The organism is Sphaerisporangium cinnabarinum, assembly GCF_055567015.1.
This window is the reverse complement of sequence record NZ_JBVHRG010000007.1, coordinates 198346-255531: the sequence shown is the minus strand read 5'-3', so window position 1 is coordinate 255531 and position 57186 is coordinate 198346. Positions and strand designations below refer to the sequence as shown.

The window sequence follows — 57186 nt, the reverse complement described above, 5'->3', positions numbered from 1 at the left end:
CGGTGCAGGTCGAGCATGGCCCGGCCCTGCGGGTTGATCCCGTAGTACTTGCGGTGCGGCCCGGCGTCGGACGGTACGACGTAGGTGGTCAGCGCCCCGCCCGCGTACAGGCGCCGCAGCGTCCCGTACACGGACGCGTCCCCCACGTCCTCGAGCCCCGCCGCGCGCAGGCGTCGCACGACGTCGTACCCGTACCCGTCCTCGGCCTCGACCGCGGCGAGCACCGCCGCGTCGAGCACCCCCTTGAGCAGCTGCGTGGTGTCCATCCGTCCCTCCGTCGGGCGTGGCCCCGGTCCGTCCCGGTGCTCGGCCACCGGGATCACGGGATGCACACTACCGCGCGATGCGCAGTACCGTGCACACGACACGCCCTCTCGCCAGAGACGCCGGAGCCCGGGCCGCGGGCACCAGGCGTCCGGTGCCGCGCGACGCCGGGCTCGGCGGTCGGGCAGGAGGGGCCGCCGGGGCGGCCCGGGGTCAGGCGAGCGACCAGGCGATGCCGTCGAGGATGTCGTGCTCGCTCGTCACGACCTCGGTGAGCGACCCGCCCGCGGCGGCGACGTCGTCGCGCACGCGGCGCACGACCTCCGACCACACGAGCGCGCCCGCGCCGATGACGTCGACCCGCCCGGGGTGCATGAACCCCAGGGCGGTGCGCTCGGCGCGCGTGCGGTGCAGCAGGTCGTCGCACGCGGCGAGCACGGTGTCGACCGGCAGCACGGACCCGTTGATCCGGTCGCGGTCGTACCGCGCGAGGCCGAGCGCGTGGGCCGTGACCGTCGTGACGGACCCGGCGAGGCCGACGAGCGTCGCCGCCTGCCCGAGCGGCACCACGCGGGCCGCGTCGTCGAGCGCAGCCCGCACGTCCGCACGGGCCGCTGCCTCCTCCGCGGGGGTCGGCGGGTCGGAGCGCAGGTGCCGCTCCGTCATGCGCACGCACCCCACGTCCATCGAGTACGCGGCGTCGGGCGTCGTCGTGCCGAGCACGAGCTCCGTCGAGCCGCCGCCGAGGTCCACCACGACGTAGGGGCCGGGGCGCACGGCCGCGACGGTCGACGTCGCCCCGCGGAACGACAGCGCGGCCTCCTCCTCGCCCGAGACGACCTCGGGCTCGACGCCGAGCGCGTCGAGCACGCCCGCGACGAACTCGTCACGGTTCTCCGCGTCCCGCGTGGCCGACGTCGCCACGAAGCGCGTCCGCGTCGCGCCCAGGTCGTCGATCACCTGCGCGTAGCGGCGCGCGGCGTCGAGCGTCCGCGCGAGCGCCTCGGGGGCGAGCCGCCCCGTGCGGTCGACGCCCTGGCCGAGCCGGACGACCTCCATGCGGCGGTCCAGGTCGACGAGCGTCCCGGCCTGCGGATCGACGTCGGCGACGAGGAGGCGGATCGAGTTGGTGCCGCAGTCGATCGCCGCCACGCGCGAGGCGCCGGGCGGGACGGGGGCGGGCGAGGTGGCCGGCGCGGCGGTCGCGCCCGGGTCCCGGGTGAGAGGAGAGGTGGAGCCTGAGGTCATGCGTCCAAGCGTGCCACGCGGTCAGCAGGTGCAGCGGTCGGGGCGCCACACGTCGCGCACGCGCTCGAGCGCCTCGTCGCCCAGCGGGTTGACGCCCGGCCCGGCCGCGAGCGCATGACCCACGAGCACGTGCAGGCACTTCACGCGCGTGGGCATCCCGCCCGCGGAGATGCCGTCGATCTCCTCGACGTGGCCGAGCGCCTCGCGCTGCGCGAGGTAGTGCTCGTGCGCGCGCCGGTAGGCGGCGGCGAGCTCCTCGTCCTCGGTGAGCCGCTCCGACATCTCCTTCATGACGCCGTTCGCCTCGAGGGTCGAGGCGGCCGCGACCGCGCCCGGGCTCGTGAGGTAGAACGTCGTGGGGAACGGCGTGCCGTTCTCGAGCCGCGGCGCCGTGCGGACGACGAGCGGCCGCCCGCACGCGCACCGCGCGGCGATGCCGACGACGCCGCGCGGCGTGCGCCCGAGCTGCTCCGCGAGCGTCTCGAGGTCGCGCTCGGTGACGACGGCGTCCGGGTCGTCGGCGGGGATGGCCAGGCGGGCGTCGGGCACGGGACTTCCTTCGGGTCGGTCGACGGCGTCGGGGCGACGCCTCACCCATTCTCCCCGCTCGGCGGCGCGTCCTCGTCGCCGCCCGGGTCCTCGCCCGCGGGCGCGGTCCCGTCCGACGTCCCCGCGTCGTCACCGGCGGCCGGGCGCGGACCGCCCGCGACCTGCACCGACTCCCAGATGGCCTCGTACCAGGGCGTGCCCTCCGCGTACCCCTGGACGGGGCCGTCCGTGATCGTCCGTCCGGTCTGCGGGTCGGTGTCGTCGACCACCGTCTCCGGGTCGAGCACGCGCCACGGCCGCTCCCCCGGCATGACGAAGTTGAGCCGGTCCCGCGCCTCGCGCTCGACGTACGCCTGGTCGTCCCAGCGGGCGAGCTCGGCCTCGAGCTCGGTGTGCTCGGCCTGGGCCTGCTCGAGGCCGGCGCGCAGGTCGCGCAGCTCCCCCGTCTGGTTGACGTACGCGCGCAGCGTGGGCAGCAGGAGCACCGCGGCGAGGAGCACGACGACGGACAGGACCAGGGTCCGGACGGTCACCACCTCGGGCAGGAGGAAGCCGTAGCGGCTCCGACGCCGGTCCTCCGGCGCGGGGCCGGCGGCGCGGCGCGTCGACGTCGGTCTGCTCGGCCGCGCGGCGGGGCGGCGCGCGCCGGACGACGACGCGGTCCGGGCGGTCGACCCGCCGGCCGCGGGCTTGGCCGAGGAGCCTGACGTCGTCCGCGGGGCGCCCGGGGACGCCGCGCGCGGGCTCGCGGACCCGGACGACGTGGAACGCTTCGTGGGCTTCGTCCCGGACGTGCCGCGCGCGGGCCCGGAGCCCGGCCGCGCGGGGGCACCGGGGCGCGGAGGACGGCGCGAGGACGGCATGCCCCGATTGTGCTGCCGCGAGACGCGGCTCGCCGGGAGCACGCGCGGTGCGCCCGCGAACGTGAGGCGATCGACACGACTTCTTCACCCGCCCGGACGCGCCGGAGCCCGGCGGGCCGACGAGCGGCCCTCCGGGCTCCGGGTGCCGGGTCTCCCCGGCGGGGTCGTGCGCGACCGACGGTCAGCCGCAGGTCAGCCCTGCACCGTCCAGCGCGGGAACGCGCCACGGCCGGCGTAGCGGGCGGCGTCGTCGAGCGCCTCCTCGATGCGCAGGAGCTGGTTGTACTTGTTGATGCGCTCGCCGCGGGCGGGGGCGCCCGTCTTGATCTGGCCGGCGTTCGTCGCGACGGACAGGTCGGCGATCGTCGTGTCCTCGGTCTCGCCCGAGCGGTGCGACACCATCGCGGTGAAGCCGTTGCGCTGCGCGAGCTCGACGGCGTCGAGCGTCTCGGTGAGCGTGCCGATCTGGTTGAGCTTCACGAGGAGCGAGTTCGCCGCCTTGAGCTCGATGCCCTTCGCGAGGCGCTCCGGGTTGGTGACGAACAGGTCGTCGCCGACGATCTGGACCCGGTCGCCGACCTCGGCGACGAGCTGCGACCAGCTGTCCCACTCGTCCTCGGACAGCGGGTCCTCGATGGAGACCAGCGGGTAGTCGCGCACGAGCTGCTCGTAGTACGCGATCATCTCGGCCGGCGTCTTCGCGCCGCCCTCGAACTGGTATGCGCCGTCCTTGAAGAACTCGGTCGACGCGACGTCGAGCGCGAGCGTCACGTCCGTGCCCGGCGCGAAGCCGGCCTTCTCGATCGCGACGAGGATGAGGTCGAGCGCCTCGCGGTTGCTCGCGAGGTTCGGCGCGAAGCCGCCCTCGTCGCCGAGGCCGGTGGCCAGGCCCTTCTCCTTGAGCACGGACTTCAGCGCGTGGTAGACCTCGGCGCCGGTGCGCAGCGCCTCGCGGAACGAGGACGCGCCGATCGGGGCGACCATGAACTCCTGGATGTCCACGTTCGAGTCCGCGTGCGACCCGCCGTTGAGGATGTTCATCATCGGCACGGGCAGGACGTGCGCGTTCGGGCCGCCGACGTAGCGGTACAGGTCGAGGCCCGCGCTCTTCGCGGCGGCCTTCGCGACGGCGAGCGAGACGCCGAGGATGGCGTTCGCGCCGAGCTTGCCCTTGTTCGGGGTGCCGTCGAGGTCGATGAGGGCGGCGTCGATGAGGCGCTGGTCCTCGGCCTCGAAGCCGATGAGCTCCGGGGCGATGTCGTCGATCACGGAGTTCACCGCGCCCTCGACGCCCTTGCCCAGGTAGCGGGACTTGTCGCCGTCACGACGCTCGACGGCCTCGAACGCACCGGTCGACGCGCCCGACGGCACTCCGGCGCGGGCGAACGTCCCGTCGTCCAGGACGACCTCGACCTCGACGGTCGGGTTTCCGCGGGAGTCGAGGATCTCGCGCGCTCCAACGGCTTCGATGCTGGCCACAGGTGCTCCTTCGGGGCAGGGCTGCGGGCGCTTCGAACGGTGGTGGCGGACCCGGGCAGGGAAACCCGGGACGCCGCGTGCGCGCCCGCGACGATGGTGGGTTTACGACCACAGCCTAGTGCCCGGTTGTGACCTGCGCCGCTGCGTCCGGTCCGTGGGCCCCGGGTCGGGGACCTGCGCGCCGACGATCGGGACGAACGTCCCGCCTCAGCCCTGCCCCGCCGGACCCCCGTCCGCCCCGGTCTCCGCCTGCACCCCTGCCGACGTCGCCTCCGACGTCTCGGCCGCGACGATCCGCGCCTCGACGCGCCGCAGCTCGCCGCGCAGCGCCGCCTCGGCGTCGAGCCCGTCCGCCTCCGCGCGGGCCACGAGCGCGAGCAGCTCGCGCCCGAGGCGCTCGTCGGGCGTCGGGCCGGCGCCGTCCTCGCCGGCCGCCGCGGGCCCGGTGCCCGACGGCGCCGCGAGCGCCGCGCCGACGACGTCGCCCAGGCCGCCGCGACCGGCCCGAGACAGGACCTTCTGCGCGCGGGCGAGCGCCCCCTGCGTGTGCGAGATGCCCTCGAGCACCGACGAGCGCTGCTTCTCCGCCTTCTTGATCGCGTCCCACTGCCCGTGCAGGTCGGTCGCGTCGGCGTCCGCGAACACGTGCGGGTGGCGCCGCACGAGCTTCGCCGCGAGGTCGGCGGCGACGTCGTCGACGGTGAACGGGTCCGGCTCCTCGCTCGCGATGCGCGCGTGGAACAGCACCTGCAGGAGCAGGTCGCCGAGCTCCTCGCGCATCCCGGCGCGGTCGTCGGTCTCGATGGCGTCCGCGAGCTCGTGCGCCTCCTCGAGGAGGTACCGCACGAGCGAGACGTGCGTCTGCTCGCGGTCCCACGGGCACCCGCCCGGGGAGTAGAGGCGGTCCATGACGGCGACGACGTCGCGCAGCGGGTCGGTCGCGGTGCCGGGCGCGCGGTCGTGCGCGGGCTCGTGCGGGTGCGGGGCAGCCGAGGGCTCGGGGGCGGTCACCGCCTCATCGTAGGTTCGCCCGGGCGTGCGGATCCTGCGCGCCGAGCACGCGGTCGTGGCCCGGTGGACGGGCAGCGACCGCGTGCTCGGCAGGTCAGCAGGAGCGGGTCACGACCGCCAGGTGTCCGACAGCGTCACGGAGCCGTCGGCACCGACCGTCGCCGTGCGGTTGCCGCCGCTCTCCCAGACGACGTTCCCGCCGCCGTCGCGCTTGACGTACTTGTACTGGAACGTCGTGCCGGCCGGGAGGTCGACGCGCGCGGTCCACACCGGGTAGGCCGACGACGACAGCGGCACCCCGTTCGCGGGCGCCCAGGAGCCGAGCGCGGGGATGCTGCCGACGACGTGGACCGTCTGGCCCCACGTGGTGCTCGCGGTGACGGAGAACGACGCGTCGCTCTGCCCCTCGCCCGGCCCCTCGACCGGCCCGCCCGGGGACCCGCCGCCGGCGCACGGGTTGCCCGCCGTGACCGTCCCGCCGGAGACGGCGACCGCGGCGCCGGACAGGGAGTAGTCCTTGCCGCCGTTGCTGTCCCAGGCGCCCGAGCCGTTCGTGAAGGCGGCGGTGACGGTCGCGGCGGCGCCCGTCGCCCCGCTGGGCAGCGTGATCTGCCGCGAGACCCAGCCCGTGCAGGCCGCGGCCATCGGGACCCCGGGGACGGCGGTCCAGGCGCCCGTGCCGACCCTGTAGTGGACGTTGTACGCGTTCCAGCCCTTGTCGGTCGCGTAGTAGACGGTCGTCGCGCCCGTCGGGTCGACCGGCCCGGGACCCCCGGTGCCGCCGTCGTCGCGCGCCCCGACGTGGAGCGCGAGCGCCCCGTACGCGGGCACCGTCGCGGTGAAGGTCCCCGAGCCGGAGACGGTGACCTTCTTCGAGCAGTCCTTCGACGCCACGACGTCGCAGTACGTCCCGGCGGGGAGCGAGGTCTGGTACGTGCGCGTCACGGCGTTCGCGGAGTTGTTGATCGTCACGTAGCCCTTGGCGCCCCGCCCGTAGGCGACGTGGTTGTTCCCGTCGTCCCACCAGTTCGTCACCGCGGTGCCCGCGACGGCGTTGTGGAAGCCGACCATGCCCGCGATCTCGGTCCAGCGCTGCGTGCAGACCCACGCGCTGCTCGCGCAGCTCGCGTCGGGCACGGAGGCGGCCGACGCGCCGGGCGCACCCGCGTCCTTGTCGTCCCAGCGGTACCCCGAGTAGACGCTCGGCGCGCCGTAGGGCCACGACAGCATGAAGGTGTTCGCGAGCGTGTACTTGGCGCCCCACTTGTAGCTCATGGTCTCGCCGTTGCGCTCGGTGTCGTGGTTGTCGACGAAGACGCCCGCGCGGTCGGAGGGCAGCTTGTCGTCGCCGATCGTCCGCAGGTCCTTGATCTGGCCGTCGAACCGGGACTTCAGCTCGCGCGCGTAGAAGAACTCGTGCGAGTCGCCCGACCCGAGGTACTCCGCGGGCTGGATCGGCTCGCCGCTCGCGCCGATGACCTCGTGCACCCAGAAGACGTCCGGGTTCGTCAGCCGCGCCTTGATCGCCGCGAGGTCGGACGCCGGGATGTGCTTCGCGGCGTCGATGCGGAAGCCCGAGACGCCGAGCGACAGGAGGTCGTTGAAGTACCCCGCGATCTTGCCGCGGACGTAGTCGGAGCTCGTCCGCAGGTCCTGGAGCGAGACGAGGCGGCAGTTCTGGACGTTGTACCGGTCGCCGTAGTTGCTGATGTTCGACCGGCAGTCGTTGAAGTCGTCCGGCCCGTACGGGACGCCCGGGAAGCTGTCCACGGCGTAGCTCGTCCCGCCGGTCCCGGTGCCGGACCCGGTGTCGGCGCCCGCCGTGTGGTTGACGACGGCGTCGACGATCACGCCGACCCCCGCCGCCTTGCACGTGCTCACCATGCGCTGGAACTCGGCCCGCGTGCCGAGCTTGGACTCGAGCTTGTAGCTGACGGGCTGGTAGGAGGTCCACCAGGCCGTGCCCTGGATGTGCTCCTGCGGCGGCGAGACCTGGACGTAGCCGAACCCGGCGGGGCCGATGGTGCTCGTGCACTCGGCGGCCACGGAGTCCCACGTCCACTGGAAGAGGTTGAGGATCACGTCGCCCCGGCCGTTCGGGGAGTCGACGACGGGCGTCGGCACCGGTGGCGCGGCCGCGGCGGGCGCGGCGACCGGGACCGCGGCCAGCGCCGCGGTCAGCGCGAGGGCCGCCGAGGCGCCCGCCGCGAGGACGCGGCGCAGGCGGCCGTGGCGCCGGCGGCCGCGGGGCCGGCGGGCGGAGCGTCCTGCGGGGACAGGGGTGGGCGCCGGTGGTGCGGCGAGGTCGGTGGTGCGCGTCATTGCAGCTCCTTCGAGGATGCGGCCGCCGCGCGCTCGGCGTCGAGCACGGGCGGGCCACGCGGTGATGACGAGCGCCCCGGGGTGGCGGGCGCGACCGGATCCTGCGGCTTTGCAGGATGTTTCCGGATGTTGCTGCAACCTTACAGAGACGGACGCGGCCTGTCACGACCCGTGTCGACGGGCCGTGCCGGTGCGGCGGCGGCCCGGACGGCATAGCGTCGGAGGACACGCCGAGAGGAGACGCCATGGGAACCAAGCGCCGGTGGAAGGACCTGACGAAGGGTCAGCGCATCGCCGTCGGGGTCGTGGGGGCGGCACAGGTCACGCTCACCGCCGCGGCGTACCGGGACCTGGTGCGTCGGCCGGCCGAGCAGGTGAACGGGACCAAGCTCGCGTGGGGCCTCGCGCTCCTCGTCAACTGGGTCGGCCCGATCGCGTACTTCCTCGACGGCCGCAAGAGCTGACCGCGGGAGGGCTCAGCCCTCGACCGTGATCCCGGCCGCCGGCTCGAGCAGCGTCAGCGCGCGCCGCAGCGCGGTGCTCGACGTGTGCACCGTGTAGGGGAAGTAGACGACCTCGACGCCCACCTCGGCGAAGCGGCGCTCCAGCTCGGCGCCCTTCGGGGTCCCGCGCCAGTCGTCGCCCTTGAAGAACACGTCGAACGGGCGCTGCCGCCAGGTCTCGAGCTTGTCGGGCTGGGTCTCGACGAACACCTCGTCGACGAACCGGACGTGGCGGACGATCTCCGCGCGCTCCGTGACGGGGACGACCGGGCGCCGCCCCTTGGCGAGCTCGAGCATGTCGTCGTCCACGACGCCCGCGACGAGGTAGTCGCACTCGCTGCGGGCGTGCCGGAGGACGTTGAGGTGCCCGACGTGGAACAGGTCCCACGCACCGGGGGCGTACCCGACCTTCATGCCCGTCCTCCCGTCCTCGGCCGCGCGCCCCGCACGGCGAGGGGGCCGCGTCCAGGCTAGGACCGGGAGGAGGCCCGGAACCACGCCCCCCGAGGGTGAAGAGTGCGGCCCACCGGGTGAATTGTGGGCCCCACGAGCGCGTGGGAGCGCACCCGCCCGTCCGCCCGGCAGGGCCCCGATCGCTGCGTGCTACCTTCGGTCGGTCGCCTTTCCGGACGACGTCCCCGCGCACCGGAGGGAGTGCCGACCTCAGTCATGCCGTCCCAGGTCCTCACCGTGTGCACCGGGAACGTCTGCCGCTCCCCCACCGCCGAGAGGCTGCTGAGCATCCGCAGCGACACGAGCGTCACGGTGTCGAGCGCCGGGACGCACGCGCTCGAGGGGGCCCCGCTCGACGAGCCGATGGCGCGGCTGCTCGCGGCACGCGGCCTGGAGGCGTCGACGCACACCGGCCGGCAGCTCACCGCGGCGATGATCGAGCAGGCGGACCTCGTCCTCACGATGTCCCGGGCGCAGCGGGCCGCCGTCGTCACCCTCGTCCCGCAGGCCGTGCGACGCACCTACACGCTCCTGGAGCTCGCCGCGCTGCTCTCGGCCGTGGACCTGCCCGTCGACCCGGACGAGACCGACGCCGACCGGATCGCCCGCCTCCCGGAGATCGCGAGCGCGCAGCGCGTCCGGACGATCACCCCGCGCACGCCCCTCGACATCCCGGACCCGCACGGCCGCTCCGAGCGGGCCTACCGGCAGGCGTTCACGACGATCGACACCGCGGTCGCGGCGGTCGCCCGCGTCGTGCACCCGCCCGCAGCCCGGCGCCTCGAGTGGTCCCCCACCCTCACCGAGCGCGGCGCGCGCACGCCGCCGTTCCCCGGCGCCGGCGACGGCACCGACCCCACCGGGCGCGGCGGCAGCAGCTCCCCCCGGCACGGCGGCCGGCGGAGCTGGCGCCTGCGCTGACCGCGCGTCAGCGGGCCGACGACGTCCCCACCGTCGCGGCCGCGCTCACCTCGCCGAGCACCACGGCGTCGATGAGCTGGCGCGCCCACCCGAGGACCTCCGCGCCTCGCAGCGGACGGCCGCCGATGCGCGCCGTCGTCGGGTACGGCACGAGGATCGCGCGGATCGCGGGCTTGAGCAGCGTGCCCGGGTAGAGGCGCTTGAGCCGCAGCTGCGCCGACTCGGGGAGGTCGACCGGCGCGAACCGGATGAACTTGCCCTGCGCCGTGACGTCCGTGAGCCCTGCCCGGCGGGCGTGGTTGCGGAAGTCCGCGACGTCGAACAGCGCGGACGCGACGTCCGGGAGCGCGCCGTAGCGGTCGACGAGCTCGGCCCGCACCTCGGCGAGCTCCGGCGCGTCGGCCGCGGCGGCGATCTTCTTGTACGCCTCGAGCCGCAGGCGCTCGGTCGCGATGTAGGACTCCGGCAGGTGCGCGTCGACCGGGAGCTCGATCGACACCTCCGGCTGCTCCTCGGGCCCGTCGCCGCGGTAGTTCGCCACGGCCTCCCCCACCATGCGCACGTACAGGTCGAACCCGACGCCCGCGATGTGCCCGGACTGCTCCCCGCCGAGCAGGTTGCCCGCGCCGCGGATCTCGAGGTCCTTCATCGCGACCTGCATGCCCGCGCCGAGGTCGGTGTGGGCCGCGATCGTGGCGAGGCGGTCGTGCGCGGTCTCGGTGAGGGGCCGCTCGGGCGGGTACAGGAAGTACGCGTACGCGCGCTCGCGCCCACGGCCCACGCGGCCCCGGAGCTGGTGGAGCTGGGACAGCCCGAGCATGTCCGCGCGCTCGAGGATGAGCGTGTTCGCGTTGGAGATGTCGAGGCCCGTCTCGATGATCGTCGTGCAGACGAGGACGTCGAGCTCCTTCTCCCAGAACGCCCGGATCACCTGGTCGAGCTGGTGCTCGTTCATCTTGCCGTGCGCGACGCCCACGCGGGCCTCGGGGACGAGCTCGCGCAGCCGCGACGCGGTGCGCTCGATCGTCTCGACCTTGTTGTGCACGTAGAACACCTGGCCCTCGCGCAGGAGCTCGCGGCGCAGCGCGGCGGCGATCTGCTTCTCCTCGTACGCCCCGACGTACGTGAGGACGGGGTGCCGCTCCTCCGGCGGGGTCGCGAGCGTCGACATCTCGCGGATGCCCGTGACGGCCATCTCGAGCGTGCGCGGGATCGGGGTCGCGGACATGGCGAGCACGTCCACGTTGGTCCGCAGCTGCTTGAGCGTCTCCTTGTGCTCGACGCCGAACCGCTGCTCCTCGTCGATGATGACGAGGCCCAGGTCCTTGAACCGCACGCTGCCCGTGATGAGGCGGTGGGTGCCGATGACGACGTCCACGGTGCCCTGGGCCAGCCCGTCCACGACCTCCTCGGACTCCTTGGGGGTCTGGAAGCGCGAGAGCGCCTTGACCGTCACGGGGAAGCCCGCGTACCGCTCGGAGAACGTCTCGAGGTGCTGCTGCACGAGCAGCGTCGTGGGCACGAGCACCGCGACCTGCTTGCCGTCCTGGACGGCCTTGAACGCCGCGCGGATCGCGATCTCCGTCTTGCCGTAGCCGACGTCGCCGCACACGAGCCGGTCCATGGGGACCGTCTTCTCCATGTCGGCCTTGACCTCGTCGATCGTCGCGAGCTGGTCGGGCGTCTCGACGTACGCGAACGCGTCCTCGAGCTCGCGCTGCCACGGCGTGTCCGGGCCGAACGCGTGGCCCTGCGTCGCCATGCGGGCCGAGTACAGGCGGATGAGCTCGCCCGCGATCTCCTTGACGTGCTTGCGCGCGCGGGACTTCGTCTTGGCCCAGTCCGACCCGCCCATCTTGTTGAGGCTCGGCGCCTCGCCGCCCGTGTACTTCGTGACCTGGTCGAGCTGGTCCATGGGCACGAACAGGCGGTCGCCCGGCTGGCCGCGCTTGCTCGACGCGTACTCGATCACGAGGTACTCGCGCGTCGCGGCGTTGCCGCCCGTGCCGAGCGTGCGCTGCACGAGCTCGACGAAGCGGCCCACGCCGTGCTGCTCGTGCACGACGAAGTCGCCCGCCTTGAGCTGGAGCGGGTCGACGACGTTGCGACGCCGGCTGGGCATCTTGCGCATGTCGCGCGTGCTCGTGCCGGCGCGGCCCGTGAGGTCGGCCTCGGAGAAGACGGCGAGGCGCAGCCCCGGCGCGACGAAGCCCTTGCCGACCATCGCCGGGGTGACGAGGACGATGCCGCCCTCCGGCTCGTCGTCGAGCCGCGGCACGAGGCGCGCGGGCGTGTCCGCCGCGCCGAGCTGCTCGACCATGCGCTTGGCCGGCCCGTGGCCCTCCGTCGTGAGCACGAGCCGCCAGCCCGCGTGCTGCAGGCCGCGCACGTCGTCGAGCGCGCGCGCCACGTCGCCGCGATAGGACTCGACGTCGCGCGCGCCGAGCGTGAAGGTCGGCACGCCGTCGGCGCTCTCGCCGACGTGGGCGGCCGTCGTGCCCGCGCCGTCGCTCGCCGCGGCGGTGCTCCCGCCCGTGCTCCCGTCGGCGTCCGGCGGGACGTCCAGGTCGGGGTTGTCGAGCGCGAACGACGACAGCGTCCACCAGCCCAGCCCGCGGCGCTGCGCGACCGCGCGCACCTCGGAGAACGTCTCGAACGACGCCGCGGACAGGTCCACCGGCGCCTTGCCGCCCGCCACCGCACCCGTCCAGGCCGCGGCGAGGAACTCCTCCGTCGTCGCCACCAGGTCGTGGGCGCGACGGCGCACGCGCTCGGCGTCGTCCACGACGAGGAGCGCGTCGTCGGGCACGAGCTCCAGCACCGGGACCATGCGGTCCACGAGCACCGGCGCGAGGGACTCCATGCCCTCGACGGCGACGCCCGCCGCGAGCCGGTCGAGCATCTCCGTCGCGCCCGGCAGGTCCTCCACGAGCGCGGCGGCGCGCGCCCGCACCGAGTCCGTGAGCAGGATCTCGCGGCACGGCGGCGCCCACAGCCCGTGCTCGGCGATCTCCAGGCTGCGCTGGTCCGCGACCGCGAACCAGCGGATCTCCGACACCTCGTCGCCCCAGAACTCCACGCGCAGCGGGTGGTCCTCCGTGGGCGGGAAGATGTCGAGGATGCCGCCGCGGACCGCGAACTCGCCGCGCCGCTCGACCATGTCCACGCGCGTGTACGCCGCCGCGACGAGCCGCTCCGCGACGTCCGTGAGGTCCGCGGTCGTGCCCGCGTGCAGCGCGACCGGCTCGAGGTCCCCCAGACCGTCCACGACGGGCTGCAGGAGCGCCCGGACGGGCAGGACGAGCACCCGGACGGGACCGGACGGCCCGACCTCCGGGTCCGGGTGCGCGAGGCGGCGGAACACCGCGATGCGCTTGGCGACCGTGTCCGCGCGCGGGCTCAGGCGCTCGTGCGGCAGGGTCTCCCAGCTCGGCAGCACCGCGACGACGTCGCCGAGCTCGTCCGGCAGGTAGGCGCGCACGCTCGCGGCCAGCTCGTCGGCGTCGCGGCCCGTCGCGGTGACCACGACGAGCGGCCGCGAGCCGGTGGCCCACGCCTGGCCGGCCCGGGCGTCGGCCGCCGGGGCCTCGCCGTCCGGCACCGGCCCCGTCGCGCGCGCCCCCGCCATCGCCGCGAGGAGCGGCGGGCGGACGCCGGCCGGGCCGACGACGTCGGCCTCGCCGCGTGCGCGCACGTGCTCGACCGCGGCCGCCGCGGCCTGGTCGGCGAGCAGCGCGGGCAGGATGCCGGTGAGGTTCATGGGGGTCCTTCGAGGAGAGGGCACGACGACGGTCCCGACCGGGGCGGGCGATCGGGTCCGGCGTCCACACTACGCGCGTGGACCCACATCGTTCCGCGCGCGGTCCTGCGTCAGGCCCCTGCCACCGGGGCCTCCTCCGAGCGACCGGCCGCCGCGGCCCGCCGTCGGGCGCGCAGGTCCCGGGCGACCCAGATCGAGTTCGGCACCACCTGGAAGACGAAGATCGCGACCGCCGACCCGACGACCGGCCCGGCCGCGCCCAACGGCTCGATGAGCACCCACGAGAGCGCCACGTTGCTCACGGTCATGAGCAGGACGGGGACGACCTGGAACCGCAGGCCGCGCTCGTCGGTCATGTACATGCCCGGCGGGTAGTTGAGCGCCTGGACCGCGACGAGCGCGCAGTAGCCGAGGACGAGCGCGAGGGGCACGGTGATCTTGCCGTCGGCCACGACGTCCTGGAGGAACGGCAGGCACAGCGCGAGCACCGCGGACAGCAGCACGCCCCCGGCGAGGAACGCGAGCGAGATCCGGAACGGGCTCATCACCTCGTCGCGCGCCCGCGCCTGCGCGAAGTAGGGCCACATGCTGACCCCCGCCGCGATGATCGCCTGCATGACGAGCCCGAAGAGCTGGGTCGCGAACGTGTACTGCGCGAGCGCCTGCGTCGTGGACAGGTGGGACAGGAGCAGCCGGTCGCTCTGCATCGCCACGGGCATCGCGACGGACTGCACGAGCATCGGCACCGCGACCGCCGCCACCGGGACCCCGGGCACCGCCCGGCGCCGCGGGACGTCGCGGAACGCCCGGCCGACCTGGGGTGCCAGCAGACGCGCGGCGACGCTCACCGTGATGGCCGACGCGAGCCCGGCCGCCACGTAGGAGACGAGCGCCACGTAGTCGCCGCCCTGCCCCTTGCCCACGAGGACGAGCACGACGACGCCGACGAAGAAGAGCGGCGACACGATGCCCTGGAGGAACGTCTGGAGCACGTTCTGCTTGAGCCCGATGAGGACCCGGATGCCGATCCCGAGCGGGAGCGAGAGCCCGAACACGACGAGGCACAGGGTCGCGACGACGTCGCCGCCCGCGACGAGGCCGTCGCCCAGCAGGAGGGGCCACCACCCGAGGAGCTGGATCGCCACGCACACGGCGGCGATCGTCAGGCCCGACACGGTGAGGACGCGCAGCGCCGTCGTCAGCGTCCGGTGCACGCGCTCCGACTCGCGCGGCGACGACGCCTCCGCGATGGCGTTGATGACGACCGCGCCGATGCCCAGGTCGGCGAACGGCAGAAGGTTGCGCAGCCCGTTGAGCAGCCCGTACTGGGCGTACGACGCGACGCCGAAGTGCTCGATGATCAGACGGCTGGTGACGATCCCGAGCAGGCCCGCCAGTCCCATCACGGCGACCTTGGCGCCGGCCGTCCCGGTCACCGAACGCCAGAGGCCCACTCGTCCTCCTCGTGCTCCCGGTGCGTCGCCCGCAGGCCCGAGCGCCGGACCGCTGCCCGGAATTCACGATCTTAGGACCTTCTCCACGAGATCCGACCGCCGCGGGAGGGTGAATCCCGCCCGACCTGCGGCGACCGTCCGGTGCGCCCGACTACGGTGGACGGCAGGGCCCGTCGCCGACGGTGCCGACCGGCCGCGGAGGGCGAGAGATGACGCTGCGCGAGTACGTGACCGCGGTGCTGCGCCACTGGATCGTGGTCGCCGTGTGCGCCGTCCTGGGGGCGGTCGCCGGGTTCGGCTACGCCCGCTCGGAACCGAAGGTCTACCAGTCGTCGGCGTCCGTGATGGTCGTGCCCGAGCAGGGCGAGAACGCTGCGGAGCTGGTGCAGGGCTCGAACTACGTGCAGAACCTCGTCGCGTCGTACGCGGTGCTCGCGCAGTCGCCGTACGTGCTCGAGCCCGTGATCGAGGACCTGGGGCTCGACACCACGCCCGCCCGTCTGGCCCGCAGCGTCAGCGTCAACACGCCGCTCAACACGGTCGTCATCGAGATCGCGGTGAGCGACACCTCGCCCGACCGCGCGCGCGAGATCGCCGACGGCATCAGCGACCAGCTCGCGCTGGCCGTCCCCGAGCTGTCGCCGCAGCTGGCCGACCGCTCGTCGGCCGTGCGGATCACGACGATCGCCCCCGCCCGCCAGCCGGTGAACCCCATCGCGCCCAACACGCGCCTGCTCATGATGGTCGGCCTCGCCGCCGGGCTCGCCGTCGGCGTGACGTACGCCGTCCTGCGCGAGCTGCTCGCGCGCCGCGTCGTCAGCTCGTCGTCGATCCAGTCGATGCTCGGCGTGCCGTTCCTCGGCGAGGTCGTCAAGGTGCCGTCGCGCACGTCGCTGCCCGCGGTCGTCGCCGCCGGGCCGGGGAGCCGCCCGTCCGAGAGCGTGCGCACGCTCGTCGCCAACGTCCGCTTCGCCGACGTCGACCACGGCCGCCGCGTGCTCATGGTCTCGTCCGGCGACGCGGGCGAGGGCAAGAGCTCGATCGCGATCAGCCTCGCGCTCTCGCTCGCCGAGGACGGGAGCAGCGTGCTCCTCGTCGACGCCGACCTGCGCCGGCCCTCGATCGCGCGCGTCACCGGGCTGGAGGGGTCGGTCGGCCTGACGAACCTGCTCGTCGGCGACGTGGCCCAGGAGGACATCGTGCTCCCCTGGACGCGCCCCAACCTCTTCGTGCTGCCGAGCGGCGTCCTGCCCGCGAACCCCGGCGTGCTGCTGTCCTCCGAGCGGCTCGTCGCCGTGATCGGCGACCTGCGCACGCACTACGACTACGTCGTGATCGACACTGCGCCGATCCTCCCGCTGAGCGACCCGCTCTGGCTCTCGCGCGCGGTGGACGGCGTGCTCGTCGTCGCCCGGGCGCGCAAGACCCGCATCTCGCGGCTGCGCCAGACGGTCGACAAGTTCGAGCGGGGCGAGGCGGACGTCATCGGCATCGTGCTCAACGACGTCAAGCCGCGCGGGCGCAGCGCCTACTACGTCAACGACTCCCGGGTCGGCGTCCCCGGCGCGTTCACGCGCGAGCCCGGGTCCCCGGACGTCCGGGCCGCCGCGGCGACCGGGGAGGCTGCGGCGGCCGGGGACGCGTCGTCGGCCGGGGGCGCCGCGGAGACGCGCGCCGTCGAGGACGCGGACCGCCGCACGCGGCCATGACGGCGCGAGCCGAGCCCGGCACCGAAGCCGGGGCCGCGGGGACCGCCCCGGCGGCGGCACCGCTGCCCGGGGTGTCCGACGTCGCGACGCGCATCGCGGCCGGCGCCGCCGCGCTCGCGTGCGGCGCCTGGATCCCGATCGTCGCGGGGATCACCCCGGCGATCGTCGTCGGGCTCGTGCTGCTCCCCGTGTGGCTCCCCGTCGTGCGCCGGTCCCGGCCCGGCCGGTGGTTCGTGGGGCTCGGCGTCCTCGCGCTGCTCAGCGGCGTCCTGCTCACCGAGCTCTCCGCCCCGGAGCGCATGCTGTCCTCGCTGGCCCTGCGCGACGGCCTCATCACCCTCTCCGCGCTCGTCCTCGGCGCCGGCGTGCTCCTGTGGTGCCGCGCCGTCCTCGAGACGTCGACCGTCGCCGTCCTCTTCGGGGTCGGTGCGCTCGCCGCGGCCGTGCTCCGGACGGGGGGCGCCGACAACCCCTGGAAGTACACGTTCGGCATGCCCGTGACCGTGCTCGTGCTCGCGCTGTGCCTCAGCACGCGGTCGCGCGGGCTCCAGGTCGTCGCGGCCCTCGCGCTCGCCGGGGTCTCCGCCGTCAACGACTCGCGGTCGGCCGCGACCACGATGCTCATGGTCGCCCTCCTCGTCGCCTGGCAGGCGATGCGCACGGGCCTGCGCGTGCGGTCCGGCGGGGTGCGCGTCGCGACGCAGCTCGGCGTGCTCGCGCTCGTCGTCTTCCTCGGGATGCAGACCCTCGTGCTCGACGGCTACCTCGGCGCGGACGCGCAGCAGCGCACCGAGATGCAGATCCAGACGTCGGGTTCCGTCTTCACGGGCGGGCGGCCCGAGATGGGCGCCGCGACCGCGCTCGTGGCGGCGAGGCCCTGGGGGTACGGCGCGGGCGCCGTGCCCAACCTCGAGGACCTGCTCACCGCCAAGACCGGGATGGCGCGGCTCAACTACGACCCGAACAACGGCTACGTGGAGAAGTACCTCTTCGGGTCCGGCTTCGAGGTGCACTCCGTGCTCGGCGACCAGTGGATCCGGTTCGGGCTCGCCGGCATGCTGTTCGCCGTCGTGTGCGTCGTCGTCGTCTGGCGCGGCACGCTGGCCGACCTCGGCCGCAACGCGGCGTCCGCGCTCCTGCTCTACCTCGCGCTGTCGTGCGCGTGGGACCTGCTCTTCAGCCCGTTCTACTCGGTGTCCGCCACCGTCCTCATGCTCGGCGTGGCGATCGCGACCCCGTACACGCTGCCCGACCGCGGCAGCACCGTCCCGGTCGGCTCCCCCTGAGCACGCCGGTGCCCCCGGGTCGAGGACCCGGGGGCACCGGCGGACGTGCGGGACGCGGGGCCTACGGCTCGCGCACCACCTTGACGTCGTCGAACGACACGCGCGTCGTCGGGTTGGTGGACACCGAGCTCACGGCCACCTTGATGCTCACCGTGCCGGGCGCCTGGAGCGCCGCCGTGGTGTCGGTCGCCTCGAGGTGCCACGCCTGCGCCGGGCCGGCCGCCGTGGGCCACACCTTGGCGGAGAGCGTCGTCGGGGACGTCCCGACCGCCGAGAGCGAGACCGTGTACCGCGCACCGGGTGCGTACGTCACGGGGAGCAGCTGGTTGCCGAGGAGCGTCTCGTCCCGGAGCAGGTAGAGCCGCACGAGCCCGTTGGGCTCGAGCCGGACGCGCGCGGAGTACGTGCTCGTCCCGACCTGCCGGCCGATGAGCGTGACCGACGTCGTCCCGCCCACGGACGCGACGTCCGCCCAGAACGTCGTCTCGGTGCGAGCCCGCGACTCGGAGACCCCCACGAGGCGCGCCTCGCGCGTCCAGGAGGGCGACAGCGCCAGCGTGCCGGCCGAGTCCGCGACCGAGAAGGCCGCGGCGCCGCCGAGCGCGGACCACCCCGCGCCCGACGTCGTGGTGCCCCAGCCGGAGGTCACCGCGCGGTCGAACGTGTCGCGCACGACGACGTTCTCGGCCGGCGCGGTCGCCACGACGTCGTGCGACACGGAGGACGTGCCCCCGCGGTCGTCCGTCACCGTGAGCGTGACCGTGTAGGTCCCGGCCTGCGCGTAGGTGTGCGAGGCCGTGGCGCCCTCCGCCGTCGCGTCGTCGCCGAAGCTCCACGCGTACGACGCGATCGTGCCGTCCGGGTCGCTCGACGACGAGCCGTCCACCGCGACGGTGAGGTCCGTCGTGGAGGCCGTGAACGCCGCCTGGGGCTCCACGTTCGGCGCGAGCACCTGCACCGAGGTCGTCGCCGTGGCCGTGGCCCCGCGGTCGTCGGTCACGTCGAGCGTGATCGTGTACGTCCCCGGCGCGTCGTAGGTGTGGGTCGCCGTCGCCCCGGTGCCGGTCGCGCCGTCACCGAAGTCCCACGCGTACCCGGTCAGCGTGCCGTCCGGGTCGCTCGAGCCCGACCCGTCGACCGACACCGTGAGCCCGTCGGCCTGCGCCGTCACGACCGCCTGCGGCGGGACGTTCGGCGTGGTGCCGGAGCCCAGCTGGAAGTGCTGCTTCACCTGGGCCGGCGTGAGCGCGACCGGGTAGACGGCCGCCTCGTCGAGGTAGCCCTTCCAGTAGGTGTCGCCCTCCCAGCCGTTGTCGCCGCCGAGCCGCCAGTAGCCGGTGGTGTTCTCCGGCACGGCCTTGTCGTTCGACCCGACCAGCTCGCCGTCGAGGTAGAGCCGCATGCCCTCGCTCGACTGCGTCGCCACGACGTGGTGCCAGGCGTTGTCCCGGTACGACCCCGTGGTGCTGAGCACCTGCTGCGCGCCGTCGTACGCGCCGAACTTCACCTTGCCGTCGGCCGACATGTAGACGTGGCGGTCGTAGTTGGAGCTCGTGCCCGTCCGGCTGCTGCCGAACCCGATGAGCTTCCCGCCGGTCGTGGTGTCGGTCTTGAACCAGGTCTCGACCGAGTACACCGTCGGGTTGGCGTAGCTGCGCTGGCTCGCGACCAGCCCGCCGTTCCAGGTGCCGAAGATGTTCTTCGTCGGCTGGAAGCGCACCGCCGTGTCCGTGACGCCCGTGAGCGCGCCGGTCTGCGACTTCGTCACGGGGCCGGAGTACGAGCCGTCGGACGCGTCGGGGCCGGAGTCCTTCGCGACCGAGCCCGAGGACTCGCCGAGCCGCCAGTACAGCGTCGGCTCGAGCGAGTAGACCGCCTGGCCGTACGCGTCCTGCGGCGCGGTGGCCCCGGCCGCGGGACGGCCGCTCGCCGTCCAGTGGTCGGCGACCTCGCCGCGGGTGAGCGCACGGTCGTACACGGCGACGTCGGAGATGGTGCCGTTGAAGAAGTTCGAGCTCCCGCTGTTCGGCCAGCCCGACTGGCTGTCCCCACCGACGCGCCAGTAGCCCGAGTAGGACTGCGCCGACGTCGTGTCGCTGCGCTGACCCGCCTTGACGCCGTCGACCCAGAAGGTCATGCCGGAGCCGTCGAGCGTGCCGACCACGTGGTGCCACGCGCCGTCGTTGTACGAGCCGGCGGTCGTGATCTCGCGGACCATCCCCGGGTGGACGCCGAACGTCAGGCGCCCCGAGTTGTTCATGTAGATGTGCCGGTCGTAGCTCGACGACGTCCCGGTCTTGGCGTTGCCGAAGCCGACGATCTTGCCGCCCGACGTCGAGGTCGTGCGGAACCAGGCCTCGACGGAGAACCGCTGCGGTCCGGTGGTCGCGGTCGGGGTGCTCCCGGAGACGCCGTTGGCGCCCGAGAAGCGCGTCGCCTTCGCCGTCGGCGGGACGTCCTTGCCGTCGACGCCGCGGGTCGTGCCGTTCGTAAGCGCGAGGTCGGACAGCGAGGCCCAGTCGGTCGCGCTGCTCCCGCTCGCCTCGTTCATCGGCCAGTAGCTCACCGGCGAGTCGCCGAGCACCGAGTCGTTGTAGGCCGTGCTCGACCCCTGCGCCGCGATCGTGACCGGCGTCCAGTTCGAGACCGTGGAGTTGCCGTCGCCGTCGATCACCTTGACGCGGTACTCGACCCTGCTGCCCGGCGCGAGGCCGGAGTCGGTGTAGCCCATGGTCGGGCGCACCCAGTACGTGGACGACGCCTTCTGCGTGGAGATCGGGGCGGTCGTGCCGCGGCGGTACAGCTCGTACGTGAGCTCGGCGTTGTCCTGGTCGATGTTCGCCGGCCAGGAGACGCGGGCGCTCCCGCTGACGAGGGACCGCGTCGAGATGACGTACTGCCCGCCCTGGATCGTCGGGCCGATCTTCGTCGGGGCGACGTCGCGCCGCGCGAACCGGACCAGGCCCTGCTGCCGCGCCCCGGCGACGCGCGTGAACTCGCCTCCGTACACGACGTACTTGTCGTTGGCCGTGATGTCCCACCCGGCCTGCGAGATCCCGGACGCGCTGCCCGTGCTCCACGTCGGGTACCAGTGCAGCAGCTTGCCCGCCGTCTGGCCCGTGAAGCTGCGGTAGCCCCAGATGTCCGGGGTGATCTTGCGGTCCGACGGCTCCTTGGCGAAGGCCAGCGAGTGGTTCACCGTCCAGGGGTCCGTCTGCGGGAACTCGCCGATGTTGCCGCAGTAGTGCGCGTGGGTCGCGACGTAGACGGAGTCGCCGGCCGGGTACACGGAGTACGTGTCGCCGTGGCAGTCCTCCATCCAGACGAGCGACCCGTCGGACCAGCTCGCGCGGAACGAGCCCTCGAAGTCGTCGTCCGTCTTGCTGCCGCCGAAGTCGTAGCCCGAGCCGTAGACGCTGTCGCCGTCGGACGCGAGCGAGTAGATCGCGGCGTTGTCGCCGCCGTTGCGGATCACGGAGTTGACGGCCCACGGGAGCACGGTGCCCGTCGTCGCGTCGAGGGCCGCCATGCCGCGGCCCGGGTTCGTCGACCCGTTGGTGCTCGTGAACGAGCCCGCGACGACCACCTTGGCGCCGTCGGGCGAGATCTCGATCGCGCGGCCGCCGTACCCGCCGGCGAGCTCCGGCGCGAAGCCGAGCAGCGCGCCCGTGGACGCGTCCAGCGCGGCGATGCGGGCGCGCGCGGTGTTGTTGACGTTGGAGAACTCGCCGGTGATGTAGACCGTGGAGTTCGTCGCCTTGATGTCGTAGACCGTGGAGTTCGTGCCCGGGTTCCAGCTCGAGACGAGCGCCCCGGTCGCGGTGTCGAACGCCGCGAGGCGGTACCGCGTCTGGCCGGCGATCTCGGTGAACGCGCCCGCGACGTAGAGCCGCTTGCCGTCCGGCGACGACGAGATCGCGAGGACGCGGCCGTTCGTGCCCGGGTTCCAGGACCCGTCGAGCACACCGGTCTCGACGTCGTACCGCAGGATGTTCGCGCGCGGGGTCTCCCCCGTCCCGGCCGCCGCACCCGCGGGGCGCGCCGAGGTGAACTGGCCGCCGGCGTACGCGCGTCCGCCGACGATGGTCTGCGCCCAGACGATCCCGTCGATCTGGGTCGTGGGCAGAGGGTCGGCCGTGACCGGGACGGTCGCGTCGGCCGGGGTGGCGGCCGCGGCCACCGGCGCGTCGGGCGCGACGGCGGCGGGGGCCGCGACGGGCGCCGCGGTCTCGACCGCACCGGCCGACGGGGCGACCAGCGCCGTCGCCACGAGGGCGGCGACGGTCAGCCCGGCGACCCGGCCGACGACGCGTCGTCGTCCCGGCGGCGCGCCCCGAAGAGAGCCCTGGACGACCGTCCGACTCACATCATTGTTTTTCATGGGTGACTCTCTTCGTCGCGGACCCGCGGAAATGCCGGTCCATCAGCCGGACGTTGTGACTGTAGCGCCGGTGAACCGGCCGCAGAACGGCGCGAGCGGGCGAAATTTACCGCCCCTTCCCGCGCGGGTCAGGACAGATCGCCGCGAAACACCACGGTCGACGTGCCCGGCGCGTACTCCACCGCGACGGTGACGTCGTCGCGGTCGGCGTCGGGGATGGAGAACAGGACGACGCCCGTCCCGCTCTCGCCCGGGGCGAGCTCGCCCTCGAAGGGCTGTCCGCCGGGCTGCACGAGGCGCCCGGCCGGCGCGCGGTCCTCGCCCGTGTAGGCGTTGACCACGGCGTAGGAGAGGTCCAGCGGGGCGTCGGTCCCGTTCGTCACCTCGACGGTGAGGCGGACGGCCGGACCCGAGGTCTCGCCCGCGGCCACGGCCTCGCCCTCGACGTGCTCGACCTGCGCGAGCCGCACGGTCACGCCGTCGGGCGCCTGGACCGTCTGGTCCGGCGCGGCCGGCTCGAGCTCGGGGGCCACGGGCACGACGGCGGGGTCCGTCCCGTCGGCCGGGGCCGTCCCGGCGGTCCCGTCGCCGCCCACCGCGTCCGCGCCGTCCCCGGCGTCCGTGTCGTCCGACGGCGTCGCGTCGGCCGAGGCGTCGCCGCTCGCCCCCGGGGAGGCGACCGGCGCGGGCGTGACCGTCCCGCCCGGGGACTCGTCGCCGTCGGACCGCCACGGCTGCAGCACGACCAGGGTGACGGCGACCGCGAGCGCGACCGCTGCCCCGATCACCGCGACGACGCGGCGGGAGGGCCGCCGTGCCGGGGTGGCGCCACCCTCGGGGGCGCCGTCGTTCTCCGCGTTCATCGTCCGCCTCCGGTCGTGCTCCGTGCCGGCTCGCGCCGGTCCGCCGTCGCGGCGCCCTGCCGGGCCGCCCGTCGGCCGTCGCGCAGCCCGCGCCAGGCCGCCCGCAGCGGGACCACCGGCCGCAGGAACTGGCGCCGGCCGCCGCGCCGCAGGACCGCGCGGGCGTTGCCCGGCGCGCTGCGCCGCCAGCGCCGCACGGACACCTCGTCGAGGTGCTGCGCGGCGAACAGCATCCGGTTGCGGATGTTGTAGTAGTAGTACGTCTCCGACTTGGCCTCCGGCCGCTGCCGGCCGTCGCGGTGGGTCCCGCCCTCGTCGTGGACCGCGACGGCGTCCTCGACGACCGCGACCCGGCCGCCCGCACGCTGCAGGCGGTAGGACAGGTCGACGTCCTCCCAGTAGAGGAAGTAGGCGTCGTCGAACCCGCCCGTGCGCTCCCAGACCTCCCGGGTGACGAGCAGGCACGCGCCGCTCAGCCACTCCACGCGCGCGGCGCCCGGATGCTCGTCGCGGCGCGACGGCGAGCGGAACGTGCCGTCGTCGAGGTAGACGTCGAGGCCCCCGAACCAGCGGCGCCCGGCGGGCGTGCGGACGACCGGGGAGACGAGGAGCAGGCGGTCGTCGTGGACGGCCGCCCGCAGCGTCCGGACGTCGGCCGCGGCGATCGTCGCGTCGGGGTTGAGCAGCAGCACCTCGTCCGCGCCGGCGTCGAACGCCGCGCGCATCCCCAGGTTGGCGCCGCCGCCGAAGCCGAGGTTCTCCGCCGGGGCGAGCAGGTCCCAGCCGCGCGCGTCCGCCAGGCGCGAGACCCGCTCGCGCTCCGTCGCCGTCGACCGGTTGTCGACGACGAGCACGCGCGCCTCCCCGACAGCGCCGCGCGCGCCGAGGTTGCGCTCCAGGAGGGCGGCGGAGCCGTAGCTCACGACCACGATCGCGAGGTCGCCGGAGGCGTCCGAGACGTCGTCCACGGTCGTCACCTCCAGGTCCTGGCACGTCGGCCGTCGCGGCGATCCTAAGCCCGTCGCGCGGCCGTGACGCCGGAATTCACCCGGGCGAGATACAACCTCACCCGCTGTTCACCCGGCCCCGCCTGGATACGATTCTCGGCACGGTCGGGGGCGGGCAGACAATCCGTCGCCGCCGCTTCCCAGAAGCTCCCCCCGTCTCTTTCGCGAGGTGCCCATGTCCGAGTTCGGCGCGGCGATGACGCGACTGCACGACGCGCAGAAGTCCTCGAGCGGCGCGGCCGCGTACTCGCGCTTCGTCAACCGCCCGCTCGGCCGCCCGCTCGCCGCCGGCGCGTACGTGCTCGGCCTCACGCCCGACGCCGTGACGCTCGTCAGCGCGGCGACCACGCTCGCCGGGATCGCGACGATCGCGCTCGCCGAGCCGACGCTCGCGTCGTCGCTCGCGGCCGTCGCCCTCCTCGTCCTCGGGTACGCGCTGGACTCCGCGGACGGCCAGCTCGCGCGGCTCTCGCGGTCGGGCAGCGCGGCGGGCGAGTGGCTCGACCACTTCTTCGACGCGTTCAAGACGGTGGCGCTGCACCTCGCGGTGCTCGTCTGCTGGTTCCGGTACGACGACGTCGACGCGGGCTGGCTCCTCGTGCCGCTCGCGTTCTGCGTCGTGAGCAGCACGTTCTTCTTCGGGATCGTCGCGGTGGACCTCGTGCGCCGCGCGAAGGGCTCGCCGGGCGGGGCCGCGCACGGGACCGGGGGCCGGCTCCGCGAGCACCCGCTCTACACGCTCGCGGTGCTCCCGACCGACTACGGCTTCCTGTGCCTGTCGTTCGCGCTGCTGTGGCTCCCCTCCGCGTTCCTCGTCGTGTACACCGCGCTCGCCGTCGTCAACGCGCTCGTCCTCCCTGTCGCGGCCGTGCGGTGGTACCGGTCGCTCCAGGCCCTGGAACGCAGCGCGACGACGACGGCAGGGGTGCCCTCGTGAGGCCCGTGCGGGTGATGCAGTCGTTCCGCGCGCCGCGGCCGACGACGAACCCGTACATCACCCAGCTCGACGCGGCGCTCGCGGCGGAGCCGTCCGTGGAGCACCTGCGCTTCGACTGGCGCACGGCGATCGTGGGCCGCTACGACGTCTTCCACTGGCACTGGCCCGAGGGCAAGCTCGAGGGCACCACGTGGTGGAAGGCCGCTGCCAAGCACGCGCTCGTCGCCGCGATCCTCGTGCGGCACCGCCTGAGCCGCGTGGTCGTCGTGCGGACGGTCCACAACGTCGAGCTGCCCGACGTCCCGCGCGTCTCGCGCTGGCTGCTGGTCCGCGTCGACCGCTCGACGGACCACCGCATCGTCCTCAACGAGACGACCGAGCTGCCCCCGGAGCAGCCGCGCACCACGATCCTCCACGGCCACTACCGCGACTGGTTCGCCCGGTACGCCCGGGACGAGCAGGTCCCGGGGCGCGCGGGCTACTTCGGCGGCGTGCGGCGCTACAAGAGCGTGGGCGACCTCGTGCGGGCCTACCGCGAGGCGCGCGTCCTGCGCGACGACCTGAGCCTGGAGATCGGCGGGCGCCCGTCGTCGGCCGAGCTCGAGTCCTCGCTGCGCGCGGAGACCGCGGACCTGCCCGGCGTCGAGCTGACCCTGCGCTTCCTCCAGGACGACGAGCTCGTCGCCCTCGCCTCGCGCTCGCAGCTCGTGGTGCTGGCGTACCGGTTCATGCACAACTCCGGGAGCGTGCTCGCCGCGCTGTCGCTCGACCGCCCGGTCCTCGTGCCGCGCAACGCGGTGAACGAGGCCCTCGCGAAGGAGGTGGGCGACGAGTGGGTGCTCATGTTCGACGACCGGCTCACGGGCGAGCGCCTCGTCGGGGCGCTCGCCGAGGCGGCCGCGATCCCGGACGGCGCGCGACCGGACCTGTCGCGCCGCGAGTGGACGGACGCGGGGGCGGCGCACGCCCGCGCCTACCGCTCCGCCCTGGCGGGCCGGCGGTCGCGTCGACGCCCCGGGCAGGAGGGGGCCGCGTGATCGCCGAGGCGGCGTTCCGCGCCAAGACCGCCGTCGTGGGCCGGGACAGCACGGCGCAGCTCGACGCGTTCGTGCGGCACGACGCCCTCCCGGGGCCGGCGCTCGAGCAGCTCTCGCGCGAGCGCGCGCTGCGGCACGCCCGGTTCGCGTCCGAGCACAGCCCGTTCTACCGGGACCTCTACCGCGACGCCGGGATCACCACCGCCGACCTCCACGACGACGCGGTGCTCGACGCGCTCCCCCTCGTCGACAAGCCCGCGCTGCGCGAGCACTTCGACACGATCCGCACCGACGAGGCGACGGACCGCACGTCGGCGACGTCGCGCACGGGCGGCAGCACGGGTCTCCCGCTGCACGTGCTGCGCGACCTGCGCTTCCCGGCGCGCGCGCTCGAGTGGCGCCTGTTCCGGTGGTGGGGCGTCGAGCCGTGGGAGGACCGCGGCATCATCACCCGGCACATGCTGGAGGGGCTCGCGCGCGTCCGCCACGACCTGCAGTGGCTCCCGAGCCGCCGCGTGCAGCTCGACGCGTTCCGCATCACGGACGAGACGGTCACCGAGTTCGCGCGCCGCTGGAACCGGCTGCGGCCGCCCTTCCTGCTCGGCTACGGCGGGGGCGTGCTCGAGCTCGTCCGGCGCACCGGGCGGCTCGGCATCGAGCTCGCGCCGCCGCGCGCGGTCGCGGTCACGGCCGCGCCGCTCGCCCCGGGCGTCCGCGCGGAGATCGCGACGGCGCTCCGGGCCCCCGTCTACGACCACTACCGCAGCGCCGAGGTGCCGTGGATCGCCGGCGAGTGCGCCGAGCAGTCGGGGATGCACGTGTTCTGGGACGTGCGCCGCGTCGAGATCCTCGACGACGACGACCGCCCCGTCCCCGACGGGCAGGAGGGCAACGTCGTCGTCACCGACCTGACGAACCGCGTGTTCCCCGTGGTGCGGTACCGCCTCGGCGACGTGAGCAGCATCCGCCGCGAGACGTGCGCGTGCGGGCGGTCCCTGCCCCGGCTCGGCGCCGTCTCCGGGCGGGCGTCCGACGCCGTCCGGCTCCCGGACGGGACGACCATCGCCGGCGCGCTGGGCCACATCTTCGACCACGCGCCGCTCTCGGTGCGCCAGTTCGAGATCGTGCAGGGCCCTGACTACGCGGTGACGCTGCGCTGCATCCCGGCGAGCGACGAGCGCGCCGACATCGAGCGGGCCCTCGCGACGCTGCGCCGCGCGACGCGCGGGCTCGTGCCGGTGACGCTCGAGCTCGTCGACCACATCCCGCAGGTGGGCGGGAAGATGAGGTTCATCCGCAGTGACGCCCCCTCCTGAGCTCCGGCTGGTCGTCGCGGTCCCGACGTTCCGGCGCCCCGCGACGCTCGCCGGGCTGCTCGCACGGCTGCCCGAGCGGGTGGCCGAGGTGGAGGGCGCCCGGGTGGAGGTGCTCGTCCTGGACAACGACCCCGCCGGGTCGGCGCGGCAGGTCGTGCGGGACGCCCCGCTGCCCGTGCGCTACGTCGTCGAGCCGCGCCCGGGCATCGCCGCCGTGCGCGACCGCGCGCTCGACGAGGCGGCTGACGCCGACCTGCTCGCGTTCCTCGACGACGACGAGCGCCCGCGCGAGCGGTGGCTCGCCGCCCTCGTGGGCACGTGGCGCGACACGGGCCGGCCGGCCGCCGTCATGGGCCGCGTGATCTCCGTGTTCGCGCACGAGCCCGACCCGTGGCTGCTCGCGACCGGCGTGTTCCGCCGTCGTCCGCGCCCGACGGGGCTCGAGATCCCCGTCGCGGCGAGCGGCAACCTCCTGCTGGACCTGCGGCAGGTGCGGTCGCTCGGGACCCGGTTCGACGTCACGCTCGGCCTCGCCGGGGGCGAGGACACGCTCTTCTCCCGCGCGCTCGTCGCCGCGGGCGGCCGGATCGTGTGGTGCAACGAGTCCGAGGCCGAGGACCTCGTCCCGGCCGAGCGCATGACCCGGGCGTGGGCCATGCGGCGCGCGTTCAACGGCGGCAACGGCGCCGTGCAGGTCGAGCTCCGCCTCGCCCGCGGCCCCGCGCGTCGTGCGCTCGTGCGGGCGCGCGCTCTCGTCGGGGGCGCGGGGCGCACCGTCGCGGGCGCGGCGCGGCACGTCTGGGGCCGCTGGACGGGCGACCTGGAGAGCGACGCGCGCGGCCTGCGCACGAGCCACCGGGGCCGGGGCATGGTCGCCGGGGCGTTCGGGCACCTGCACCGGCAGTACGCCCGCGACGCCGTGGCGGCTCAGGGCGCGAGCCCCGCCTCCTCGGCGACCGGCTCGAACGACGAGACCGCGGCGGGGATCTCCGCCTGAGCGAGGAGCGCGCGCGTGAGCAGCACGTACCGCGCGACGTAGTCCTCCTGGCGCAGGCCCCGCGCCCGGACGTCGGCGGCGCTCGTCGCCTCCCCCGGGCCCAGCGCGTGCCGCACCGCGTCGGCGAGCGCGGCGGCGTCGTGCGGGGCGACGAGCCGGGCCCGCGTCCCGGCGACGTAGTCGCGCACCCCGCCCGCGTCGGTCACGACGAGCGCGCGGCCCGCCGCCATCGCCTCGACGCACGCCGTCGCCCCGGACGCGTGCCGGTTCTCGCGCAGCGGCACGACGACGACCCGGCAGCCCTCGTAGAGCCGCGCGAGCTCGGCGCGGCCCGCCGCGGGCGCGACGTCGACCCGGCCCGCGACCGCGACCCGGGCCGCCGCCGCCGACCGCGACGCGATGCGCGCGGTCACCCCGGGCAGCAGGTCGAGCGCGGCGCGCAGCACGGCCCAGTCCCGGTCGCGGTCGTTGCCCACGGCCAGCACCTCGGGCGCGGACGCGGCGCTCCCGGCCGCGCGCCCCTCCCCGGTCGCGGGCGCCGTCCCGAACGGGACGAGGACGACCCGCCGACCGGGGACGCGGTCCAGCGCCACGCGCCGGTTGACGTCGCTGTGCACCGCCTCGACCGCGTGCCCGCGCAGCACGGCCGCGAAGAGGCGCCGGCGGGCGCGGCCGAGGTCGTCCCACCGGTCCCAGAGCCAGACGGACTGTGCGAGGACGGCGGGCCGGCGGCGTCGCGGCAGGGTCGTGCGCACGAGGCCGACCGCGAGGTGCTCGCGCTCGGTGTGCGTCCACACGACGTCCGCGCTCCCCAGGAGCGCGCGGTTGCGCCACGCGTGCACGACGTCGGTCCCGAGCCGCGCCGCGAGCGCGCGCCGGACGCGGGCCACGACCGGTCGCTCGCGGTGGGACACGCTCCAGGCGAGGTCGAACGCCCCCGCGGCGAGGTCGTAGCCGTAGGGCGTGCGGTCCAGGGTCTCCCCCGCCGCGTGCCGCGCGCGCCAGGCCACCGGGTCCTGCTCGTGCGCGAGGTGCACGACGACGCGCGGCCGTGCCGCCGCCCGCGCGGCGGGGCGCTCGGTCCCCTGGGCTGCCGCGCGCCGCGTCACGGGACGAGCCCGCGCAGCCGTTCCACCACGCGGTTCCACTCGTACCGGGCCAGCAGCCGCTCGCGGGCCCCGGGGTCCGGGGTCGTCCCCCAGGCGGCGTCCAGCGCGGCCGCGACGTCGCGCGACGGCGCATCGAGCGGGACGAAGCGTGCGAGGCCGTCGGCGAGCTCACGAAAGACCGGGGTGTCGGCGAGCACGAGCGGCGAGCCGAAGTGCGTCGCCTCGAGCACGGGCAGCCCGAAGCCTTCGTCGCGCGACAGGAACGCCGTGACGGCGGCGCGGGAGTAGAGCCACGCGAGCTCCGCGTCGTCGATCGCGCCGAGCAGCCGCACCGCGCCGCTCGCGAGGAGCGCGTCCGTGCCGGGCGGGAGGTCCGGGGCGACGCCGGAGTGCTCGGCCCCCCCGACGACCAGGAGGGGCGCCGCGGGCCCCAGCCGCCCGGACAGCGGGACGGCGCGCAGCACGGCCTCGAGGTTCTTGCGGACGTTGAGGCGCCCGACGCACAGCGCGAACGGGACCCCCGGGTCGACGCCCGCGGGCGGGCGCGGGACGGCGTCGGTCAGGGCGCGCGGCACGCCGAGACCCACGGGCGTGACCGGGCGGCCGGAGCGGCCCTCGATGCGGTCCGCCTCCGTGCGCGACGACGTCGCGACCGCGTCCGCCGCGCGCAGGAGCGGGATCATCGGCGCGAAGTACGCGCGCTCGGTCCGCGAGAACCACTCGGGGTGGTCGCGGAACATCACGTCGTGGACGAACGTCACCGCCGGGACCCGCCCGAGCGGCGTGTAGTTGTGGGCGACGACGACGTCGGCGTGGACCGTCCGCGCGAGCCGCCCGAGCTCGACCGTGTTCGACAGCGCGTGCGGGTACAGGCGCGTCCCGATCGTCCGCGCGCCGGGCGGCAGGTCGGACGGCGCGGCGCCCTGCCCGCCGCGGACGGCTAGCACGAGCTCGTCCTGCGGGAACCGCTCGTGCCAGTGGTGGATGAGCGCGCGCTGGACCGACCGGTTCGAGAACGGCCCCCGGTCCCACCAGTAGGCGTCGAACAGGACCCGACGGGCCGGGTCACCGAGGGCCGGGTCACCGAGGGCTGGGTCACCGGCGGCTGCGGCGCGACGGGGCGCGTCCTGCCGGTCCGCGGCGCCGGCGCGGCGCCGCGCCGTCCGCCACGGCCCGGGCGTCCGCCGGGCCGCGAGGTCGTGCGCGAGCCGCTCGTACCCGTCGGCGACGTCGTCCCACGAGTAGTCCTCGGCGCGCTTGCGGTTCGCGTGGCCGCGCTCGATCGTCCCGACGTCGTCGCGCTCGGCGTCCTCCAGGATCCCGGGGAGGTCGTGCACGCCGCGGAAGTAGAGGCCGGGGTCGCGCACCACCTCGCGGTTGAAGTCGACGTCGAACGCGACGACGGGCGCCCCTGCGCCGATGGCGCGCAGGAGCGACGGGTTGGTGCCCCCGACGGAGTGCCCGTGGACGTAGGTGAACGCGGACGCGTAGAGGTCGTCGAGGAGCTCCTGGTCCCACACCGCGCCGAGCAGGCGGACCCGCTCGTCCCCCTGCGCGAGCCGGTCGATGCGGTCGGTGTACTCCGCGGAGTACGGCGCGGAGCCGACGACCACGAGCGGCTTCGTCGCGGCGGACCGCACGTAGCCCTCGACGATCTCCTGGACGTGGTTCTCGGGCTCGAAGCGCGCGACGACGAGGTGGTACCCCCCGGGCTCCAGCCCGAGCTCGGCGACGCGCGCACCGCGGTCGTCGTCGAGCAGCGGGGCGCCGTACGCGATGAGCGACGACGGCACGCCGTACTCGCGCGTGTAGTAGTCCTGGATGCCCCGGGCGTCGGCGATGATCGCGTCGGAGCACCGGACCGCCGTCGTCTCGGCCGCGCGGTAGTAGCGGCGGCCCGCGGGGCCCCACTTCGCACGCCGCCACTCGAGCCCGTCCACGTGGGTCGCGACCGGGATGCGCGCCACGCGCAGCAGCGGCAGGAAGGGGGCGTTGGCCGCGTTGAAGACGAAGGCCGCGTCCGTGCGGTGCGCGACGAGGTGGGCGACCGAGACGGCCGTGTGGCTCAGCGTCTCGAGCGAGCGGCTGCGGAGTGCGCCCGCCGTGACGACCTCCATGCCGAGGTGCTCGCGGACGACGTCCTCGGTGTTCCCCGTCCGCGTGTAGACGCGCACGCGGTGCCCGCGCGCCGCGAGGCGCGAGCCGACCTCCTCGACCGCCGTCTCGAAGCCGCCGTACCGTGCCGGGACGCCGCGCGTGCCCACCATCGCGATGCTCAGCGTCGCCGCCACCGTCACTCCCGCCCTGCCGCCCTGTGCCTTCCTGCGAGGCTAGTGGCGCGCGGGGCCCGCGAGGCCCGGTTCGCCGAGCCTCACCCGGGTGATTTCCGCAGGCGGGACGGGCGGAGGGGCCTCGGCGGGCGGGACCGGTCAGGCTCGGGCGTGGTACTTGCCCTGTGCGGCGAGCAGCCCCTCGGTGAGCAGCATCTCGACGGCGTCGGCCGCGTCGTCGAGGAGGAAGGGCAGCTCCTTCGCCTCGGTGCCCTTGAAGTCCTTGAGCACGTAGTCGGCGGTGTCCATGCGGCCGGGCGGACGCCCGACGCCGCCCCGGACCCGGACGTAGTCCTTCGTGCCGAGCGCCTTGGTGATGTCGCGCAGCCCGTTGTGGCCGCCCTCGCCGCCGCCGACCTTCAGCTTGACGGTGCCGAAGGGGATGTCCACCTCGTCGTGGACCACGACCACGTGCTCAGGAGCGATGCCGTAGTACTTCGCGAGCCCCGCCACGGGCCCGCCCGAGACGTTCATGTACGTCGTGGGCTTCGCGAGCACGACGCGCGGCCCGGGACGCCCGCCGGGCAGCATGCCGAGGCGCGCCTCCGCGACGGCGGCCTGCGCCCGCGGGTGCCGCGCGAACCGGGCGCCCGCCCGGCCCGCCAGGACGTCCAGGACCATGTGGCCCAGGTTGTGGCGGTTGCCGGCGTAGCCGGGGCCCGGGTTCCCGAGCCCGACGACGAGCCACGGCTGGTCGCTCATGTGCACCGTTCCTTCGCTGACGTCCTGCACGGTCCCGGCTCCCGACGCGCGCGAGGCGTCCGGCACCAGGGTGCCGGACGCCTCGCCGAGAGCATGGCGCGGACGAGGTCCGCGCGGGGGGTCACTCGCCCGCGGTCGCCTCGGCGGCGGCCTCGGAGCCGGCGGCCTGCTCGGCGGCCTCGATGTCCGCCGAGTTGTCCTGCGGCACGGAGATCGTCACGACGACGAGCTCCGGGTCCGTCGTGAGCGTCGCGCCGGAGGGGAGCTTCACCTCGCCCGCCGTGACGGTCGTGCCGGCCTCGAGGCCCTCGATGGAGACCTCGACGGACTCGGGGAGGTGCGTCGCCTCGGCCTCGATGGCGAGGGTCTGCAGGTCGACGAGGTGGATGGTGCCGGGGGCGGACTCGCCGGTGACGGCGACCGGGACCTCGACGGCGACCTTCTCGCCCTTCTTCACGATGAGCAGGTCGACGTGCTCGATGACGTTGCGGACCGGGTCGCGCTGGACGTCCTTGGCGATGGCGAGCTGGCCCTTGCCCTCGAGCTCGATCGAGAAGAGCGCGTTCGAGTGCTTGAGCGCCATCATCGTCTGGTGGCCCGGGAGGGTGACGTGCACCGGCGCGCTGCCGTGGCCGTAGAGGACCGCGGGGATCTTGTCGGCACGGCGGATACGACGGGCGGCACCCTTGCCGAACTCGGTACGGGCCTCGGCGGCGAGCTTGATCTCGGACACGTGGATCACTCCTGGAAGAACGTTGCGGGCCGGCCGCCAGTGGGGGACGGTCGGCTGTCCGGACGGTGAGAGGGCCTCCCGGACGGGCGGCTGCGTCGGCGCGGGACGTGTGACGGGCGCGCAGGAGGACGACCGCCCAGTCGATAACGGAGATCCAACAGGTCTGGCTGACACGTGCGGTCCCGCGCCGCCGGTGTGCTCACCGGTCCAGCGCTGCCGGCCGTCAGACGTCCCTCGCCGAGGCAACCTGATAACTGTACCCGGGCGCGGCGCGAGTCGGAAACCCGCGTCCCGCCGTCGCGACCCTCGGCACGTCCCGAGCCACCCCGGGAGCCGCGCGGGGCCGCAGTCGTCGGGCGTCGGCGCGGGGGCGTCAGGGCGTGGCGTCGGCCCGGGCGGTCTCGGGACGGGCCGCGGGCCGGCCGGCGAGCCGGCGCGCGAGGCCCCGGGGCAGCTCGTACAGCCAGTAGACCGGGGTCCGGGAGACGACGGCGTACACGCCCACCGACACCAGCGTCGCCACGAGCGCGAGCACGGGCGGCGCGAGCGCTGCCACCGGGGCGGGCACCGCGTCGAGCGCCCCGCCGCCGACGAGCAGGATCGCGTGGATGACGAGCATGTGCGTGAGGTAGACGGGCAGCGTCCGCGTCCCGAGCGCGCGCAGGGGCCGCAGCCCGCTCGTCGCGACGCCGAGCACGATGCCCGCCGCGACGCCGAGCACGCACACGACCCACAGCAGGACGCCCGACGCCACGTGCGCCGCGAGGACGCAGCCGGCGACCCAGAGGGCCACGACCGCCGCGCCCGACCACACCGTCAGGCGCTCGGCCAGCCCGAGGACGCGGTCGCGCAGGAGGAGGCCCCCCAGGAAGAAGACGAAGTACTTGGGCGCGCTGTCCCACGCGTTGTTCGGCAGCTCGAGCGCGAACGCGAACGCCGCGAGCGACACGGCCGCCGCGCCGACCAGCTGCACGCGCGGCGACAGCCGCGAGAGGAGCTTCGCGACGACGAAGAACACCGCGAGCGCCCAGAGGAACCAGCGGATCCCCGACGGCCACACCCACGCCGAGAGCGCCGCCGCGCCGACCTGGAGCGCGGGGCCGCCGTCGTCGGCCAGGCCGGGCGGGAGCTCGAGCCCGACGAGCGCCTCGTGCACCGGGTCGGGGTCGCCCGCGACGACGGCCCCGAGGAGGTAGCCGAGCGCACGGACGAACGGCCACAGGAGGAGAAGCCACGCGAAGAGCGCGACCTTGGACGCGAGCAGCGCGCGCCACGGCCCGCGCACCCACTTCCCGGCGAAGAGGCCGGCGACGGCGAAGAAGAGCGGCATGCGCATCGTGCCGAGCGCCGCGTTCACCCGGTCCCACCCGGCGAGGACCGTGCCCCAGGCGCCGGTGAGGTCGAGGTCCCCGAGCGCGCGCGTCGCGTGGAGCACGACGACGAGCAGGATCGCGAGGCCGCGCGCGGCGTCGGGCCAGCGCAGGCGCACGCGTTCGACGGGCTGCTGCCGGGGCACGTCGTCACCTCCGGACGCTGCGGACGGGACCGCGCGGGGACTGCCACGACCGGACCGGGAGAGCCGGTCGTCGGGACCGACGCGGACCGTGCGAACCTACCGTCGCGACGGCGGCGACCACGAGGGTCCCGCCGCCTTTTCACCCGGGCGAGATCGCGCGCTCAGCCCGTCACGGCCGTCGTCGTCGCGACGGTCGTCGCGACGGTGGCCCCGACGAGGATCACCGCGGTGACCTCGTCGACGTACGCGCGCACGGGCTCGCTCGCCCAGCTCTCGCGCGCGATCTCGCGCGCCCGGGCGTCGACGTCGCGGCGGCCCGCGGGGGTGCGCTCGGGCCCGCCGTCGGCGTCGGCGCCGGACCCGCCGGTCGCGAGGACCCGGCCGGCCTGGCCCGTCGCGGCGAGCAGCGCGACGATCGCCGCCGCGCGCGCGTCCGGCGGCTGTCCCTCGACGAGGACGCGCCGCAGGTCCGCGCGCACGGCGTCCTCGTGGCGCGAGTCCGCCGCGGGCCAGCGCGTCGTGGGGAAGATCCCGAGCACGCGACCCTCCTCGCGCCGCAGGACACCGCGCTCCGCGAGCGCCGCGACCGCGCGGGCGGCGGGCCGGAGCTTCGCGATCGGCGCGACGAGCGCCTTCGGCGTGGAGCCCTCCTTCGCCCGCACGACGTCGAGCGCCTCGTCGAGCAGCGCGTTGCCCGTCGGGGACGCGTCCCGGACGACGATCCGGCCCACCCGACCGCCGTCGCCGTCGCCCGCGAGGTCGGCCCGGCCGAGCAGCGCGAGCTCGACGAGCAGAGCGCCGGCGGCGACCTGCTCGCGGAACGAGGTGTCACCGACGGCCTTCCCGGTCACGTCGTCGAGCGTGAGCAGCAGGTAGTCCTCGAGGATGAGCATGCGTCCACGCTAGGACCGCGCGACGGGGCCGGGCACCTGCCGTTTGTCACCGGTGCGCGGTGCAGGTCTCACGCCGTCGGCGACGCCGGGCCCCGTCAGGCCGGGTCGGCGAGCTCCCACCGGACGGTGACGGTCGCGCGGACCTCCTGGCTGCCGGGCTCCACGACGAGCGCGTCGCTCGTCGCCTTCGCCGCGAGGACGCGTGCCACCGGGGCGGGTGCGCCGTCGTCCTCGCGGACCTCGACGACCGGACCGAGCGAGCGTCCCGCGAGGCGGGCGTACTGCTCGGCGCGTGCGCGCGCGTCGGCGAACGCGGCCTCGCGCGCCGCGGCCGCGAGCGGGCCGGGGTCGCCCACGGCGAGGCTCGTCGAGTCGAGCCGGCCCACCGGGCCGGCGGCGTCGAGCGCGGCGCGCACGACCTCGCCGCTCGCCCCCACGTCGCGCAGCGTCGCGCGCACTGTGAGGCGGGCGGTCGTGCGCGGGCCGTCCTCGCGCTGCTCGGTCCACGTGGACGTCTGCGACGTGCGCAGGTCGGACGGCGCCACGCCGCGCGCGACGAGCGCGTCACGCGCCGCGGCGAGCCCGGCGTTGGCGCGGTCGAGGGCGTCCTGCACGCCGGGCGCGCTCGCCTCGGCGCCGAGCTCGACGACGGCGACGTCCGGCGTGGCCGTCACCGCTCCCTGACCGGTGGTCGTCACCCCAGAGCCGTTCATGGCCGCCATGCTCGCACGGACCGTCCGGGCCCGCCGCCGTTTCACCCGGGTGGACGCGGCACGGACGGCCCGCTGCCTGCCACTCTCGTGTCAGAGGGGCACGACGTCGTGCCCGTCGCCGCACCCGGGAGGTCCGCGTGAGACGTCTCCTCGCTCTCGCCGCGCTGCTCGTCGCGCTCGCCCCCGTCCCGGGGGCAGCCGCCGCGGACGCCGCGAGCACCGACCCGGCCGCCACGACGCCGCGCGCGTGCGCCGACGCGGTCGCGCTGCTCGACGACTCTCGCCCCCGGGACGCCATCGCGCTGATCGACGCCTACCGCGCGACGGCCACGTCCCCCGCGGACCCGGTGGCGCGCGCAGCGGCGTGCGCCGACGCGCGGGACGCGGCGGTCGCCGCGCGGGACACCGCGGCCACCCTCGCCGCGGAGGCGGAGGCCCTCGAGCCCGGCGGGGCGCCGCCGACGTCCGGGCAGCCCGAGTCCTGGGCCGCCGCACGGGACCGCGCGGAGCAGGCGCTCGCGCTCGACGCCCAGGACGCGCGAGCAGCCGCCGTGGTCCGCGCGGCGCAGGAGGAGGAGGCCACGGTACCGGTGCGCGCGGCATCGGCCTGGGACGGGCTCGTCGAGGCGGTGTCTCCCCTGGGTCCGCCGCTGCTCGCGCTCCTCGTCGGCGTCCTCGTGCTCGTCGTCGTGGCGCGGCTCGTCGTGCCCGTGACCCTGCGCTGGCCCGTGCTGTCCGCGGGCGAGCGCGTGCGCGCGGGCGCCGCCGGGTGGGGAGCGCTCGTCGCCGGCGCGGCCCTCCTCGTGTGGGGGCCCGCCGCGAGCACGAGCACGTGGACGGGCTCCGGCGGCGCGGGCACGACCCTCGCGGGGGTCGTCCTCGTCCTCGGGTTCGTCGCCGGGGTCGTGGCGGTGGGGCTCGCCCTCCTCCGGCTCGTCGACCCGGGTACCCGCCACGACCGCACCCGCTGGTGGGCGTGGGCGTGCGCCGTGGCCGGCGTCGCCACGGTCGCGGCCGTCGTGCTGCTGGCCCTCGGCGGCGCGCGGACGATCGGCGCGGAGCCGCTCACGGCGAGGTCCGTCGCGGCCGGAGCCGTCGTGGCGGCGCTCGGCGTGCTCCTCGTGGCCACGGTGCTCGCGACCCGGCTGCGGCTGACGATCGAGGTGACGTCGGGCCGCTCCGCCGACCGGACGACGTCGCACGAGGGGACGGGCGGCGCGCGCCTCGTCGCGCTGCTGGGCGAGCTGGGCGCCGAACCGCCGCGCGGGCTGGAGGTGCCCCGCGGCACGGACATCAGCGCCCTCAGCGGGTCCGCGCTGTCCGAGCTGCCCCAGGGCGCGTTCGTCAAGGCGGTCGTCAGCCTGGCCCAGGGCGTCGTCGGGTCGGTTCCTTGGCGGGTCACGGTCGAGGAGCGGGACGCCGACCACCTGGCCGTCGTCGTCACGAGGAACGGACGAGCCGCGGGCTCGGCCGCGCTCGACCGCGCCGGGCTCCTGCGGTTCGACGCCGCGGACCCGACGTCGGCCGCCACCGCGGCGCAGGTCGACCTCTACCGTGCCGCCGCCGCCGTCGTGCTCCTGACCCTGGCGCGCCACCACGCGGGCTTCGACGGGCTGTGCGGCGCGACGTCGTGGCGCAGCCTCGCCCTCCAGTACGTCGCCCAGAGCGACCTCGCCGCCGCGCCGGACCGGGAGCGGGAGCTCCTGGCGCGCGCCGTCGACGTCGACCCGCGCAACGACCTGGCCCAGGTCGCCCTCGCGCACGCCGAGGGCCGGCACCACACCCTGCGCGAGGACCTCGACGCGTACGGCCGCTGGCTCGACGGGTTCGTCGCGCGGACGGCGGGCCGCAGCGGGTACCGCGCGCTGCGGCTGCGGGCCCAGTACTCGCGCGCCGTGACGACCGTCAACGCGTGCTTCGCACCGCGGCGCGACGGGGGCGGCCCCGCGGGCAGGCTCGACGCGACCGCCGTCGACGCCGTCCGCGCGCTGCTGGAGGCGCTCGCGGCGGAGCGTGCCGCGGGGCGGGAGGACGCGCTCGTCGTCCGGCTCCAGGACGCCGTCGAGAGCCTGTACCGCCAGGCGGAGGACGCGGCCCGGGCGCTGGAGCCCGTGCGGGCGCAGGGGGCGCCGCCGGTCCCGGGGACCGGGCCGGCCGAGCCCACGGAGCCCGCCGAGCCGACCGAGACGCCCCGGCAGCGCCTGCGGCGCGCCTACCGGGCCGCCCTGGCCCGCGACCCCGACGACGGGGACCCGCCGCCCCCCACCACGCCGACCGGCGAGTACAACCTGGCGTGCACGTACGCCGTCCGCGCGGACCCGCTCGACGCCGAGGACGCGCTCCGGACGACCGACCACCTGCGGCGCGCGGTCGTGCTCGCCGACCTGCGCGCGTGGCTCCACGACGACCCGATGCTGGCCGCGTACCGCGAGCGGCCGGAGTACGCCGCGGAGTTCGGCCAGGACCCGCTCGACCTGCTCGCGGTCGCCCCGTTCGCCCGGTACGCGCCGGCCCTGCGCGCGTGGGGCCTGACGACGGAGCAGCGGATCGTGGCGGTCCCCCCTCCCGACCTCGCGGCGCTCCTCGGGACGACGCCCGAGGAGGCCGCGAGGGTGCGCGCCGCCGCGCACCTCGCGGCGGACCTCCCCGCGCTCCCGGGCCGCTGCGACGTGCTCGACGTGCTGCTCACCCACGACGTGGGTGCCCTGCCCCCGGCCGGGCAGGGCCTCCCCGACGACGTCGCCCGCGCCCTGCGGTCCCGCGTGACGCGCCTGCGGCTCACGCCGTCGGAGCGCGACCGGCTGCGGGCCGCGCTGGCCGCGTGGCTGGGCTGAGCCTCAGCTGTTGCCGTCGAACAGCGAGGTGACCGAGCCGTCGTCGAACACCTCGCGGATCGCGCGCGCGATGAGGGGCGCGATGGAGAGCACCGTGAGCTGCGGGAACTGCTTGTCCGCCGCGATGGGCAGCGTGTCGGTGATGACGACCTCGCTCGCCCCGCACTCGGACAGGCGCTGGGCCGCCGGGTCGGACAGCACGCCGTGCGTCGCGGCCACGATGACCGACCGCGCGCCCGCGGCGAGGATGACGCGCACGGCCTCGGCGATCGTGCCGCCGGTGTCGATGAGGTCGTCGACGAGCACGCAGTCGCGGCCCTCGACGTCGCCGACGACGCGGTTCGCGACGGCCTGGTTCGGGCGCGTGACGTCGCGCGTCTTGTGGACGAACGCGAGCGGCCCGCCGCCGAGCTTCGCGGCCCACTGCTCGGCGACGCGGATGCGGCCCGCGTCGGGCGAGACGACCGTGACGTTCGACGTGTCGACGCGCGAGCGCACGTAGTCCGTGAGGATCGGCATCGCCCACAGGTGGTCGACCGGCCCGTCGAAGAAGCCCTGCGTCTGCGCGGCGTGCAGGTCGACGCTCATGAGGCGGTCGGCGCCCGCGGCGGTGAACAGGTCGGACATGAGGCGGGCCGAGATCGGCTCGCGCCCGCGGTGCTTCTTGTCCTGGCGGGCGTACCCGTAGAACGGCTGCACGACCGTGATCGTGCGGGCCGAGGCGCGCTTCGCGGCGTCGACCATGAGCAGCTGCTCCATGATCCACTGGTTGATCGGCGCGGTGTGGCTCTGGAGGATGAAGACGTCCGAGCCGCGCACCGACTCGCCGAACCGGACGTAGATCTCGCCGTTCGCGAAGTCGTACGCGGTCGTGGGCAGCAGGTCGATGCCCAGCTCCCGCGCGACGTCGTTGGCCAGCTCGGGGTGCGCGCGCCCCGAGGCGAGGACGAGGGACTTCTCCCCGTTGCCGGCGATCGTGCTGCTCATACCAGTGGGTTCCTTCGGTGGGGTTTCCGGGTGCGGGGTGAGGTCTGAGGTCGGCTGGCCGGTCGCGGTCAGTCTGTCGTGGTGGCGGGACGACCGCCACGCAGCGCCTCGAGCGTGTGCTCGAGCTCGGGACCGGGCGGCGGCGGGGTGGGGCGGTCGGCCGTCGCGGCGGCGCTCTGGTCCGCGAGCTGGGCCTGCGCCTGCGCGCCGAGCGGGGGCGCCTCCGGGTCCGCGGCGCGCGCGGCGGCCGCGGCCTCGGCGGCGGGCGTGCCGGCGCGACGGCGCTCGACCCAGCCCTCGATGTTGCGCTGCTGGCCGCCGCTCACGCCGAGCGCGCCCGCGGGCACGTCGCGGCGGATGACGGACCCGGCGGCGGTGTACGCGCCGTCACCGACGCTCACGGGCGCGACGAACATGTTGTCCGCGCCGGTGCGGGCGTGCGAGCCGATGACGGTGCGGTGCTTGTGCACGCCGTCGTAGTTGACCGTGACCGACGCGGCACCGATGTTCGTGTGCTCGCCGATCGTCGCGTCGCCCACGTAGGACAGGTGCGGGATCTTCGACCCCTCGCCGATCTCCGCGTTCTTCGTCTCGACGAACGTCCCGATCTTGCCGTGCGCCCCCAGCACGGTGCCGGGCCGCAGGTACGCGAACGGGCCGACGGACGTCCCCGCGCCCAGGACCGCGAGCGAGCCGTGCGTGCGGGTCACGGTCGCGCCGGCGCCGACCTCGGTGTCCGTGAGCGTGGTGTCGGGGCCGACCGTCGCCCCCTCGGCGACGACCGTCGCGCCGTGGAGCTGCGTCCCCGGGAGCAGCGTCACGTCGCGCGCGAGCTCGACGTCGACGTCGACCCACGTCGTGGCCGGGTCGACGACGGTCACGCCCGCGCGCATCCAGTCCTCGAGGATCCGGCGGTTGAGCTCGGCCCGCAGCGTCGCGAGCTGGACGCGGTCGTTCACCCCCTCCACGACGGTCGGGTCGTCCGAGACGAGCGCCCGCACGACGCCGCCCTCGGCGCGCGCCGCGGCGACGACGTCCGTCAGGTAGACCTCGCCCTGCGCGTTGTCGCGGCCGAGCGTGCCGAGCCCGCGCCGCAGGACGGCGGCGTCGAACACGTAGATCGACGCGTTGATCTCGCGGATCGCGAGCTCGTCGGGCGATGCGTCCTTGTGCTCGACGATCCGCAGGACGTCGCCCGTCGCGTCGTCGCGCACGACGCGGCCGTAGCCGGTCGCGTCCTCGAGCTGCGTCGTCAGCATCGTGACCGCGTTGCCGTCGGCGACGTGCGCCGCGAGGAGCTGGGCGAGCGTGCCGCCGTCGAGCAGCGGGGTGTCGCCCGCCGTGACGACCACGGGACCCTCGAGGCCGTCGCCGACGCCGCGCCCCTCCTCGCCGTCGGGCACGCCGTGGACGAGCGACTGCGCGTGCGCCTTCGCGTCGAGAGCGGCGAGCGCGCACTGCACGGCGCGGCCCGTCCCCGGGATCTCGTCCTGGTCCACGACGACCGCGTCCGGGTCGACCGACACCGCGTGCTCGGCGACGCGGTCGCGCTCGTGCCGCACGACGACGGCGAGCAGCGCCGGGTCGAGCGAGCGCGCGGCGACGAGCACGTGCCCGAGCAGGCTGCGGCCCGCGAGCGTGTGCAGCATCTTGGGGGTGGACGACTTCATCCGCGTGCCCTCGCCTGCGGCGAGGACGATCACGGCAGCGGGGGCGACGGTGGTGTCGGTGCCCTGCTGAGCTTCCATGGGTGTTCCCCTCGGGATCGGTGGCACGAGCTCCGCCCCCAGGACTCGAACCTGGACCAAGGGCACCAAAAACCCTTGTGCTGCCGATTACACCAAGGCGGACCGGACCCGGCGACGCCGTGCTCGTCACGTGCTCGGCACGTGCGCGTCACCTGCCCGTCGCCACGCCCCCGGTACGACCCCGGGCCGCGGCGGGCGGGCCGGGTCCGGGAACAGTCTGCCAGGTCGGTCCCCGTGCCCGACGCCGCGCGTGCCCGTCTCGCCCCATCCGCGCCGGACGCGGGGCGTGGCCCGCACCACACCCGGGCGCGCACCTGCCCGACGACGCCCGCACCGGCGGGCGCGGACCCTCCGGCTGCGGCGAGCGCCCGCACGGCATGATGGACCCGTGGCCGACTCCAGACGCACCCCCCGATCCCGCATGACCGCGAGCCAGCGGCGCGAGCAGCTGCTCGCGGTCAGCCGTCGGCTGTTCGCCGAGAAGGGGTTCGAGGGGACGAGCGTCGAGGAGATCGCCGCGCGCGCCGAGGTGTCGAAGCCCGTCGTGTACGAGCACTTCGGCGGCAAGGAGGGCATCTACGCGGTCGTCGTGGACCGCGAGGTGCAGGCGCTCACCGCGGCGCTGTCGGGCGCGCTCGACGAGGGCGGCCACCCGAAGGTGCTGCTGGAGCGCACCGCGCTGGCGCTCCTGTCCTACATCGAGGCGTCCGAGGACGGCTTCCGGATCCTCGTGCGCGACTCCCCCGTCGCGCAGGCGACGGGCACGTTCTCGAGCCTCATCGGCGACGTCGCGACGCAGGTCGAGCACCTCCTGGCGAACCAGTTCCGCACGCGCGGCCTCGACCCGAAGGTCGCGCCCATCTACGCGCAGATGCTCGTCGGCATGGTCGCCCTGACCGGCCAGTACTGGCTCGACGCCCGCTCTCCCAAGAAGACGGAGGTCGCGGCGCACCTCGTCAACCTGGCCTGGAACGGCCTCGCGGACATGGAGAAGCGGCCCCACCTCATCACCACGAGGTCCTGACGCAGATCCGGCCCCGAAACCCGCGTCATGACAGCGGGGTCAGCCCGTCTCTCTGGCGGCAGAGCAGAACGACGGAGCGGGGCAGCGGATGCACGGGCACGACCGGTCGACCGACCAGGGGTACGGCGACCCACGGGACGAGATCCGTCCCACGGTCTGGGGGTACGTGACCTGGACGACCGCACGCTGTCTGCAGGGCGACGTCGCGGGCGCGCCCGCGCGCGTCGTCCAGCGCACCGACGTGCTCGTCCCGGGCCTCACGCCTCACGAGCTGGACCGGGTACGCAGGCACGCCGAGTGGCGCGCGTCGGTCGACGTGGTGCGGATCGGTCTCGTCGCGGGCGTGACCACCGCGCTCGCCGCCCTGGTCGCGGGACGGCACCTGACCGCGCCCGAGACCCTGCTCCTCGCCGCGGTCCTCGGGCTCGTGGCGGCCCTCCTCACCGTCGCCCTCCTGCACGTGACGGGCCCGCGCCTCACGCGGGTCGAGCGGCGCGCGCTGCGCCGCGCCGTGGAGATCCGGCGCGTGCGGGTCGCGCCCCCGACGTCGGCCGTGATGCGCGTGCTCGTCGCGATGAGCGCCGTCGAGTCGGTGTCCGGACGGCTCGAGGAGCAGGACGCCGCGCTCGCCCGCGAGCTGCTCTGGGTCTCGCTCGACGCCGTGGGGCGCGACGACGCCGCGGCGGTCGACGAGGCGACCGGGACCATGCTGCGCCTCGCCGTGCGGGCCGCCCGGACGGTGCCCCCGGTGCGCGACGAGCACCTCGGCTGACCGGCGGGCCAGCCCGACGGAGGCAGGGGTGCACCCCCTGCCTCCACACGGCCAGGACGTGACATCTGTCCCGTGCCGCACGCGCTCGCGCGTGGTTGTGTGGAGCGCATGGCGACACTCGAGATCGACTCGCTCACCAAGTCCTACGGCGCCGTGCGCGCCCTGCGCGGCACGTCGTTCGACGTGCGCGCCGGGGAGATCTTCGGCTTCGTCGGCTCGAACGGCGCCGGGAAGACGACGACGATGCGCATCGTCCTCGGCGTCCTCGCCGCCGACGGCGGCGAGGTCCGGTGGGAGGGGCGGCCCCTCGACCTGGCCGCCCGCCGTCGCATCGGCTACATGCCCGAGGAGCGCGGCCTCTACCCCCGCATGAAGGTCGGCGAGCAGCTCGTCTACCTCGCCCGGCTGCACGGGCTCTCCGCCGCCGGGGCGAAGGACGCGATGGAGCGCTGGACCACCACGCTCGGTGTCGAGGCGCGCCGCGACGACGAGGTGCAGAAGCTCTCGCTCGGCAACCAGCAGCGCGTCCAGCTCGCCGCCGCGCTCACCCACGACCCCGAGCTGCTCGTGCTCGACGAGCCGTTCAGCGGGCTCGACCCGGTCGCCGTCGACGTCATGAGCGGGGTGCTGCGCGACCGCGCCGACGCGGGCGTGCCCGTCGTGTTCTCGTCGCACCAGCTCGACCTCGTAGAACGGCTGTGCGACCGCGTCGGCATCATCAAGGACGGCGCGATGGTCGAGGTCGGCACGATCGACGAGCTCCGCCGCACCGAGCAGGAGCGCTGGGTCGTGGACGGCCCGCCCGGGGCGACGTGGATCGGCGCGGTGCCCGACGCGCGGGCCGTCAGCCTGGAGGGGTCGCGCACCGTCGTCGAGCTCGCGCCCGGCGGTCCGCCCGGTGCCGGGACCGGTGACGGTACCGGGGGCGTCCCCGGTGGGCGCGAGCAGGCCGTGCTGCGCGCGGCGCTCGCCGCCGGGCCCGTGCACGAGTTCGCGCTCGTCCGGCCGTCGCTCACCGAGCTCTACCGCGACGTCGTGAGCGCCGAGGAGAAGCCGGCCGCGACGGCCGCCGAGACCGTGGAGGTGGGGGCATGAGCGCGGGCCAGGGCACGTCGCTGACGTCGTGGGGCGCGATCCGCCTCGTCGCGGGCCGCGAGATCATGACGCGGCTGCGCTCCAAGTCCTTCGTGTGGCTGACCGTGATCCTCGTCGGCGCCGTCGTGCTCGGCGGGGTCGTGCTCAACCTCGCGAACGGGTCCGGCCCGAGCGCCGAGCGCGTCGGTGTCACGCCGCAGACCGCCGCGCTCGCCGAGACGATCGAGACCACCGGGAGCACGCTCGGGACCGACGTCGAGACCGTCGACGTCGCGGACGACGCCGCGGGCGAGGCCCAGGTGCGCGACGGCGACCTCGACGCCCTCGTCACCGGGAGCGCCGGCTCCCCCACCGTCGTCGTCGACACCGAGCTGTCGTCGGGCCTCACGGCCGTCTTCACGACGCTCGCCCAGCAGACCGCGCTGTCCGACGCCGTCGCCAGCCTCGGGGGCGACCCCGCCCAGGTCGCGGGCGACGTCGCGACGGCCGCGCCGGAGGTGCGCACCATCGGCGAGCCGAGCGAGTTCGACCCCGCGCGCTACGTCACCGGACTGGTCACCGGCATCCTGCTCTTCATGGCCATCATGATCAGCGGCCAGCTCATCGCGCAGGGGGTCGTCGAGGAGAAGACGAGCCGCGTCGTCGAGCTCCTGCTCTCGACCGTGCGCCCGTGGCAGCTCATGGCGGGCAAGGTCCTCGGCATCGGGCTCGTCGGGCTCGGGCAGGTCGCGCTCGTCGTGCTCGCGGGCGTCGGGACCGCGCTCGGCCTCGGCCTCGTCGACACCTCGACGATCGACCTCGGGACCGCCGCCGCCTGGGCGCTCGTGTGGTTCGTCGTCGGGTTCGTCAGCTACGCGCTGCTCATGGCGGGCCTCGGCGCGCTGGTCTCGCGCCAGGAGGACGTCGGCGCGGTCACCACGCCCGTCACGTTCCTCATGATCGTGCCGTACATCGTGGGCGTCTCCGTCGCGCCGTGGGCGCCGGACAACCCGCTCGTCGTCTGGCTGTCGTACGTGCCGCTGTGCTCGCCGCTGCTCATGCCGGTCCGCATCGCGCTCGGCAGCGCCGAGCCGTGGGAGGCCCTCGTCGCGCTGGGTCTCTCCGTCGCGGTCATCCCCCTGCTCGTGTGGCTCGCGGCGAAGATCTACTCCAACGCCGTCCTGCGCACCGGCGCCCGCGTGCGCCTCAAGGACGCCCTCCGCACGTCCTGACCGCGAGGGAGAGCCCAGGTCCACCGAGGTAGAGCCCCGGTCCCCCGAAGTAGAGCCCCCGGTCCCCCGAAGTAGAGGCCCGGTCCGCCGAAGTAGAGCCCCCGGTCCCCCGAGGTAGAGGCCTGGTCCGGCGAGGTAGAGGCCCGGTCCCCCGAGGTAGAGGCCTGGTCCGGCGAGGTAGAGGCCCGGTCCCCCGAGGTAGAGGCCTGGTCCGGCGAGGTAGAGGCCTGGTCCGGCGGGTCGACGGCGTGTGGTTATCCCACCGGCGCTGGTCTCACCCGGGAGGGCGCGCCCCCGGGCACGACCTGCATGACCACGGCTCTACCTCGCGAGACCACGGCTCTACCTCGCCGGACCACGGCTCTACCTCGGGGGACCTGGGCTCTACCTCGGGGACCATGGCTCTACCTCGCGACTCGGTGGGCTTCCCGTGGCGCGCCGCGGCGACCGCCGAGCCGTCAAGAGTCTTGACGTCGAGACACGTCGAGTACCCTCGCGTCATGGACCAGCAGCACGAGGACGAGGTCGACCGCATCGTCGCGGCGTGGCAGCGGGAGCGGCCGGACCTCGACGTCGAGCCGCTGACCGTGTTCTCCCGGGTCGACCGGCTCGCCCGGCACCTGGACCGGGCGCGGCGCACGGCGTTCGCGCGCGGGCACCTGGAGACGTGGGAGTTCGACGTCCTGTCCGCGCTGCGCCGCGCGGGCGAGCCGTACCGCCTCTCTCCGGGGGCGCTCGTCACCCAGACGCTCGTGACGAGCGGGACCATGACGAACCGCATCGACCGGCTCGAGGAGCGCGGGCTCGTGGTGCGTCGGCGCTCGCCCGACGACCGGCGCGGCGTGCTCGTCGAGCTCACGCCGGAGGGCCTGGCGCGCGTGGACACGGCGATGACCGACCTCCTCGCCGTCGAGGCCCGCATCCTCGACGCGCTCGAGCCCGGCGAACGACCTGCGCTCGCGGCGCTCCTGCGTACAGTCGGAGGACAGTTCGACGACTGACCGACGGCCCGGACGACCGGGCGGGCGTCGCCGCACGCGCCCGCACCCGGAGGTCCCCGCCCGATGCCGTCGTCACGGCCGCCCCGCCCGAGCACCTTCCGCGGCGGGATCGACGGGGTCCTGCTGGTCGCCGTCCTGCTCGTGGCCGTCAACCTGCGGGCGCCGCTCACGGCGCTCCCGCCCGTCGTCGGGGACGTCGCGGCCGACCTCGACCTCACCGCCGCCGCGGCGGGCCTGCTCACCGGCATCCCGGTGCTGTGCTTCGCGCTGGCGACGCCCGCCGTCGCGGGCGTGCTCGGGCGGTCGTCGCTGCGGACGGCGATCGCCGTCGCGCTCGCGCTGATCTTCGCCGGGACGGTCCTGCGCTCGGCAGACCTCGCGCCGCTCGGCGCGGCCGGGACGTTCGCGGGCACGGTGCTCCTCGGGCTGGGCATCACGACGGCGAACCTCGCGGTGCCGATGATCGCCCAGCGCGACTTCCCCGGGCACGTCGCGACGGTGACGGGCCTGTACACGGCCGCGATCAACGTCGGGACCGTCGCGACGACGGCGCTCACCGCGCCGCTGGCGGACACCGTCGGGTGGCGCTGGGCGCTCGCGTCGTGGTCCGTGCTCGCGGTCGTCGCGCTCGTGTGGTGGCTGCGCGCGGTGCCGCGCGAGGCGCGCGAGCCCCGGGGCGGCCCGGCAGAGCGCGTGCCCGGCCCGACGGCGGCGGGGACGAAGGCTGCGGCTGACGAGGACGCGCTGGCGGCAGCCGCGGCGGAGGGGGTCACGGGGACCGACCCGACGACGGCCCGCGAGCGCCACGTCCTCGCGACCTCGTTCACGTGGTGGCTGTGCGCGATGTTCGCGCTCCAGTCGTCGAGCTTCTACGCGCTCACGGCGTGGCTGCCGCTGATCCTCGAGGACCTCGCGGGCATCCCGCGCTCGGCGTCGGGCGGGGCGGCGTCGCTGTTCCAGGGCTTCGCGATCGTCGGTGGTCTCGCGGTGCCGCTCGCCGCGCGTCGTCTCAGCCTGCGGCAGACGTTCGTGGGGATCGCGGTGCTGTGGCTCACGCTGCCCGTGGGCCTGCTCGTCGCGCCGGGGCTCTGGGCGGTGTGGGCGTCCGCGGCGGGCGTCGCCCAGGCGGCGAACTTCGTCGTGATCTTCACGCTCGTCGCGCAGCGGTACCCGACGGTCCGGCGCGGCCGGCAGGCGTCGGCGACGGTGCAGTCCGTCGGGTACTGCCTCGCCGCCGTCGCGCCCACCGCGGCCGGGGCCCTGCAGACGGCGACGGGGACGTGGACCGTGCCGGTCGCCGTCGTGCTGGGCGCGCTCGTGGTGATGACCGGGATCGGGCTGGTCCTCACCGGCGCGCCCCGTCGTCGCGCGGGCTGAGCACCGGGCCCGACCTTCCCCGCCAGGCCCTCCTCGAACCCTTGACCCTCGGCTCCACACCTGTTTATGGTGTACACACAGTTTATGGCACACACATGACGTGTGCGCCGCACACGAACGGCCGACGGAGAAGGAGAAGGCGATGACCGGACCGATGATCGCCGCGCAGGGGCTGGAGAAGTCCTACGGCGACCACGCCGTGCTGCGCGGCGTCGACCTGACCGTGCGCCGCGGCGAGATCTTCGCGCTGCTGGGGCCCAACGGCGCGGGCAAGACGACGACCGTCAACATCCTCACGACCCTCGTCCGGCCCGACGGCGGCACCGCGCGCGTCGCGGGCGCCGACGTCGTGCACGACGCCGCCCGGGTGCGCGAGACCATCGCGCTCACGGGCCAGTACGCGTCGGTGGACGAGTTCCAGACGGGCCGCGAGAACCTCGTGATGATGGGCGAGCTCGCCCACCTGCCCCGCCGTGCGGTGCGCCCGCGCGTCGCCGCCCTGCTCGAGCGCTTCGACCTCACCGACGCCGCGGACCGGCGGGTCGCGACCTACTCGGGCGGCATGCGCCGCCGCCTCGACCTGGCGATCAGCCTCGTGGCCGACCCGGCGGTGCTCGTGCTCGACGAGCCGACGACGGGCCTCGACCCGGCGTCGCGCGCGCAGCTCTGGGAGGTCGTGCGCGGCCTCGCCGCCGACGGGACGACCGTCCTGCTGACGACCCAGTACCTGGAGGAGGCCGACCGCCTGGCCGACACGATCGCCGTCCTGCACGGCGGCCGCGTCGCGGCGCGCGGCACGGCCGCCGAGCTCAAGGCGCTCGTCGCGGGCGACCACGTGCGCGTCACGTTCGACGACCCGGAGAGCCTGGCCGCCGCCGTCGGGCTCGCCGCCTCGATCGGGCTGGCCCGCACGACGAGCGACGAGAAGGACCTCTCGCTCACCGCACCGAGCGACGACCCCGTCCGCACGGTCCGCGACGTGCTCGCGGCCGCCGACGCCCGCGGGCTCGCGGTCGTGGGGGTCAGCGTCGTCCGGCCCACGCTCGACGACGTGTTCCTCGCCCTGACCCGGAAGGAGGGCGCCCGATGAGCGCCGCACCCACGACCACCCTGTCCCGACCGTCCCGCACCGCGCCGCCGCGCGTCCGACGGACCCCCGCCACCGCCGCGCGCGACGTCCGGACGATGGTCGGGCGCGAGACGCGCCGCCAGCTCCGCAGCGTCGACGGGCTCGTCACGGCCTTCGCGCTGCCCGTGATGATCATGCTCGTCTTCGTCGTGATCTTCGGCGGGGCGATCGGCGGGGACGACTACATCGACTACGTCGTGCCCGGCGTGCTCGTGATGTGCCTGGGGTTCGGCTCCGCGACGGCGGCGGTCGGCGTCGCGCAGGACATGACGTCCGGGACGATCGACCGGTTCAAGACCCTGCCGATCTTCGGGCCGTCCGCGCTGTGGGGGCACGTCGTGGCGAGCGTCGTGCGCAACCTCGCGTCCGCCGTCGTCGTCGTGGGGGTCGCGCTCGCGCTCGGCTTCCGGCCCGACTCCGGGCCCGCCGACTGGGCGGGGCTCGTCGCCTTCGCCGTCCTCGCCGTGCTGACGTTCACGTGGCTGAGCGTGGCGCTCGGCCTCGTGCTGAGCGTCGAGGCGTCGCAGTCGGTGAACTTCCTCTTCCTGTTCGTGCCCTACCTCAGCTCGGGGTTCGTCCCGATCGACACCATGCCGTCGTGGCTGCACGGGTTCGCGGAGAACCAGCCGTTCACGCCGGTCATCGAGACGTTCCGCGGGCTGCTCGCAGGCGCGCCCGACGCGTCGACGGCCCTCACGGCCGTCGCGTGGCTCGCCGGCTTCCTCGTCGCGAGCTGCACCGCCGGCTCCCTGCTCTACCGCCGGCGGACGGCCCGCTGACCCCACCCCCCACACTCTTCCCCCCTGGCCCTCCCGCGCGGCCGAGCAGGTGGTCCTGGTGCGTCCGGTCGGCAGGACGCACCAGGACCACCTGCTCGCGCCACCGGGAGGGCCTGCTCGGCACGGCTGCGACCCACGTCCGGGCGCCGTCGGGGAGGATGAAGCCATGACGGACGCACCCGACCTCCCGCCCCGGCTCGCGCTCGCGTGGGGCGTGGCCGAACGCCCCGAGCGCGCGCCGAAGCGCGAGCTGAGCATCGAGCGGATCGTCGACGCGGCGACGGAGATCGCCGACGCCGACGGGCTCGGGGCCGTGTCCATGGCGAAGGTCGCGCAGAGCCTCGGCTTCACGACGATGTCGCTCTACCGGTACGTCACGAGCAAGGACGACCTGCTGCTCCTCATGCAGGAGGCGGCGCTCGACGTCGAGTACCCGCCCGCGCACGAGCCCGCCGACTGGCGCGCCGAGCTGCGCGAGTGGGCGCAGTTCACGATGGCGGTGTTCGCGTCGCACCCGTGGTTCCTCGACATCCCCGTGACCGGTGCGCCGCTCACGCCGAACAACCTGCGCGGCGCGGACGCCGGGCTGCGCGCGCTGCGGTCCACGCCGCTCGACGACGAGGAGAAGATGTCCGTCATCCTCCTCGTCAGCGGGTACGCCCGGAACGCGGCCCGGCTGCAGACCGACCTCGCGCGCGCCGTCGCCGCGGCAGGGGGCGACGAGGCGGTCCAGGGCGGTGCGTGGGCCGACGCGCTGCGCGGGCTCGTGGACGAGGTGCGGTTCCCCTACCTGCGGCCCCTCGTCGAGGCGGGGACGTACGCGGGCGAGGGCGAGATCGACGACACCGCGTGGGGCCTGGAGCGGGTGCTCGACGGGATCGCCGTCTACGTCGACGCTCGGGCCGCCGGGGCGCCCGGCGCGGGGAGCGCGCCCGGAAAGCAGCCCGCCACGGACACGGAGCCCGCGCCGGCGGCGGACCCGCGCGACGCCGTCGCGCCGGTCGAGGTCGCGGTCCACGTCAAGGACCCGCGGGTCAAGAAGGCGACGCTCCGGCGGCGCGACGCGGAGCGGCGCGTGCGCGAGGCGCAGAAGAAGGTGCGCGAGCTGGAGAAGGCGCTGCGCGAGGCCCAGAAGGCGGAGCACGAGGCGGCCCGCGCCGCCGTCGAGAAGGCGCGCGGCTGACCCTCCGGGCACGACGACGGCCGGTCACCCCGCGGGGTGGCCGGCCGTCGTCGTGCGCGAGCGGGTGGGGTCACTCGGCGAGCGCGAAGCCCGTCGTCCAGGAGGTCTTCTCCCCCGCCGCGAGCGTGAGCTGCAGGAAGCCGAGGGCCTCGAGCTCGCGCGCGCGCTTCAGCGAGCCGGCGTCGACGACGCGGACCCCGGACACGGCGCCCGCGAGGGCGGCCTTCGCGTCCGCGTCGTCGCCTGCGACGAGGACCGTCGTCGGGAGCGGCCCGACCTGGCCCGTCGCGAGCGTCGCCGCGAAGTTCGTGTTGAACGCCTTGAGGACGCGCGCGCCCGGGACGCGCTCCTGGATCTGCGCCGCGGCCGACGAGCCGGCGGGCACGACGAGGGAGTCGAACGTCGCGAAGTCGAGCGGGTTGGTGATGTCGACGAGGACCTTGCCGTCGAGGCGGCCCGCGTAGGCGCCGAGGACGTCGTCGAGCGCCCCGTACGGGAGCGCGAGGACGACGACGTCGCCCGTGATCTCGTCGCCGACCGTGCCCGCCGTGACGCGCGGGTCGACCTCGGTGGCCTCACGGGTCAGGACCTGCACCTGGCTGCCCGCGGCGAGCGCGAGACCGGCGATGGCCGAGCCCATGTTCCCGGCGCCGATGATGGTGATGCTGCTCATGGTGGCTTCCCTTCCTCCGCCGGCCCGACGGTCGGCTATTAGTTGTTGCTACAACTAACACCGTACGCCGCTAAACTTGTACCGTCAACTATGTGGATCGCCGGACCGGAGGAGGAGTGATGGCGACGGAACCCCGCTGGCTCGACGACCAGCAGCTCGACGCGTGGAAGCGGCTCGTGGCGGTCGTGGAGCTGCTGCCGGGCGTCCTCGACTCCCAGCTCCGGCGCGACGCCGACCTCAGCCACTTCGAGTACTACGTGCTGGCCATGCTCTCGGAGGCTCCGCGGCGCACGCTGCGCATGACCGACCTCGCGGGCGCCACGAACGCCACGCTCCCCCGGCTGTCGCACGTCGTCGCGCGCCTCGAGAAGCGCGGCCTCGTCGAGCGCGTGCCGTGCCCCGAGGACCGCCGCGCGACGAACGCGCACCTCACCGACGCCGGCTGGGAGAAGGTCGTCGCGACGGCGCCCGGGCACGTGGCGACGGTGCGCGACCACGTGATCGACGCGCTCACCGACGAGCAGGTCGAGCAGCTCGACGCCATCGCGGGCGCCATCCTCGAGCGCGTCGACCCCGACGACCGCATGGGCTTCCTGCGGCGCTGAGCCGCGCGCCCGGACGCGGGTCCCCGGCGGTCAGCGGGTCCGCACGGGCCCCGCGAGGACGAGCCTCCCGCCCGGCGCGAGCGCGCCGAGCGCCGCGAGCGGGTCGTCCACCGCGAGCTCGACCCGCCCGGGCAGGGCGGCGAGCACGTCGTCCCACTCCGGGGCGGCGTCGTCCACCTCGACGCTGTGCCCGTTCACGAGGTCGAACGACACGTACCGGGCGGTGCCGCCCGGGCCGCCGAGCGCGAACGCGGTGACGCGGCGCACGTCCGCCCAGGGCGCGAGGACGCCGCCCTGACCGTCGTCGACCTCGACGCCGCGCGCGGACACCGCGACCCGCATGCGGTCGGCCGTCACCCGGCGACCTCCGCCGCCTCGAGCCACGCCGCCTCGAGCTCGTCCTTCTCCGCCGCGAGCGTGCGCAGCTCGGCGTCGAGCTCCGCGACCGCCGCGAAGTCGGTCGCGTTCGCCGCGATCTTCTCGTGCAGCCGGCCCTCGACCTCTGCGATCTTGCTCAGGCGCCGCTCGATGCGGTTGATCTCCTTCTTCGCCGCCCGCACCTCGGCCGCGCTCGGGCCCGGGGCCTCCGCGGCCGACCCCGCGTCCGGCGTCCCGTCGGCGCCCGTGGGCGCGAACCCGGTCGACGCCGCGCCCGTGCCGCCCGCGAGCGCCGCGCGCCGCAGCTCGAGGTACTGCTCGACGCCGCCCGGCAGGTCGCGCACCTGGCCGTCGCCGAGCAGCGCGACCTGGCGGTCCGCGACGCGCTCCAGCAGGTAGCGGTCGTGCGAGACGACGATGAGCGTGCCGGGCCAGCCGTCGAGCAGGTCCTCGAGCGCGGCGAGCGTGTCGGTGTCGAGGTCGTTCGTCGGCTCGTCGAGCAGGAGCACGTTGGGCTCGGCGACGAGCAGGCGCAGGAGCTGCAGGCGCCGCCGCTCGCCGCCCGAGAGGTCGCGAACGAGCGTCTGCGACCGCTCGCGCGTGAAGCCGAGCCGCTCGACGAGCTGGGACGCGGAGAGCTCCTTGCCGTCGACGACGACCGAGCGCTTCTCGTCCTCGATCACCTGGATCACGCGCGCCCCGGCGATGTCGTCGAGCTCGCCGACGTCCTGCGACAGCTCGGCGACGTGGACGGTCTTGCCGCGCTTGACCCGCCCGGAGTCGGGCTCGCGCCGCCCGGCGAGGAGCGCGAGGAGCGTCGTCTTCCCGGCGCCGTTGACCCCGACGACCCCGTACCGGTCGCCGGGCCCCAGGCGCCACGTGACGTCGTCGAGCAGCACGCGCTCGCCCTGGCCGTCCTGGCGCGGCACCGCGACCGTCACGTCCTCGAGGTCGAGCACGTCCTTGCCGAGGCGCTTCGTCGCGGTGCGCGTGAGCTCGAGCGTGTCGCGCGGCGGCGGGACGTCGGCGATGAGCGCGGCGGCGGCGTCGAGCCGGAACTTGGGCTTGGACGTGCGCGCGGGCGCGCCCCGCCGGAGCCACGCGAGCTCCTTGCGCAGCAGGTTGTCGCGCTTCTCCGCCGCGACGGCCGCGGTGCGCTGGCGCTCGGCGCGCGCGAGCACGTACGCCGCGTACCCGCCCTCGTAGCCCTCGACCTGGCCCGAGCCGTCGCCCCGCACCTCCCACATGCGCGAGCACACGGCGTCGAGGAACCAGCGGTCGTGCGTGACGACCACGAGGGCGCCCTTCGCGCCCGGGCGGGCGAAGCGGTCGCCCAGGTGCGCGGCGAGCCACGCGACGCCCTCGACGTCGAGGTGGTTCGTGGGCTCGTCGAGGAACAGCACGTCGTGGTCGGCGACGAGGAGGGCCGCGAGCGCGACGCGGCGACGCTGCCCGCCGGACAGCGTGTCCGCCGGGGCGTCGAGGTCGAGGTCGCCCAGCAGCCCCGCGTGGACGGTGCGGACGCTCGCGTCCGACGCCCAGGCGTGGGTCGCGGCGTCGCCGTGCACGAGGTCGCGGATCGTCGCGCCGGTGCCGACGTCGTCGCGCTGGTCGAGCAGGCCCACCCGCAGGCCGCCCACGCGGGTGACACGGCCGCCGTCGGGCTGCTGCGTGCCCGCGAGGAGGCGCAGGAGCGTCGTCTTGCCGGCCCCGTTGGGGCCGACGATGCCGACGCGGTCGCCGTCGTCGAGACCGAGGGAGACGTCGTCGAGCAGGGTGCGGGTGCCGACGGTCAGCGAGATGCCGTCGGCGCCGAGAAGGTGAGCCACGCCGTCGAGCCTAGGCCGCACCCCGTGAGTGCGGGAAATGGTCGCCGATCCGCGACGAGACCACGACCATCCCCCGCACTCGCGGGAGGGGCGGTCAGCCCTTGAGGCCGGTGTGCGCGAGGCCCTGGACGAACTGCTTCTGCGCGACGAGGAACACCGCGAGCACGGGCAGCACGGTGAGCGTGGTCGCGGCGAGCTGCACGTTCCACATCGGGCCGCCGTAGGCGTCGACGTACTGCGTGAGCGCCTGCGGGAGCGTGAACCGGTCCTTGCTGGACAGGTACACGATCGGCTCGAGGTACAGGTTCCACGACTTGAGGAACGTGAAGATCGCGACGGCCGAGATCGCCGAGCGCGACAGCGGGAACGCGATCCGCCAGAAGATCCCCCACCGCCCGAGACCGTCCATGCGCCCCGCCTCCTCGAGCTCGCTGGGGAGCCCGAGGAAGAACTGGCGCATGATGAACGTCGCGAGGACGCTCGGCGCCCCGAGGATCGGGATGACCACGAGCGGCCAGTGCGTGTCGATGAGCCCGAGCGAGTTGACCATCCGGAACAGCGGGACGATCGTCACCTCCGACGGCACGAGCAGCCCGACGAGCACGAGCAGGAACAGCGCGTTCGCCCCGGGGAACCGGATGCGCGCGAACGCGTACCCGGCCATCGAGGCCACGAGGATCGTCCCGACGGTCACGACCACGGCGATGTAGAGGCTGTTCCAGTACTGCTGCGCGAACGGCTGCAGCCGGAACACCTCGCCGTAGGCCGCGAACGACGGGTCCTGGGGCCAGAGCGTCGGCACGGCCCGCAGGATCTCGCTCATCGGCTTGAGGCTCGACGTCGCCATCCACCACGTCGGGAAGACGAAGGGCACGCTGAGCACGACGAGGAGCGCCACGAGCGCCGCACGCCCCCAGCGGCGGCGCGTGCGCGCGCTCCCCGTGCGGCGCCCGTGCCGACCGCCCCGGGCCGCTGCGCCGTCGTCGCCGCCCCTGCCCGACGTCGCGGGCCGGGCCGGGCCGGCGTCCGCGCCCGGGAGCGTGGCCGGGCCGGGCATCACGTCAGACTTCATGGAAGACCCACCTCTTGCGCGTCTGCCACTGCACGAGTGTCAGGACGAGGACGATGACGAACAGCAGGACGGAGATCGCGCTCGCGTAGCCGAAGTCGTTGAACCGGAACGCCTGCTGGTACAGGTAGTAGACGAGCACGGTGGTCGAGCTCCCCGGCCCCCCGCCCGTGAGCACGGCGATCTGCGCGAACACCTCGAGCGAGCCCACGATGGTAAGGATCGAGACCAGCAGGACGGTCGGGCTGATGAGCGGGAGCGTGATGGACCGGAACCGGCGCCACGCGCCGGCGCCGTCGATGCGCGCGGCCTCCTGGATCTCCTCGGGCACCCCCTGCAGGGCCGCGAGGAACAGGATCATGTTGAGGCCCACGTTCTTGAAGACCTGCACGACGATCACCGAGAGCATCGCCGTCGTCTCCCCGCGCAGCCAGTTCGGGCCGTCGACGCCGAGCAGCGACAGGAACCCGTTGATCCCGCCGTCGGCCTGGAGCAGGAAGCTCCACACGATCGTCCACGCCACGAGGGACACGACGACCGGCGAGAAGAAGAACGTGCGGAACGTCGTCGTGCCGGGGAGCCGCTGGTTGAGCAGCACCGCGAGGACGAGCGCGAGCGAGATGTTGAGCACGACGAGCCCGACGGAGAACCACAGGCTCGCGAGGAGCGAGTCCCGCAGCCCGGGGTCGGCGAGCATCCGCTCGTAGTTGTCCGCGCCCGCGAACGTGAACGTGTTCGCGAGGACGTTCCACTCGTGCAGCGAGTACCAGACGACGGCGACCAGCGGCGCGACGACGAACGCGAGCGCGCCGAGCACGGCGGGCGCGACCATGGTGTAGCCCACGGCCGCGTCCCGTCGTGCGAGCGCGGAGGACGCCACGCTCAGTCCCCGAGCAGGGGCTGGATCGCCGCGCACGTGTCGGCGAGGACGCCCTCGACGTCCGCGTCGGCGGTCCACAGCGCGTCGAGCTGGGACCGCACCGTGTCCTGCAGCTTGGCGAAGTTCTGGTGCGACGGCTTCGTCACGGCGCCCTGGATGCCGTCGACGACGACCGCCTGGAGCTGCTCCTCGCTGAGCTTCGGGTTGGCCGCCCCGAGCGTCTCGGCCGTGAGGAGCGACTCGCGCGGCGGCGGGA

The 57186-nt window shown here is 75.0% G+C and carries 46 protein-coding genes, 1 tRNA gene and 1 pseudogene (2 of these 48 cut by a window edge); 19 read left to right on the top strand and 29 right to left on the bottom strand.

Annotated elements, in window-relative coordinates; translation table 11 throughout:
* The 7 genes from ACZ4MO_RS12410 to ACZ4MO_RS12380 form a co-directional block, all read right to left on the bottom strand.
* Nucleotides 1–266: the 5' portion of a PadR family transcriptional regulator gene (locus tag ACZ4MO_RS12410; RefSeq protein ID WP_034651541.1), read on the bottom strand. 67 nt of this gene lie to the left of the window's left edge; the window shows 266 of its 333 coding nt (coding positions 1–266); the start codon lies at nt 264–266; its stop codon lies off the left edge, out of view.
* A 211-nt stretch (nt 267–477) separates the two neighbouring features.
* On the bottom strand, nt 478–1512 hold the full coding sequence (locus tag ACZ4MO_RS12405) for a Ppx/GppA phosphatase family protein (RefSeq protein WP_083385165.1): 1035 nt from the start codon (nt 1510–1512) through the stop codon (nt 478–480).
* Nucleotides 1513–1533: 21 nt separating this feature from the next.
* Nucleotides 1534–2061 (bottom strand): DUF501 domain-containing protein, encoded by a 528-nt coding sequence (locus tag ACZ4MO_RS12400; protein ID WP_241769854.1) that lies wholly within the window; start codon nt 2059–2061, stop codon nt 1534–1536.
* A 41-nt stretch (nt 2062–2102) separates the two neighbouring features.
* Nucleotides 2103–2924, bottom strand: a complete 822-nt coding sequence (locus tag ACZ4MO_RS12395) for a septum formation initiator family protein (RefSeq protein WP_175008905.1) — start codon at nt 2922–2924, stop codon at nt 2103–2105.
* Nucleotides 2925–3116: 192 nt separating this feature from the next.
* Complete coding sequence (gene eno, locus ACZ4MO_RS12390) at nt 3117–4403, bottom strand: phosphopyruvate hydratase (protein ID WP_021483383.1); 1287 nt, start codon at nt 4401–4403, stop codon at nt 3117–3119.
* A gap of 207 nt (nt 4404–4610) precedes the next feature.
* Nucleotides 4611–5414, bottom strand: coding sequence for a nucleoside triphosphate pyrophosphohydrolase (locus ACZ4MO_RS12385; protein ID WP_255437193.1), 804 nt, complete (start codon nt 5412–5414; stop codon nt 4611–4613).
* A 108-nt stretch (nt 5415–5522) separates the two neighbouring features.
* Nucleotides 5523–7736 carry a carbohydrate-binding module family 20 domain-containing protein gene (locus tag ACZ4MO_RS12380; protein ID WP_175008906.1) on the bottom strand — a complete coding sequence of 738 codons (2214 nt, stop codon included), beginning with the start codon at nt 7734–7736 and terminating at the stop codon, nt 5523–5525.
* Nucleotides 7737–7981: 245 nt separating this feature from the next.
* On the opposite strand from ACZ4MO_RS12380, the gene ACZ4MO_RS12375 reads away from it, so the two are divergent.
* Nucleotides 7982–8200 carry a PLD nuclease N-terminal domain-containing protein gene (locus ACZ4MO_RS12375; RefSeq protein ID WP_021483198.1) on the top strand — a complete coding sequence of 73 codons (219 nt, stop codon included), beginning with the start codon at nt 7982–7984 and terminating at the stop codon, nt 8198–8200.
* A gap of 12 nt (nt 8201–8212) precedes the next feature.
* Here ACZ4MO_RS12375 and ACZ4MO_RS12370 read toward each other — a convergent pair whose 3' ends face one another.
* On the bottom strand, nt 8213–8653 hold the full coding sequence (locus ACZ4MO_RS12370) for an FAD synthase family protein (RefSeq protein ID WP_043659407.1): 441 nt from the start codon (nt 8651–8653) through the stop codon (nt 8213–8215).
* 255 nt (nt 8654–8908) lie between these two features.
* Between ACZ4MO_RS12370 and ACZ4MO_RS12365 the strand changes: the two genes are divergently transcribed.
* A complete protein-coding gene (locus ACZ4MO_RS12365) occupies nt 8909–9613 on the top strand; it encodes an arsenate reductase/protein-tyrosine-phosphatase family protein (RefSeq protein ID WP_051028577.1) in 705 nt (234 codons plus the stop codon).
* Between the two features lie 7 nt (nt 9614–9620).
* On the opposite strand, the gene mfd is transcribed toward ACZ4MO_RS12365, so the two are convergent.
* Entirely contained in the window at nt 9621–13373 is a 3753-nt protein-coding gene (mfd, locus tag ACZ4MO_RS12360; RefSeq protein ID WP_175008907.1) for a transcription-repair coupling factor, read from the bottom strand.
* Between the two features lie 110 nt (nt 13374–13483).
* Nucleotides 13484–14827, bottom strand: a complete 1344-nt coding sequence (locus ACZ4MO_RS12355; RefSeq protein ID WP_255437194.1) for a lipopolysaccharide biosynthesis protein — start codon at nt 14825–14827, stop codon at nt 13484–13486.
* Nucleotides 14828–15036: 209 nt separating this feature from the next.
* On the opposite strand from ACZ4MO_RS12355, the gene ACZ4MO_RS12350 reads away from it, so the two are divergent.
* Together ACZ4MO_RS12350 and ACZ4MO_RS12345 are read left to right on the top strand one after the other, a co-directional pair.
* Nucleotides 15037–16536, top strand: a complete 1500-nt coding sequence (locus ACZ4MO_RS12350) for a polysaccharide biosynthesis tyrosine autokinase (protein WP_175008908.1) — start codon at nt 15037–15039, stop codon at nt 16534–16536.
* The gene (locus tag ACZ4MO_RS12345; protein ID WP_175008909.1) at nt 16533–17822 is read left to right on the top strand and encodes a hypothetical protein; all 1290 of its coding nucleotides are present in this window, start codon (nt 16533–16535) and stop codon (nt 17820–17822) included. Before ACZ4MO_RS12350 ends, ACZ4MO_RS12345 begins: the two co-directional genes overlap by 4 nt.
* Before the next feature lie 61 nt (nt 17823–17883).
* On the opposite strand, the gene ACZ4MO_RS12340 is transcribed toward ACZ4MO_RS12345, so the two are convergent.
* The 3 genes from ACZ4MO_RS12340 to ACZ4MO_RS12330 all read right to left on the bottom strand — a co-directional run bounded on the left by ACZ4MO_RS12340 (nt 17884) and on the right by ACZ4MO_RS12330 (nt 24043).
* Nucleotides 17884–22203 (bottom strand): LamG-like jellyroll fold domain-containing protein, encoded by a 4320-nt coding sequence (locus ACZ4MO_RS12340; RefSeq protein WP_175008910.1) that lies wholly within the window; start codon nt 22201–22203, stop codon nt 17884–17886.
* Nucleotides 22204–22331: 128 nt separating this feature from the next.
* Nucleotides 22332–23066 (bottom strand): hypothetical protein, encoded by a 735-nt coding sequence (locus ACZ4MO_RS12335; protein ID WP_175008911.1) that lies wholly within the window; start codon nt 23064–23066, stop codon nt 22332–22334.
* Nucleotides 23063–24043, bottom strand: a complete 981-nt coding sequence (locus ACZ4MO_RS12330) for a glycosyltransferase (protein WP_499278984.1) — start codon at nt 24041–24043, stop codon at nt 23063–23065. Before ACZ4MO_RS12330 ends, ACZ4MO_RS12335 begins: the two co-directional genes overlap by 4 nt.
* A 205-nt stretch (nt 24044–24248) precedes the next feature.
* On the opposite strand from ACZ4MO_RS12330, the gene ACZ4MO_RS12325 reads away from it, so the two are divergent.
* Genes ACZ4MO_RS12325 through ACZ4MO_RS12310 form a run of 4 tightly spaced genes read left to right on the top strand, consistent with a single transcriptional unit; the run spans nt 24249 to nt 28360 of the window.
* Nucleotides 24249–25010 carry a CDP-alcohol phosphatidyltransferase family protein gene (locus ACZ4MO_RS12325; RefSeq protein ID WP_175008912.1) on the top strand — a complete coding sequence of 254 codons (762 nt, stop codon included), beginning with the start codon at nt 24249–24251 and terminating at the stop codon, nt 25008–25010.
* On the top strand, nt 25007–26047 hold the full coding sequence (locus tag ACZ4MO_RS12320; protein ID WP_255437198.1) for a glycosyltransferase family protein: 1041 nt from the start codon (nt 25007–25009) through the stop codon (nt 26045–26047). The genes ACZ4MO_RS12325 and ACZ4MO_RS12320 overlap by 4 nt, the downstream gene beginning before the upstream one ends.
* Nucleotides 26044–27363 (top strand): phenylacetate--CoA ligase family protein, encoded by a 1320-nt coding sequence (locus ACZ4MO_RS12315; RefSeq protein ID WP_175008913.1) that lies wholly within the window; start codon nt 26044–26046, stop codon nt 27361–27363. The genes ACZ4MO_RS12320 and ACZ4MO_RS12315 overlap by 4 nt, the downstream gene beginning before the upstream one ends.
* Nucleotides 27347–28360: a glycosyltransferase gene (locus ACZ4MO_RS12310; RefSeq protein ID WP_175008914.1), complete on the top strand. Its 1014-nt coding sequence runs from the start codon at nt 27347–27349 to the stop codon at nt 28358–28360. Before ACZ4MO_RS12315 ends, ACZ4MO_RS12310 begins: the two co-directional genes overlap by 17 nt.
* On the opposite strand, the gene ACZ4MO_RS12305 is transcribed toward ACZ4MO_RS12310, so the two are convergent.
* The 7 genes from ACZ4MO_RS12305 to ACZ4MO_RS12275 all read right to left on the bottom strand — a co-directional run bounded on the left by ACZ4MO_RS12305 (nt 28291) and on the right by ACZ4MO_RS12275 (nt 36356).
* A complete protein-coding gene (locus ACZ4MO_RS12305; RefSeq protein WP_175008915.1) occupies nt 28291–29469 on the bottom strand; it encodes a glycosyltransferase in 1179 nt (392 codons plus the stop codon). The two genes, ACZ4MO_RS12310 and ACZ4MO_RS12305, sit on opposite strands and share 70 nt — an antisense overlap.
* Nucleotides 29466–31760: a glycosyltransferase gene (locus ACZ4MO_RS12300; RefSeq protein ID WP_175008916.1), complete on the bottom strand. Its 2295-nt coding sequence runs from the start codon at nt 31758–31760 to the stop codon at nt 29466–29468. The genes ACZ4MO_RS12305 and ACZ4MO_RS12300 overlap by 4 nt, the downstream gene beginning before the upstream one ends.
* A gap of 138 nt (nt 31761–31898) precedes the next feature.
* A complete protein-coding gene (gene pth, locus ACZ4MO_RS12295; protein WP_175008917.1) occupies nt 31899–32501 on the bottom strand; it encodes an aminoacyl-tRNA hydrolase in 603 nt (200 codons plus the stop codon).
* A 121-nt stretch (nt 32502–32622) separates the two neighbouring features.
* Complete coding sequence (locus tag ACZ4MO_RS12290) at nt 32623–33234, bottom strand: 50S ribosomal protein L25/general stress protein Ctc (protein WP_175008918.1); 612 nt, start codon at nt 33232–33234, stop codon at nt 32623–32625.
* Nucleotides 33235–33607: 373 nt separating this feature from the next.
* Nucleotides 33608–34750: an acyltransferase family protein gene (locus ACZ4MO_RS12285; RefSeq protein ID WP_175008919.1), complete on the bottom strand. Its 1143-nt coding sequence runs from the start codon at nt 34748–34750 to the stop codon at nt 33608–33610.
* A gap of 161 nt (nt 34751–34911) precedes the next feature.
* Nucleotides 34912–35643 carry a GPP34 family phosphoprotein gene (locus tag ACZ4MO_RS12280; protein WP_175008920.1) on the bottom strand — a complete coding sequence of 244 codons (732 nt, stop codon included), beginning with the start codon at nt 35641–35643 and terminating at the stop codon, nt 34912–34914.
* A gap of 95 nt (nt 35644–35738) precedes the next feature.
* Nucleotides 35739–36356 (bottom strand): SIMPL domain-containing protein, encoded by a 618-nt coding sequence (locus tag ACZ4MO_RS12275; RefSeq protein ID WP_255437199.1) that lies wholly within the window; start codon nt 36354–36356, stop codon nt 35739–35741.
* Nucleotides 36357–36493: 137 nt separating this feature from the next.
* Between ACZ4MO_RS12275 and ACZ4MO_RS12270 the strand changes: the two genes are divergently transcribed.
* Nucleotides 36494–39190 (top strand): hypothetical protein, encoded by a 2697-nt coding sequence (locus ACZ4MO_RS12270; RefSeq protein ID WP_175008922.1) that lies wholly within the window; start codon nt 36494–36496, stop codon nt 39188–39190.
* A 3-nt stretch (nt 39191–39193) separates the two neighbouring features.
* On the opposite strand, the gene ACZ4MO_RS12265 is transcribed toward ACZ4MO_RS12270, so the two are convergent.
* The 3 genes and pseudogenes from ACZ4MO_RS12265 to ACZ4MO_RS12255 all read right to left on the bottom strand — a co-directional run bounded on the left by ACZ4MO_RS12265 (nt 39194) and on the right by ACZ4MO_RS12255 (nt 42027).
* A complete protein-coding gene (locus tag ACZ4MO_RS12265) occupies nt 39194–40177 on the bottom strand; it encodes a ribose-phosphate diphosphokinase (protein ID WP_021483711.1) in 984 nt (327 codons plus the stop codon).
* 221 nt (nt 40178–40398) lie between these two features.
* Nucleotides 40399–41925: pseudogene (glmU, locus tag ACZ4MO_RS12260) on the bottom strand (bifunctional UDP-N-acetylglucosamine diphosphorylase/glucosamine-1-phosphate N-acetyltransferase GlmU); the annotation flags it as partial.
* A 30-nt stretch (nt 41926–41955) separates the two neighbouring features.
* A tRNA-Gln gene (locus ACZ4MO_RS12255) sits at nt 41956–42027 on the bottom strand.
* A 319-nt stretch (nt 42028–42346) separates the two neighbouring features.
* On the opposite strand from ACZ4MO_RS12255, the gene ACZ4MO_RS12250 reads away from it, so the two are divergent.
* The 9 genes from ACZ4MO_RS12250 (at nt 42347) to ACZ4MO_RS12210 (ending at nt 51496) form a co-directional block, all read left to right on the top strand.
* Nucleotides 42347–42949 (top strand): TetR/AcrR family transcriptional regulator, encoded by a 603-nt coding sequence (locus tag ACZ4MO_RS12250; protein WP_074807977.1) that lies wholly within the window; start codon nt 42347–42349, stop codon nt 42947–42949.
* Nucleotides 42950–43115: 166 nt separating this feature from the next.
* Nucleotides 43116–43721 (top strand): hypothetical protein, encoded by a 606-nt coding sequence (locus tag ACZ4MO_RS12245; protein ID WP_175008924.1) that lies wholly within the window; start codon nt 43116–43118, stop codon nt 43719–43721.
* A 108-nt stretch (nt 43722–43829) separates the two neighbouring features.
* Nucleotides 43830–44816, top strand: coding sequence for an ATP-binding cassette domain-containing protein (locus ACZ4MO_RS12240; RefSeq protein ID WP_175008925.1), 987 nt, complete (start codon nt 43830–43832; stop codon nt 44814–44816).
* Nucleotides 44813–46027 (top strand): ABC transporter permease, encoded by a 1215-nt coding sequence (locus tag ACZ4MO_RS12235; RefSeq protein WP_175008926.1) that lies wholly within the window; start codon nt 44813–44815, stop codon nt 46025–46027. The genes ACZ4MO_RS12240 and ACZ4MO_RS12235 overlap by 4 nt, the downstream gene beginning before the upstream one ends.
* A 500-nt stretch (nt 46028–46527) precedes the next feature.
* Nucleotides 46528–47028: a MarR family transcriptional regulator gene (locus ACZ4MO_RS12230; protein ID WP_175008927.1), complete on the top strand. Its 501-nt coding sequence runs from the start codon at nt 46528–46530 to the stop codon at nt 47026–47028.
* A gap of 63 nt (nt 47029–47091) precedes the next feature.
* Nucleotides 47092–48405, top strand: coding sequence for an MFS transporter (locus tag ACZ4MO_RS12225; RefSeq protein WP_175008928.1), 1314 nt, complete (start codon nt 47092–47094; stop codon nt 48403–48405).
* Nucleotides 48406–48547: 142 nt separating this feature from the next.
* The gene (locus tag ACZ4MO_RS12220; RefSeq protein ID WP_175008929.1) at nt 48548–49495 is read left to right on the top strand and encodes an ATP-binding cassette domain-containing protein; all 948 of its coding nucleotides are present in this window, start codon (nt 48548–48550) and stop codon (nt 49493–49495) included.
* Nucleotides 49492–50313, top strand: a complete 822-nt coding sequence (locus tag ACZ4MO_RS12215; RefSeq protein WP_499278977.1) for an ABC transporter permease — start codon at nt 49492–49494, stop codon at nt 50311–50313. Before ACZ4MO_RS12220 ends, ACZ4MO_RS12215 begins: the two co-directional genes overlap by 4 nt.
* Before the next feature lie 166 nt (nt 50314–50479).
* The gene (locus ACZ4MO_RS12210; RefSeq protein ID WP_175008930.1) at nt 50480–51496 is read left to right on the top strand and encodes a TetR/AcrR family transcriptional regulator C-terminal domain-containing protein; all 1017 of its coding nucleotides are present in this window, start codon (nt 50480–50482) and stop codon (nt 51494–51496) included.
* A 70-nt stretch (nt 51497–51566) separates the two neighbouring features.
* Here the strand turns inward: ACZ4MO_RS12210 and ACZ4MO_RS12205 are convergent, their stop codons facing one another.
* Nucleotides 51567–52169: an NAD(P)-binding domain-containing protein gene (locus tag ACZ4MO_RS12205; protein ID WP_175008931.1), complete on the bottom strand. Its 603-nt coding sequence runs from the start codon at nt 52167–52169 to the stop codon at nt 51567–51569.
* A 119-nt stretch (nt 52170–52288) separates the two neighbouring features.
* Here ACZ4MO_RS12205 and ACZ4MO_RS12200 point away from each other — a divergent pair, with 119 nt between their 5' ends.
* Nucleotides 52289–52774, top strand: a complete 486-nt coding sequence (locus ACZ4MO_RS12200; RefSeq protein ID WP_175008932.1) for a MarR family transcriptional regulator — start codon at nt 52289–52291, stop codon at nt 52772–52774.
* A gap of 30 nt (nt 52775–52804) precedes the next feature.
* On the opposite strand, the gene ACZ4MO_RS12195 is transcribed toward ACZ4MO_RS12200, so the two are convergent.
* The 5 genes from ACZ4MO_RS12195 to ACZ4MO_RS12175 form a co-directional block, all read right to left on the bottom strand.
* Nucleotides 52805–53131 (bottom strand): hypothetical protein, encoded by a 327-nt coding sequence (locus tag ACZ4MO_RS12195; RefSeq protein WP_074808004.1) that lies wholly within the window; start codon nt 53129–53131, stop codon nt 52805–52807.
* Complete coding sequence (locus tag ACZ4MO_RS12190; protein ID WP_175008933.1) at nt 53128–54981, bottom strand: ATP-binding cassette domain-containing protein; 1854 nt, start codon at nt 54979–54981, stop codon at nt 53128–53130. The genes ACZ4MO_RS12195 and ACZ4MO_RS12190 overlap by 4 nt, the downstream gene beginning before the upstream one ends.
* Nucleotides 54982–55075: 94 nt before the next feature.
* A complete protein-coding gene (locus ACZ4MO_RS12185; protein WP_255437200.1) occupies nt 55076–56053 on the bottom strand; it encodes a carbohydrate ABC transporter permease in 978 nt (325 codons plus the stop codon).
* Nucleotides 56043–56930, bottom strand: a complete 888-nt coding sequence (locus ACZ4MO_RS12180) for a carbohydrate ABC transporter permease (RefSeq protein WP_255437202.1) — start codon at nt 56928–56930, stop codon at nt 56043–56045. Before ACZ4MO_RS12180 ends, ACZ4MO_RS12185 begins: the two co-directional genes overlap by 11 nt.
* 2 nt (nt 56931–56932) lie before the next feature.
* Nucleotides 56933–57186: the end of an extracellular solute-binding protein gene (locus ACZ4MO_RS12175; protein WP_175008934.1), read on the bottom strand. Its footprint extends 1072 nt past the window's final position; 254 of the gene's 1326 nt are visible here — the last part of the coding sequence; the start codon falls outside the window, past its right edge — the gene reads right to left on this strand; it ends in the stop codon at nt 56933–56935.

Excerpts from the sequence above, each read along its gene's own strand:
- ACZ4MO_RS12405 (WP_083385165.1), bottom strand. The coding sequence starts at position 1,512 with ATGACCTCAGGCTCCACCTCTCCTCTCACCCGGGACCCGGGCGCGACC.
- ACZ4MO_RS12395 (WP_175008905.1), bottom strand. The coding sequence starts at position 2,924 with ATGCCGTCCTCGCGCCGTCCTCCGCGCCCCGGTGCCCCCGCGCGGCCG.
- ACZ4MO_RS12380 (WP_175008906.1), bottom strand. The coding sequence starts at position 7,736 with ATGACGCGCACCACCGACCTCGCCGCACCACCGGCGCCCACCCCTGTC.
- ACZ4MO_RS12375 (WP_021483198.1), top strand. The coding sequence starts at position 7,982 with ATGGGAACCAAGCGCCGGTGGAAGGACCTGACGAAGGGTCAGCGCATC.
- ACZ4MO_RS12370 (WP_043659407.1), bottom strand. The coding sequence starts at position 8,653 with ATGAAGGTCGGGTACGCCCCCGGTGCGTGGGACCTGTTCCACGTCGGG.
- ACZ4MO_RS12365 (WP_051028577.1), top strand. The coding sequence starts at position 8,909 with ATGCCGTCCCAGGTCCTCACCGTGTGCACCGGGAACGTCTGCCGCTCC.
- mfd (WP_175008907.1), bottom strand. The coding sequence starts at position 13,373 with ATGAACCTCACCGGCATCCTGCCCGCGCTGCTCGCCGACCAGGCCGCG.
- ACZ4MO_RS12350 (WP_175008908.1), top strand. The coding sequence starts at position 15,037 with ATGACGCTGCGCGAGTACGTGACCGCGGTGCTGCGCCACTGGATCGTG.
- ACZ4MO_RS12345 (WP_175008909.1), top strand. The coding sequence starts at position 16,533 with ATGACGGCGCGAGCCGAGCCCGGCACCGAAGCCGGGGCCGCGGGGACC.
- ACZ4MO_RS12340 (WP_175008910.1), bottom strand. The coding sequence starts at position 22,203 with ATGAAAAACAATGATGTGAGTCGGACGGTCGTCCAGGGCTCTCTTCGG.
- ACZ4MO_RS12335 (WP_175008911.1), bottom strand. The coding sequence starts at position 23,066 with ATGAACGCGGAGAACGACGGCGCCCCCGAGGGTGGCGCCACCCCGGCA.
- ACZ4MO_RS12325 (WP_175008912.1), top strand. The coding sequence starts at position 24,249 with ATGTCCGAGTTCGGCGCGGCGATGACGCGACTGCACGACGCGCAGAAG.
- pth (WP_175008917.1), bottom strand. The coding sequence starts at position 32,501 with ATGAGCGACCAGCCGTGGCTCGTCGTCGGGCTCGGGAACCCGGGCCCC.
- ACZ4MO_RS12280 (WP_175008920.1), bottom strand. The coding sequence starts at position 35,643 with ATGCTCATCCTCGAGGACTACCTGCTGCTCACGCTCGACGACGTGACC.
- ACZ4MO_RS12275 (WP_255437199.1), bottom strand. The coding sequence starts at position 36,356 with ATGAACGGCTCTGGGGTGACGACCACCGGTCAGGGAGCGGTGACGGCC.
- ACZ4MO_RS12265 (WP_021483711.1), bottom strand. The coding sequence starts at position 40,177 with ATGAGCAGCACGATCGCCGGCAACGGGGAGAAGTCCCTCGTCCTCGCC.
- ACZ4MO_RS12250 (WP_074807977.1), top strand. The coding sequence starts at position 42,347 with ATGACCGCGAGCCAGCGGCGCGAGCAGCTGCTCGCGGTCAGCCGTCGG.
- ACZ4MO_RS12240 (WP_175008925.1), top strand. The coding sequence starts at position 43,830 with ATGGCGACACTCGAGATCGACTCGCTCACCAAGTCCTACGGCGCCGTG.
- ACZ4MO_RS12235 (WP_175008926.1), top strand. The coding sequence starts at position 44,813 with ATGAGCGCGGGCCAGGGCACGTCGCTGACGTCGTGGGGCGCGATCCGC.
- ACZ4MO_RS12230 (WP_175008927.1), top strand. The coding sequence starts at position 46,528 with ATGGACCAGCAGCACGAGGACGAGGTCGACCGCATCGTCGCGGCGTGG.
- ACZ4MO_RS12225 (WP_175008928.1), top strand. The coding sequence starts at position 47,092 with ATGCCGTCGTCACGGCCGCCCCGCCCGAGCACCTTCCGCGGCGGGATC.
- ACZ4MO_RS12220 (WP_175008929.1), top strand. The coding sequence starts at position 48,548 with ATGACCGGACCGATGATCGCCGCGCAGGGGCTGGAGAAGTCCTACGGC.
- ACZ4MO_RS12215 (WP_499278977.1), top strand. The coding sequence starts at position 49,492 with ATGAGCGCCGCACCCACGACCACCCTGTCCCGACCGTCCCGCACCGCG.
- ACZ4MO_RS12210 (WP_175008930.1), top strand. The coding sequence starts at position 50,480 with ATGACGGACGCACCCGACCTCCCGCCCCGGCTCGCGCTCGCGTGGGGC.
- ACZ4MO_RS12205 (WP_175008931.1), bottom strand. The coding sequence starts at position 52,169 with ATGAGCAGCATCACCATCATCGGCGCCGGGAACATGGGCTCGGCCATC.
- ACZ4MO_RS12200 (WP_175008932.1), top strand. The coding sequence starts at position 52,289 with ATGGCGACGGAACCCCGCTGGCTCGACGACCAGCAGCTCGACGCGTGG.
- ACZ4MO_RS12185 (WP_255437200.1), bottom strand. The coding sequence starts at position 56,053 with ATGAAGTCTGACGTGATGCCCGGCCCGGCCACGCTCCCGGGCGCGGAC.